The 57,671-nt window shown below is 39.9% G+C and carries 49 protein-coding genes and 2 riboswitches (1 of these 51 cut by a window edge); of the genes, 44 read left to right on the forward strand and 5 right to left on the reverse strand.

Annotated features, from left to right (window positions below; genetic code table 11):
• Positions 1 to 516: 516 nt before the first annotated feature.
• Entirely contained in the window at positions 517 to 7,197 is a 6,681-nt protein-coding gene (locus HT721_RS08010; protein WP_173229541.1) for a S8 family serine peptidase, read from the forward strand.
• A gap of 492 nt (positions 7,198 to 7,689) precedes the next feature.
• Positions 7,690 to 7,998, forward strand: a complete 309-nt coding sequence (locus HT721_RS08015) for a hypothetical protein (RefSeq protein ID WP_173229543.1) — start codon at positions 7,690 to 7,692, stop codon at positions 7,996 to 7,998.
• Positions 7,999 to 8,194: 196 nt separating this feature from the next.
• Here HT721_RS08015 and HT721_RS08020 read toward each other — a convergent pair whose 3' ends face one another.
• Positions 8,195 to 8,554, reverse strand: a complete 360-nt coding sequence (locus tag HT721_RS08020) for a DUF3397 family protein (RefSeq protein WP_012972478.1) — start codon at positions 8,552 to 8,554, stop codon at positions 8,195 to 8,197.
• A gap of 91 nt (positions 8,555 to 8,645) precedes the next feature.
• Between HT721_RS08020 and HT721_RS08025 the strand changes: the two genes are divergently transcribed.
• The 17 genes from HT721_RS08025 (at position 8,646) to HT721_RS08105 (ending at position 31,292) form a co-directional block, all read left to right on the forward strand.
• A complete protein-coding gene (locus tag HT721_RS08025) occupies positions 8,646 to 9,602 on the forward strand; it encodes a TIGR01212 family radical SAM protein (protein WP_173229545.1) in 957 nt (318 codons plus the stop codon).
• Complete coding sequence (locus tag HT721_RS08030) at positions 9,586 to 10,143, forward strand: class I SAM-dependent methyltransferase (RefSeq protein WP_173229547.1); 558 nt, start codon at positions 9,586 to 9,588, stop codon at positions 10,141 to 10,143. Before HT721_RS08025 ends, HT721_RS08030 begins: the two co-directional genes overlap by 17 nt.
• Positions 10,136 to 10,390, forward strand: coding sequence for a hypothetical protein (locus HT721_RS08035; RefSeq protein WP_000361085.1), 255 nt, complete (start codon positions 10,136 to 10,138; stop codon positions 10,388 to 10,390). The genes HT721_RS08030 and HT721_RS08035 overlap by 8 nt, the downstream gene beginning before the upstream one ends.
• A gap of 11 nt (positions 10,391 to 10,401) precedes the next feature.
• The gene (locus HT721_RS08040) at positions 10,402 to 12,456 is read left to right on the forward strand and encodes a cation:proton antiporter (protein ID WP_173213839.1); all 2,055 of its coding nucleotides are present in this window, start codon (positions 10,402 to 10,404) and stop codon (positions 12,454 to 12,456) included.
• Positions 12,457 to 12,568: 112 nt separating this feature from the next.
• Positions 12,569 to 13,429 carry a YihY/virulence factor BrkB family protein gene (locus HT721_RS08045; protein ID WP_173213837.1) on the forward strand — a complete coding sequence of 287 codons (861 nt, stop codon included), beginning with the start codon at positions 12,569 to 12,571 and terminating at the stop codon, positions 13,427 to 13,429.
• Between the two features lie 210 nt (positions 13,430 to 13,639).
• Entirely contained in the window at positions 13,640 to 14,350 is a 711-nt protein-coding gene (ccdA2, locus tag HT721_RS08050; protein WP_138703185.1) for a thiol-disulfide oxidoreductase-associated membrane protein CcdA2, read from the forward strand.
• 19 nt (positions 14,351 to 14,369) lie between these two features.
• Positions 14,370 to 14,936, forward strand: coding sequence for a redoxin family protein (locus HT721_RS08055; RefSeq protein ID WP_050253208.1), 567 nt, complete (start codon positions 14,370 to 14,372; stop codon positions 14,934 to 14,936).
• Positions 14,937 to 14,946: 10 nt separating this feature from the next.
• On the forward strand, positions 14,947 to 16,059 hold the full coding sequence (gene msrB, locus HT721_RS08060) for a peptide-methionine (R)-S-oxide reductase MsrB (protein WP_173229549.1): 1,113 nt from the start codon (positions 14,947 to 14,949) through the stop codon (positions 16,057 to 16,059).
• Between the two features lie 70 nt (positions 16,060 to 16,129).
• Positions 16,130 to 16,867: a response regulator transcription factor gene (locus tag HT721_RS08065; RefSeq protein WP_173213831.1), complete on the forward strand. Its 738-nt coding sequence runs from the start codon at positions 16,130 to 16,132 to the stop codon at positions 16,865 to 16,867.
• On the forward strand, positions 16,864 to 18,555 hold the full coding sequence (locus HT721_RS08070; RefSeq protein WP_173213828.1) for a sensor histidine kinase: 1,692 nt from the start codon (positions 16,864 to 16,866) through the stop codon (positions 18,553 to 18,555). Before HT721_RS08065 ends, HT721_RS08070 begins: the two co-directional genes overlap by 4 nt.
• Before the next feature lie 115 nt (positions 18,556 to 18,670).
• Positions 18,671 to 19,234, forward strand: coding sequence for a TIGR01440 family protein (locus HT721_RS08075; RefSeq protein WP_050390108.1), 564 nt, complete (start codon positions 18,671 to 18,673; stop codon positions 19,232 to 19,234).
• 21 nt (positions 19,235 to 19,255) lie between these two features.
• Complete coding sequence (locus HT721_RS08080; RefSeq protein ID WP_173213826.1) at positions 19,256 to 26,134, forward strand: ZmpA/ZmpB/ZmpC family metallo-endopeptidase; 6,879 nt, start codon at positions 19,256 to 19,258, stop codon at positions 26,132 to 26,134.
• 69 nt (positions 26,135 to 26,203) lie between these two features.
• Entirely contained in the window at positions 26,204 to 27,925 is a 1,722-nt protein-coding gene (pabB, locus tag HT721_RS08085; protein ID WP_173213824.1) for an aminodeoxychorismate synthase component I, read from the forward strand.
• Positions 27,926 to 28,543 (forward strand): alpha/beta hydrolase, encoded by a 618-nt coding sequence (locus HT721_RS08090; protein ID WP_164226712.1) that lies wholly within the window; start codon positions 27,926 to 27,928, stop codon positions 28,541 to 28,543.
• A 49-nt stretch (positions 28,544 to 28,592) separates the two neighbouring features.
• Positions 28,593 to 29,285: an excalibur calcium-binding domain-containing protein gene (locus tag HT721_RS08095; RefSeq protein ID WP_173213822.1), complete on the forward strand. Its 693-nt coding sequence runs from the start codon at positions 28,593 to 28,595 to the stop codon at positions 29,283 to 29,285.
• Positions 29,286 to 29,395: 110 nt separating this feature from the next.
• Positions 29,396 to 30,355: an ROK family glucokinase gene (locus HT721_RS08100; RefSeq protein ID WP_033684051.1), complete on the forward strand. Its 960-nt coding sequence runs from the start codon at positions 29,396 to 29,398 to the stop codon at positions 30,353 to 30,355.
• A 97-nt stretch (positions 30,356 to 30,452) separates the two neighbouring features.
• Entirely contained in the window at positions 30,453 to 31,292 is an 840-nt protein-coding gene (locus HT721_RS08105) for a thymidylate synthase (RefSeq protein WP_173229551.1), read from the forward strand.
• On the opposite strand, the gene HT721_RS11185 is transcribed toward HT721_RS08105, so the two are convergent.
• Positions 31,289 to 31,447 (reverse strand): chlorohydrolase, encoded by a 159-nt coding sequence (locus HT721_RS11185; RefSeq protein ID WP_240149583.1) that lies wholly within the window; start codon positions 31,445 to 31,447, stop codon positions 31,289 to 31,291. The genes HT721_RS08105 and HT721_RS11185 overlap by 4 nt on opposite strands.
• 59 nt (positions 31,448 to 31,506) lie before the next feature.
• Positions 31,507 to 31,677, reverse strand: a complete 171-nt coding sequence (locus HT721_RS08115) for a DUF3042 family protein (protein WP_173213818.1) — start codon at positions 31,675 to 31,677, stop codon at positions 31,507 to 31,509.
• A 120-nt stretch (positions 31,678 to 31,797) separates the two neighbouring features.
• Here HT721_RS08115 and miaA point away from each other — a divergent pair, with 120 nt between their 5' ends.
• The 5 genes from miaA to HT721_RS08140 are packed head-to-tail and all read left to right on the forward strand — an operon-like array spanning position 31,798 to position 36,249.
• Positions 31,798 to 32,682, forward strand: a complete 885-nt coding sequence (gene miaA / locus HT721_RS08120) for a tRNA (adenosine(37)-N6)-dimethylallyltransferase MiaA (protein WP_173229553.1) — start codon at positions 31,798 to 31,800, stop codon at positions 32,680 to 32,682.
• Positions 32,675 to 33,913, forward strand: coding sequence for a GTPase HflX (gene hflX, locus HT721_RS08125; RefSeq protein ID WP_173213813.1), 1,239 nt, complete (start codon positions 32,675 to 32,677; stop codon positions 33,911 to 33,913). The genes miaA and hflX overlap by 8 nt, the downstream gene beginning before the upstream one ends.
• A complete protein-coding gene (locus HT721_RS08130; RefSeq protein WP_173213811.1) occupies positions 33,906 to 34,529 on the forward strand; it encodes a cystathionine beta-lyase in 624 nt (207 codons plus the stop codon). The genes hflX and HT721_RS08130 overlap by 8 nt, the downstream gene beginning before the upstream one ends.
• A 14-nt stretch (positions 34,530 to 34,543) precedes the next feature.
• The gene (gene rnz / locus HT721_RS08135) at positions 34,544 to 35,473 is read left to right on the forward strand and encodes a ribonuclease Z (protein ID WP_173213809.1); all 930 of its coding nucleotides are present in this window, start codon (positions 34,544 to 34,546) and stop codon (positions 35,471 to 35,473) included.
• A gap of 20 nt (positions 35,474 to 35,493) precedes the next feature.
• Complete coding sequence (locus HT721_RS08140; RefSeq protein WP_173229555.1) at positions 35,494 to 36,249, forward strand: SDR family oxidoreductase; 756 nt, start codon at positions 35,494 to 35,496, stop codon at positions 36,247 to 36,249.
• A 53-nt stretch (positions 36,250 to 36,302) separates the two neighbouring features.
• Here the strand turns inward: HT721_RS08140 and HT721_RS08145 are convergent, their stop codons facing one another.
• The gene (locus HT721_RS08145; RefSeq protein WP_001222592.1) at positions 36,303 to 37,211 is read right to left on the reverse strand and encodes a LysR family transcriptional regulator; all 909 of its coding nucleotides are present in this window, start codon (positions 37,209 to 37,211) and stop codon (positions 36,303 to 36,305) included.
• A gap of 101 nt (positions 37,212 to 37,312) precedes the next feature.
• On the opposite strand from HT721_RS08145, the gene HT721_RS08150 reads away from it, so the two are divergent.
• Together HT721_RS08150 and HT721_RS08155 are read left to right on the forward strand one after the other, a co-directional pair.
• Positions 37,313 to 37,543: a YqgQ family protein gene (locus HT721_RS08150; protein WP_001808324.1), complete on the forward strand. Its 231-nt coding sequence runs from the start codon at positions 37,313 to 37,315 to the stop codon at positions 37,541 to 37,543.
• Positions 37,543 to 37,926, forward strand: a complete 384-nt coding sequence (locus HT721_RS08155) for a rhodanese-like domain-containing protein (protein ID WP_000259257.1) — start codon at positions 37,543 to 37,545, stop codon at positions 37,924 to 37,926. The genes HT721_RS08150 and HT721_RS08155 overlap by 1 nt, the downstream gene beginning before the upstream one ends.
• A gap of 33 nt (positions 37,927 to 37,959) precedes the next feature.
• Here the strand turns inward: HT721_RS08155 and HT721_RS08160 are convergent, their stop codons facing one another.
• Positions 37,960 to 38,685 (reverse strand): 16S rRNA pseudouridine(516) synthase, encoded by a 726-nt coding sequence (locus tag HT721_RS08160; protein WP_173213805.1) that lies wholly within the window; start codon positions 38,683 to 38,685, stop codon positions 37,960 to 37,962.
• A gap of 161 nt (positions 38,686 to 38,846) precedes the next feature.
• Here HT721_RS08160 and typA point away from each other — a divergent pair, with 161 nt between their 5' ends.
• From typA to HT721_RS08250, 18 genes are all read left to right on the forward strand, one after another.
• Positions 38,847 to 40,688 (forward strand): translational GTPase TypA, encoded by a 1,842-nt coding sequence (gene typA, locus HT721_RS08165; protein ID WP_000164111.1) that lies wholly within the window; start codon positions 38,847 to 38,849, stop codon positions 40,686 to 40,688.
• A gap of 19 nt (positions 40,689 to 40,707) precedes the next feature.
• Entirely contained in the window at positions 40,708 to 40,962 is a 255-nt protein-coding gene (locus HT721_RS08170; RefSeq protein ID WP_000262803.1) for a DUF3165 family protein, read from the forward strand.
• 115 nt (positions 40,963 to 41,077) lie between these two features.
• The gene (gene murD, locus HT721_RS08175; protein ID WP_173229557.1) at positions 41,078 to 42,430 is read left to right on the forward strand and encodes a UDP-N-acetylmuramoyl-L-alanine--D-glutamate ligase; all 1,353 of its coding nucleotides are present in this window, start codon (positions 41,078 to 41,080) and stop codon (positions 42,428 to 42,430) included.
• A gap of 1 nt (position 42,431) precedes the next feature.
• The gene (locus tag HT721_RS08180; protein ID WP_173229558.1) at positions 42,432 to 43,490 is read left to right on the forward strand and encodes a UDP-N-acetylglucosamine--N-acetylmuramyl-(pentapeptide) pyrophosphoryl-undecaprenol N-acetylglucosamine transferase; all 1,059 of its coding nucleotides are present in this window, start codon (positions 42,432 to 42,434) and stop codon (positions 43,488 to 43,490) included.
• A gap of 9 nt (positions 43,491 to 43,499) precedes the next feature.
• A complete protein-coding gene (locus HT721_RS08185) occupies positions 43,500 to 44,720 on the forward strand; it encodes a cell division protein FtsQ/DivIB (RefSeq protein WP_173229560.1) in 1,221 nt (406 codons plus the stop codon).
• 232 nt (positions 44,721 to 44,952) lie between these two features.
• Complete coding sequence (gene pyrF / locus HT721_RS08190) at positions 44,953 to 45,648, forward strand: orotidine-5'-phosphate decarboxylase (protein WP_173213796.1); 696 nt, start codon at positions 44,953 to 44,955, stop codon at positions 45,646 to 45,648.
• Between the two features lie 39 nt (positions 45,649 to 45,687).
• Positions 45,688 to 46,320 carry an orotate phosphoribosyltransferase gene (pyrE, locus tag HT721_RS08195; protein WP_173213794.1) on the forward strand — a complete coding sequence of 211 codons (633 nt, stop codon included), beginning with the start codon at positions 45,688 to 45,690 and terminating at the stop codon, positions 46,318 to 46,320.
• Between the two features lie 373 nt (positions 46,321 to 46,693).
• On the forward strand, positions 46,694 to 48,184 hold the full coding sequence (gene lysS, locus HT721_RS08200) for a lysine--tRNA ligase (protein ID WP_173213792.1): 1,491 nt from the start codon (positions 46,694 to 46,696) through the stop codon (positions 48,182 to 48,184).
• Between the two features lie 620 nt (positions 48,185 to 48,804).
• A complete protein-coding gene (gene lctO, locus HT721_RS08205) occupies positions 48,805 to 49,941 on the forward strand; it encodes an L-lactate oxidase (protein WP_088791092.1) in 1,137 nt (378 codons plus the stop codon).
• Between the two features lie 148 nt (positions 49,942 to 50,089).
• A riboswitch (TPP riboswitch) is annotated at positions 50,090 to 50,178 on the forward strand.
• A gap of 206 nt (positions 50,179 to 50,384) precedes the next feature.
• A complete protein-coding gene (locus HT721_RS08210) occupies positions 50,385 to 51,053 on the forward strand; it encodes a TenA family protein (RefSeq protein WP_173213788.1) in 669 nt (222 codons plus the stop codon).
• Between the two features lie 128 nt (positions 51,054 to 51,181).
• A complete protein-coding gene (thiM, locus tag HT721_RS08215; RefSeq protein ID WP_050262178.1) occupies positions 51,182 to 51,964 on the forward strand; it encodes a hydroxyethylthiazole kinase in 783 nt (260 codons plus the stop codon).
• A 1-nt stretch (position 51,965) separates the two neighbouring features.
• Complete coding sequence (gene thiE / locus HT721_RS08220) at positions 51,966 to 52,595, forward strand: thiamine phosphate synthase (RefSeq protein WP_173213786.1); 630 nt, start codon at positions 51,966 to 51,968, stop codon at positions 52,593 to 52,595.
• Between the two features lie 209 nt (positions 52,596 to 52,804).
• Positions 52,805 to 52,893: riboswitch (TPP riboswitch) on the forward strand.
• A 157-nt stretch (positions 52,894 to 53,050) separates the two neighbouring features.
• Positions 53,051 to 53,611, forward strand: coding sequence for an ECF transporter S component (locus HT721_RS08225; protein WP_050108240.1), 561 nt, complete (start codon positions 53,051 to 53,053; stop codon positions 53,609 to 53,611).
• A complete protein-coding gene (locus HT721_RS08230) occupies positions 53,612 to 54,997 on the forward strand; it encodes an ABC transporter ATP-binding protein (RefSeq protein ID WP_173213784.1) in 1,386 nt (461 codons plus the stop codon).
• A 1-nt stretch (position 54,998) separates the two neighbouring features.
• Positions 54,999 to 55,649, forward strand: a complete 651-nt coding sequence (locus tag HT721_RS08235) for an energy-coupling factor transporter transmembrane component T (RefSeq protein ID WP_173213782.1) — start codon at positions 54,999 to 55,001, stop codon at positions 55,647 to 55,649.
• Positions 55,650 to 55,659: 10 nt separating this feature from the next.
• Positions 55,660 to 56,352, forward strand: a complete 693-nt coding sequence (gene tenA / locus HT721_RS08240) for a thiaminase II (protein WP_173213780.1) — start codon at positions 55,660 to 55,662, stop codon at positions 56,350 to 56,352.
• 4 nt (positions 56,353 to 56,356) lie between these two features.
• The gene (gene thiW / locus HT721_RS08245; protein ID WP_020900146.1) at positions 56,357 to 56,881 is read left to right on the forward strand and encodes an energy coupling factor transporter S component ThiW; all 525 of its coding nucleotides are present in this window, start codon (positions 56,357 to 56,359) and stop codon (positions 56,879 to 56,881) included.
• Positions 56,881 to 57,671, forward strand: the 5' portion of a protein-coding gene (locus tag HT721_RS08250) for a hydroxyethylthiazole kinase (protein ID WP_173229562.1). 13 nt of this gene lie beyond the right edge of the window; the window shows 791 of its 804 coding nt (coding positions 1–791); its start codon is at positions 56,881 to 56,883; its stop codon lies beyond the right edge, outside the window. Before thiW ends, HT721_RS08250 begins: the two co-directional genes overlap by 1 nt.

A 57,671-nucleotide genomic window follows, 5' to 3' on the forward strand; every position in this document is an offset into this window, starting at 1 on the left:
CGGCTAGCTTCCTAGTTTGCTTTTTGATTTTCATTGAGTATTAGTTGCTAGAGAAAGGCACTCGTAAAGCCTAGGTCACAGGTGAAGATATGACTGAGGATTTGAAAAATTAGATATGTAGAAAATAACCGTTAAGCCTCGTTCTTAGCGGTTATTTATATTGTTTAATAGCGCTGATATTTCATCAATGATGTTTGACTTTGTGATTTTGGTAGTGGTTCAATTTGATTGCTACTATTTTTGATGGTGTGAATGTTCTGACAATGTACCCTAGCTAACTACGAAAGTTTTTGACTCTATATTTTTAATGTGTATTAAAAAATAAATTAACACATATTAATTTTTCTTGACTTAAATTTAAAAAATGATATACTATTTTTATGGAGAGCTAACAATTATATATAAATGTACTACTCTATTTCCTAGATAATACTTAGTAAAACTTTTTATAACAAAGGCTAGCAAAGTTAAAGTTTTCTATCTATTGGAAGTTGAATAAATATGTAAGGAATTAAAATGAAAAAAAGTACAGTATTGTCATTAACCACAGCTGCAGTTATTTTAGCAGCCTATGCCCCTAATGAGGTAGTCTTAGCAGATATATCTAGCTCTGAAGATGCTTTAAATATCTCTGATAAAGAAAAAGTAGTAGTAGATAAGGAAACAGAAAATAAAGAGAAACATGAAGAGATTCATCATGCTATAGAAGCTTCAAAGGATACTGAAGAAAAGAAAACAACAATTATTGAGGAAAAAGAAGTTGTTAGTAAAAATCCTGTGATAGACAATAGCACTAGCAATGAAGAAGCAACAAGCAAAGAAGAAAATTCCAATCAATCCCAAGGAGATAAAGCGGACTCGTCTGCAAGTAAAGACTCAGAAAGTCCCAAAAAAGAGGATAGACTTGTCTATATTGCTGAATTTAAAGATGAAGAGTCTAGAGAAAAAGCAATCAAGGGACTATCCAGTCTTAAGAATACAAAAGTTTTATATACTTATGATAGAATTTTTAACGGTAGTGCCATAGAAACAACTCCAGATAACTTGGACAAAATTAAACAAATAGAAGGTATCTCATCGGTTGAAAGGGCACAAAAAGTCCAACCCATGATGAATCATGCCAGAAAGGAAATTGGAGTTGAGGAAGCTATTGATTACCTAAAGGCCATTAATGCTCAATTTGGAAGAAATTTTGATGGCAGAGGTATGGTCATTTCAAATATCGATACTGGAACAGATTATAGGCATAAGGCTATGAGAATCGATGATGATGCCAAAGCCTCAATGAGATTTAAAAAAGAAGACTTAAAAGGCACTGATAAAAATTATTGGTTGAGTGATAAAATTCCTCATGCTTTTAATTATTATAATGGTGGTAAAATTACCGTAGAAAGAGCTGATGATGGAAGTGATTATTTTGATCCCCATGGGATGCATATTGCAGGGATTCTTGCTGGAAATGATACTGAAAAAGACATCAAGAACTTTAATGGAATAGATGGAATTGCACCTAATGCACAGATCTTCTCTTATAAAATGTACTCTGACGCAGGATCTGGGTTCGCAGGGGATGAAACAATGTTTCATGCTATTGAAGATTCCATCAAACACAACGTTGATGTTGTTTCGGTATCATCTGGTTTTACAGGAACAGGTCTTGTAGGTGAGAAATATTGGCAAGCTATTAGAGCATTAAGAAAAGCAGGCATTCCAATGGTTGTCGCTACGGGTAACTATGCGACTTCTGCTTCAAGTTCTTCTTGGGATTTAGTGGCAAATAATCATCTGAAAATGACCGACACTGGAAATGTAACGCGAACAGCAGCACATGAAGATGCGATAGCGGTTGCATCTGCTAAAAATCAAACAGTTGAGTTTGATAAAGTTAACATAGGTGGAGAAAGTTTTAAATACAGAAATATAGGGGCCTTTTTCGATAAGAATAAAATCACAACAAATGAAGATGGTTCAAAAGCTCCTAGTAAATTGAAATTTGTATATATAGGCAAGGGCCAAGACCAAGATTTGATAGGTTTGGATCTTAAGGGCAAAATTGCAGTAATGGATAGAATTTATACAAAGGATTTAAAAAATGCTTTTAAAAAAGCTACGGATAAGGGCGCACGCGCCATTATGGTTGTAAATACTGTCAATTACTACAATAGAGATAATTGGACAGAGCTTCCAGCTATGGGATATGAAGCGGATGAAGGGACTAAAAGTCAAGTGTTTTCAATTTCAGGAGATGATGGTGTAAAGCTATGGAACATGATTAATCCTGATAAAAAAACTGAAGTCAAAAGAAATAATAAAGAAGATTTTAAAGATAAATTGGAGCAATACTATCCAATTGATATGGAAAGTTTTAATTCCAACAAACCGAATGTAGGTGACGAAAAAGAAATTGACTTTAAGTTTGCACCTGACACAGACAAAGAACTCTATAAAGAAGATATCATCGTTCCAGCAGGATCCACATCTTGGGGGCCAAGAATAGATTTACTTTTAAAACCCGATGTTTCAGCACCTGGTAAAAATATTAAATCCACGCTTAATGTCATTAATGGTAAATCAACTTATGGCTATATGTCAGGAACCAGTATGGCAACTCCAATCGTAGCAGCTTCTACTGTTTTGATTAGACCGAAGTTAAAGGAAATGCTTGAAAGACCTGTATTGAGAAATCTTGAGGGAGATGACAAAATAGACCTTACAAGTCTTACAAAAATTGCTCTACAAAATACTGCGCGACCGATGATGGACGCAACGTCTTGGAAAGAAAAAAGCCAATACTTTGCATCACCTAGACAACAGGGAGCAGGCCTAATTAATGTGGCCAATGCTTTGAGAAATGAAGTTGTAGCGACTTTCAAAAACAAGGATTCTAAAGGTTTGGTAAACTCTTATGGTTCTATTTCTCTTAAAGAAATAAAAGGAGAAGAAAAATATTTTACAATTAAGCTTCACAATACATCAAACAGACCTTTGACCTTTAAAGTTTCAGCATCAGCGATAACTACAGATTCTCTAACTGATAGATTAAAGCTGGATGAAACATACAAAGATGAAAAATCTCCAGATGGTAAGCAAATTGTTCCAGAAATCCATCCAGAAAAAATCAAAGGAGCAAATATCACATTTGAGCATGATACTTTCACTATAGGCGCAAATTCTAGCTTTGATTTGAATGCGGTTATAAATGTTGGAGAGGCTAAAGACAAAAATAAATTTGTAGAATCATTTATTCATTTTGAGTCAGTGGAAGAAATGGAAGCTCTAAACTCTAACGGGAAGAAAATAAACTTCCAACCTTCTTTGTCGATGCCTCTAATGGGATTTGCTGGGAATTGGAACCACGAACCAATCCTTGATAAATGGGCCTGGGAAGAGGGTTCAAAATCAAAAACAATGGAAGGTTATGATGATGATGGTAAACCAAAAATTCCAGGAACCTTAAATAAGGGAATTGGTGGAGAACATGGTATAGATAAATTTAATCCAGCAGCTGTTATTCAAAACAGAAAAGATAAAAATATTACATCACTAGACCAAGACCCAGACCTATTTGCCTTTAACAACCAAGGTATTCATGCAGAATCCACTAGTGGATCTAATGTTGCTAACATTTATCCTTTAGATTCAAATGGAAATCCTCAAGATGCTCAACTTGAAAGAGGATTAACCCCTTCTCCACTTGTATTAAGAAGTGCAGAAGAAGGATTGATTTCAATAGTAAATACAAATAAAGAGGGAGAAAATCAAAGAGACTTAAAAGTCATTTCGAGAGAACACTTTATTAGAGGAATTTTAAATTCTAAAAGCAATGATGCAAAGGGAATCAAATCATCTAAACTAAAAGTTTGGGGTGATTTGAAGTGGGATGGACTCATCTATAACCCTAGAGGTAGAGAAGAAAATGAACCAGAAAGTAAGGATAACCAAGATCCAGCTACTAGGATAAGAGGACAATTTGAATCAATAGCTGAGGGTCAATACTTCTACAAATTCAAATATAGATTAACCAAGGATTATCCATGGCAAGTTTCTTATATACCAGTAAAAATTGATAATACAGCTCCAAAAATTATTTCAATTGATTTTTCTAATCCAGATAAAATTAAATTGATCGCAAAAGATACCTACCACAAGGTAAAGGATGAGTACAAACACGAAACCTTGTTTGCTAGAGACCAAAAAGAACATCCTGAGAAATTTGAAGAAGTAGCCAACGAAGTATGGTACGCAGGTGCAGCTCTTGTCGATAAGTATGGAGATGTTGAGAAAAGTCTTGATGTAACTTACGCCGGAGAGGGTGAGGGAAGAAATAGGAAGCTTGATAAAGATGGAAATACTATCTACGAAATTAGCGGAGCAGGAGATTTAAGAGGAAAAATCATCGAAGTAATCGCCCTAGATGGTGCAAGCAACTTCACCAAAATCCATAGAATTAAATTTGATGACCAAGCTGATGAAAAAGGAATGATTTCTTATTACCTAGTAGATCCTGACAAAGATGCTTCTAAATATGAAAAACTTGGTGAAATTTCTGAAGATAAACTCAAAAATGCAAAGAGCTCAGAGGAAAATACCAATAATAATCAAGCTAAGGATGAAGATTCAAAACCAGATGAAGAAAGTTCAGTTGAGGGAGAAGCTAGCCTTGAAATAAATAAAACTATTTCAACAATTAGAAACTTTGAAAATAAAGACCTAAAGAAACTCATTAAAAAGAAATATAGGGAAGAAGAGGACTTTGTAAATGGTGGTACAAGAACAGTAGAACTTGATTATCGATATGACGATAAAGGAAATATAGCTGCCTATGACGATGGTAGCGCCTTAGAATATGAAACTGAAAAACTTGACGAAATCAAATCAAAAATTTATGGTGTTCTAAGCCCGTCTAAAGATGGACACTTTGAAATTCTTGGAAAGATACGTAATGTGTCTAAAAATGCCAAGGTATATTATGGAAATACCTATAAATATATAGAAATCAAAGCGACCAAGTATGATTCCAATTCAAAAACGATGACATTTGATTTATACGCTAATATTAATGATATTGTGGATGGATTAGCTTTTGCAGGAGATATGAGATTCTTTGTTACAGATGATGGTCAGAGAAAAGCTGAAACGAAGATTAGAATGCCTGAAAAAAATAGGGAAACTAAGACAGAATATCCCTATGCATCAAGTTATGGGAATATAATAGAATTAGGAGAAGGAGATCTTTCAAAGAACAAACCAAATAATTTAACTGAAATGGAATCTGGTAAAATCTATTCTGATTCAGAAAAACAACAATATCTATTAAAGGATAATATCATTCTGAGAAAAGGCTATGCACTAAAAGTGACTACCTATAATCCTGGAAAAACGGATATGTTAGAAGGAAATGGAGTCTATAGCAAGGAAGATATAGCAAAAATACAAAATTCCAATCCTAATCTAAGAGCCCTTTCAGAAAAAATAATTTATTCTGACAGTAGAAATGTTGAAGATGGAAGAAGTACTCAAGCTGTATTAATGTCGGCTTTGGACGGCTTTAACATTGTAAGGTATCAAGTGTTTACATTTAAAATGAACGATAAAGGGGAGGCAATCGATAAAGACGGAAATCTTGTAACAGATCCTTCTAAACTTGTATTATTTGGTAAGGATAATAAAGAGTATCATGGGGAGGAATATTCTAATGTAGAAGCTATAAAAGAAGATGGCTCCATGTTATTTATTGATACCAAACCAGTAAACCTTTCAATGGATAAGAACTACTTTAATCCATCTAAATCTAATAAAATTTATGTACGAAATCCAGAATTTTATTTAAGAGGTAAGATTTCTGATAAGGGTGGTTTTAACTGGGAATTGAGAGTTAATGAATCGGTTGTAGATAATTATTTAATCTACGGAGATTTACACATTGATAACACTAGAGATTTTAACGTTAAGCTTAATGTTAAAGACGGTGACATCATGGACTGGGGGATGAAAGATTATAAAGCAAACGGATTTCCAGATAAGGTAACAGATATGGATGGAAATGTTTATCTTCAAACTGGCTATAGCAATTTGAATGCGAAAGCGGTTGGAGTACACTATCAATTTTTATATGATAATGTTAAACCAGAAGTAAACATTGATCCCAAGGGAAATACAAGTATCGAATATGCTAACGGAAAATCTGTAGTCTTTAATATCAATGATAAAAGAGATAATGGATTCAATGGTGAGATTCAAGACAAACATATTTATGTAAATGGAAAAGAATACACATCATTTGATGATATTAAACAACTAACAGATAAGACACTAAACATTAAGATTCTTGTAAAAGATTTTGCAAGAAATACAACTGTAAAAGAATTCATTTTAAACAAAGATACGGGAGAGGTAAGAGAACTAAAACCTCATACGGTAACTGTGACCATGCAAAATGGAAAAGAAATGAGTTCTAAGATAGTGTCGGAAGAAGATTTCATTTTACCTGTCTATAAGGGTAAATTAGAAAAAGGCTATCAATTTGATGGTTGGGAAATTGCTGGTTTCGAAGGGAAAAAAGATGCTGGCTATGTTCTTAATTTATCAAAAGATACCTTTATAAAACCTGTATTCAAGAAAATAGAGGAGAAAAAGGAGGAAGAAAATAAACCTACTTTTGATGTATCCAAAAAGAAAAATAAGGTGCAAGTAAATCATAATCAATTAGATGAAAGTCACAGAAAAGAGGATTTACAAAGGGAAAATCATTCCCATAAATCTGATTCAACTGAAGGTGTCAAAGCTACAGTTCCTGTACAAGTAAATCATAATCAATTAGATGAAAGTCACAGAAAAGAGGATTTCCAAAGAGAAAATCATTCACACAAATCTGATTCAACTGAGGGTGTCACAGCTACAGTTCCTGTACAAGTAAATTATAGTCAATTAGATGAAAGTCAAAGATCTGATTTAACTAAGGATGTCAAAGCTACAGTTCCTGGTAGAAATGATAAAAACTTTGAAAATAAGACTGAAGTTTATCCTAATGAACCAGAGAACATAGCCAATAAAGACACCAATATCGATAGCAAATTAACTACTAACAATCTTAATAAGTCACCAAAAACCGGAACAGTTAGCGGAGTCTTTACATTATTCGTTGCTGGAATACTGTTTACCGTAGGCACATTTCTTGGATTAAAGAAAAAAGATTAAGATGAAGACAAAAGCTATAGATGAAAAAATGGTTTATGTACTGAGATAGTGTGATGATGAAACAGTTTTGTGAAAATAGCCATTTATAACTCAATTATTTAGTTTACTTTACTATTGATACTCTTTTTGGATTTATTAATAGACTTAGTTTCGACAACTAATGAATTGATTGAAAGGGTTAGTATTGACAATATTGGTCACATTGATTAGAAAATAGAGTCTATCAAAATTTAAAGGCTAATAGAGGTGATGAGATAATTTCAAGGAATTAAGTAGCGTTTGGTTGCTTAATTCCTTTTTATTTGGAAGGAAGTTTTTCACCTGCTTCCTTATTTTATCGCTATTATTGAACCACTTAGACCGATATAGAGACCAGATAGGCAAACGAACTTGTTCTTGAAACTAACCTCTGCTATAATGATTTTTGTAAGGAACAGGAGGCGTCACTATCAGATAACTCAAGTTCCTAAAAAAGAAATTGGAGATAAAGAAATGAAAAAATTATTAGGGATTGTATTTTTACTAGCAGCAGCGACAGTAGTGTATTTTGGTTCTGTTGGCTGGCCAAATTTTAATGTCAACCTCTGGTCATTGATTCCGGTAGGCCTGTTCCTCTATTTTTCCCTAGAAAATCTTTTGAAAAAGGACTATAAGACTAGTCTGATGTGTTTGATTATTGCCTTTATCATTGCGAATGCAATTTTGGACCTTTTGCCAATTTCAAGTGGCTTGGTAATTGGAGCAGGTGTGCTGGCTTGTGTAGGTATTGCCTATCTATTTCCTGATAAAGAAAGGAAATAGGAATTATTGAAAATCTCTTCAAACTACGTCAGCTTCCATCTGAAACCTCAAAACCGTGTTTTGAGCAGCCTGCGGCTAGCTTCCTAGTTTGCTTTTTGATTTTCATTGAGTATAAGAATTATTAAAAAAGATATAAAGAAAAAACACTTCAATCACTGTATTTCAGCTTGATTGAGGTGTTTTTGATTTCATTTTTTTATTTCTGAGCCATCAATTCAACAATCATCTCTATATACATGACAAGGGTTAATAAAAATCCTGCACGCCAGAAGAATTTGATGAATTTAGGATAGTAAAAGCTACGTTTTTTCAAAAGGAAGAAAAAAACGAGGATAATGGCTAGGAGTGAGAGGGCTAGGCCTAGTCTAGGGAGAAAATTATGGGTAAAGGTTTTAGCTGTAATCAAGTAATACTCAAATACTAAGACTGGAAAAGCCAAATCCGCAAAGTTTCGTCCTAGTTTTTTTAATCTAAAAAGTTTGGTTATGATAATGCAGACGACCAAGGTCAGTATCAATAATAAAATAGAGGCTAATTTCATTAAAATCATATCCATATTGTATCATAAAAAATCGCTAATGGAAACGAGAAACAGAGGAATTTATAGGAAAGTCAGGCTTTTGAGATTGTGGGTGTTTTTTGTTATAATGAAAGTTATGAAATCTTATAATACCTTGAATGATTATTATCGAAAACTCTTTGGAGAAAAGACCTTTAAAGTCCCTATTGATGCGGGATTTGACTGTCCCAATCGTGATGGAACTGTGGCTCATGGAGGCTGTACTTTTTGTACGGTTTCAGGTTCTGGAGATGCTATTGTAGCACCAGATGCGCCTATCCGTGAGCAATTTTATAAGGAAATTGACTTTATGCACCGCAAGTGGCCAGATGTTCAGAAGTATCTGGTTTATTTTCAAAATTTTACCAACACTCATGAAAAGGTGGAAGTGATTCGGGAACGTTATGAGCAGGCTATCAACGAGCCAGGTGTGGTAGGAATCAATATTGGAACGCGCCCAGACTGTTTACCAGACGAAACCATCGAATATTTGGCTGAATTGTCGGAACGCATGCATGTGACGGTAGAATTGGGCTTGCAGACCACTTATGAAACAACCTCTGACCTGATTAACCGTGCCCATTCTTATGAATTGTACGTGGAAACGGTCAAGCGTTTAAGAAAGTATCCCAAGATTGAGATTGTTTCCCATCTGATCAATGGTTTGCCTGGTGAAACCCATGAGATGATGGTTGAAAATGTCCGCCGTTGTGTCACGGATAATGATATTCAAGGGATTAAACTGCACTTGCTTCACCTGATGACCAATACGCGTATGCAACGAGATTACCACGAGGGACGTTTACAGTTGATGAGTCAGGACGAATATGTCAAGGTCATCTGTGATCAGCTGGAAATCATTCCCAAGCATATTGTCATCCATCGCATTACAGGAGATGCACCTAGAGATATGCTGATTGGCCCTATGTGGAGCCTCAATAAATGGGAAGTGCTAAACAGCATTGAGATGGAGATGCGACGTCGTGGAAGCGTTCAAGGATGCAAGGCTGTAAAACAGGAGTTTGAAAATGAAAAGACCACTTGAGATGGCACATGATTTTTTGGCTGAGGTAGTGACAAAAGAGGATATCGTAGTGGATGCGACCATGGGAAATGGTCATGACACCCTTTTTTTAGCCAAGCTAGCCAAGAAAGTCTATGCCTTTGATATTCAGGAACAAGCCTTGGAAAAGACCCAAGAGCGTTTGGACCAAGCTGGAATGACAAATGCCCAGTTAATCTTGCAAGGTCATGAGAAACTGGACCAGTTTGTGACAGAAGCCAAGGCAGGGATTTTTAATCTGGGCTATCTGCCGTCAGCTGATAAGTCTGTCATCACCAGACCTCAGACAACGATTGAAGCATTAGAAAAGCTGTGTCATTTGCTTGTCAAAGGGGGACGGATTGCTATCATGATCTACTATGGTCATGAAGGAGGCGACCTCGAGAGGGATGCTGTCTTGGATTTTGTTAGCCAGTTGAACCAACAGGAGTTTACAGCTACCATTTACCGAACTTTAAACCAAGTCAACAATCCACCATTTTTAGTAATGATTGAAAAATTAGAGAGATATAAACATGGATAAACAATACCTACGTGAAAAGCTGGATGCCATGCGCCAGAATTTTGTTGAATCAACCCACCACGAACGAGCGGTGGGCGTGCTAGACCAAGCGCATATGAGCAAAAAAATGCTTAAAATTAAGAAAAAATTAGTTGCTCTTGAAATGGAACGGTGCCAGAGAAAAATTGAGCACAAAGATTGTTCCAAGATTGACCAAAAAATCAAAGAGCAGAAGGAGATATTTGAATCCTGTTGTAAAAAAGATTAAGGAGGTCGTGCGTGGAATTACTGATTTACCTCATCCTATTTTTACTGGTCTTGATTGTCTCAAGTACAACCAATAAACTTCTGCCCTTTTTGCCTCTTCCTTTGGTGCAAATTCTTTTGGGAATTGTGATTGGTCTCTTTTTACCCAATACCGACTTTCACCTCAATACAGAGTTGTTTTTGGCACTGGTTATTGGGCCCTTGCTTTTTCGAGAGTCGGAAGAAGCGGACATTACAGCTATTTTAAAACACTGGAGAATCATTGTTTATCTCATATTTCCAGTGATTTTTATCTCGACCCTGAGTTTGGGTGGCTTGGCCCATCTTCTTTGGCTCAGCCTTCCTTTGGCAGCTTGTTTGGCTGTTGGGGCGGCCCTTGGGCCTACGGACTTGGTGGCCTTTGCCTCTCTTTCGGAGCGCTTTAGCTTTCCTAAGCGCGTGTCCAATATTCTTAAAGGTGAAGGACTCTTGAATGATGCTTCTGGTTTGGTGGCTTTTCAGGTAGCTTTGACAGCTTGGACAACTGGAGCCTTTTCCCTTGGGCAAGCTAGCAGTTCGCTCATCTTTTCAATTCTAGGCGGTTTTTTGATTGGCTTTTTAACAGCCATGACCAACCGTTTCCTCCATAGCTTCTTGCTAAGTGTGCGAGCAACGGATATTGCCAGTGAGCTTTTATTAGAATTGAGTTTGCCTCTGGTGACCTTCTTTCTGGCAGAAGAAGTACACGTTTCTGGGATTATTGCCGTTGTAGTTGCTGGGATTTTAAAGGCAAGCCGTTTTAAGAAAATTACGCTCCTCGAAGCCCAAGTGGATACGGTGACCGAGACGGTCTGGCATACAGTGAACTTTATGCTCAACGGTTCTGTCTTTGTGATTTTAGGGATGGAGTTGGAAATGATAGCAGAACCTATCTTGACCAATCCAATCTATAATCCCTTACTTTTATTGGGATCTCTTGTCGCTCTTACCTTTGTCCTCTTTGCTATTCGTTTTGTCATGATCTATGGCTATTATGCCTATAGGACTAGACGTCTCAAGAAAAAGCTAAATAAGTATATGAAGGATATGCTTCTCTTGACCTTCTCAGGTGTTAAGGGAACCGTGTCGATTGCTACAATTCTTCTGATACCAAGTAATTTAGAGCAGGAGTATCCTCTCTTACTTTTCCTTGTCGCAGGTGTGACGCTTGTCAGTTTTTTAACAGGCCTCGTGGTCTTGCCTCATCTTTCTGATGAAGAGGAAGAAAGCAAGGATTATCTCATGCATATTGCCATTTTGAATGAAGTAACGCTAGAGTTGGAAAAAGAGTTGGAAGGCACGAGAAATAAGCTCCCTCTCTATGCGGCTATTGACAATTACCATGGACGTATTGAAAATCTCATCCTGAGTCAAGAAAATAAGGGGGCTCAAGAAGACTGGGCTGCTTTGAAACTCTTGATTCTTAGTATTGAAAGTGATGGATTGGAACAGGCCTATGAAGAGGGGAACATTAGCAATCGTGCTTACCGAGTTTACCAACGTTATCTGAAAAACATAGAACGAGGAATCAATCGTAAGTTTGCGTCAAGACTGACCTATTATTTTCTTGTTTCCTTGAGGATTTTACGTTTTCTCCTGCATGAAGTTTTTACTCTCGGAAAGACCTTCCGTAGCTGGAAGGACAAGGAGCAAAGCCGTCTCCGTGCTCTTGATTATGACCAAATAGCAGAGCTCTATCTTGCTAATACAGAGATGATTATTGAAAGTTTGGAAAACCTGAAGGGAGTCTATAGACGCTCTTTGATTAGTTTTATGCAGGAGTCTCGTCTTCGTGAAACAGCTATTATCAGCAGTGGTGCCTTTGTCGAACGGGTTATCAATCGCGTCAAGCCCAACAATATCGATGAAATGCTGAGAGGATATTATCTGGAGCGCAAGTTGATTTTCGAATACGAAGAAAAACGATTGATTACGACCAAGTATGCCAAGAAGTTACGACAAAATGTCAATAACTTAGAGAACTATTCTCTGAAGGAAGCTGCCAATACCCTGCCTTATGATATGGTGGAATTAGTAAGAAGAAATTAGTTAATACTCTTCGAAAGTCTCTTCAAACCACGTCAGCGTCGCCTTNNGGCTAGCTTCCTAGTTTGCTATTTGATTTTCGTTGAGTATAAGATTATAAGTGAAGGAGTGTGACATGAAAAAGTGGTGGAAAGAGCTGATAGACAAGCCTCTATTAAAAGCTTTTTTGCATTATTATCAAGCATCAGATAGTGAGTTGACCAGTGTCGCAGTAGCCTACTATTGGTTGATTTCGATTTTTCCCCTGCTTTTGGTGGTGGTCAATATCCTGCCTTATTTTCAGATTCCTGTGGTAGAATTTCTGGGCTTTGTGAAAGACGTCCTGCCCCCAAGCCTCTATGAAGGTGTGGAAAAAATAGCCAGAGAAGTCTTGACCCAACCTTCAACAGGTTTATTGAGTTTTTCTGTCTTGTCGGCGCTATGGAGTTTTTCAAAATCTATGAATTTCTTACAAAAAGCTCTTAACAAGGCTTATGGCGTCGAAAAGAGTCGTGGACTTATTTCCCATCAGATGGTGAGTCTCCTAGTCAGTTTTGGCTTGCAGCTCCTCTTTGCTTTTGCCTTGTTTTTGAGCTTGTTTGGTCAGATGATTTTGGATCTACTTGCTCATTATTGGACAAAAGATGGCATTATCTATCAGGCTTTACAAGGGTTGGCAGGTCCTCTGACTTACGCCCTCCTCTTTGCTATCTTGGTCATGCTTTATTATTTTCTTCCCAATCTATCTAACAGGAAACTTAGTTATACCCTACCAGGTAGTGCCTTTGTTCTCTTAGTGATTTTAGGTTTACTAACTCTGTTCTCTAGTTATCTCAATTACTATGTCCATCATTTGGTGGACGTCCGAATTTTAGGTTCTGTTCTTCTTGTTGTTATGATGTTTTGGTTTATCTTGATTGCTAAAATTGTTATCCTAGGCGCGGTGATCAATGCCAGTGTGCAGAGTTTGAAAGATCCTAGTTTTAGAAAAGACTAACTATTTATCCATTACAAAAGCGCATAGTATCAAGGTTCTATAAAGCCTTGATACTATGCGCTTTTTTGCTTTGACAGTTTTTTGTATAGTTTTTGTCCAATATTTCTAAATCATCTGATTAAATTCCTATTTTTCCCTATCATTATCCCTGTTTTTTCGAAAATGGAAGGAGTATAATAAATCTATCAATAAAATGATAGGAGGAACTTTATGGGTCATATTTTCTTTTTTCTAAGTGTATTTTTGGCAGGGATTCTATCCTTCTTTTCTCCTTGTATCTTACCCTTGTTACCAGTCTATGCAGGGGTGTTACTAGATGATAAGGATGGTGCTCAGGCTTCTAGTGGCAAATTTTCCATCTCAGTTGTTAGTTTATTGCGAACTCTGGCCTTTATAGCGGGGATTTCCTTTATTTTTATCTTACTAGGCTATGGAGCTGGTTTTTTAGGCGATTTGCTTTATGCTTCTTGGTTTCAATATGTGACGGGTGCGGTTATCATTCTCTTAGGCTTGCACCAGATGGAGATTCTACACTTTAAGGGACTTTATAAGGAAAAGAGGTTACAACTGCAAGGACAGGGGCAAAATGGTAAGGGCTATAGTCAGGCGTTTTTACTGGGGTTAACTTTTAGTTTTGCTTGGACGCCTTGTGTGGGGCCGGTTCTTGGCTCTGTTTTGGCTTTAGCGGCTTCAGGTGGTTCAGGTGCTTGGCAGGGAGCGGGTCTCATGTTGGTGTACACGTTGGGTTTGGCGCTACCATTCTTGCTTCTAGCTCTAGCCTCTAGCTATGTTTTGAAACATTTTCGAAAACTCCATCCTTATCTCGGGATTCTCAAAAAAGTGGGTGGTTTTCTTATTATCGTGATGGGACTCTTAGTTCTGTTTGGAAATGCTTCAATTTTAAGTCAATTATTTGAATAAAATGGAAAGGAATATCAATATGAAAAAATGGCAAACATGTGTTCTTGGAGCAGGTTCGCTCCTTTGTTTGACGGCTTGTTCAGGCAAGTCCATGACTAGTGAACACCAAATGAAAGATGAAATGAAGATGGAGCAGACAGCTAGTAAAACAAGCGCAGCTAAAGGGAAAGAAGTTGCTGATTTTGAACTGACGGGAGTAGATGGCAAGACCTACCGTTTATCTGATTACAAGGGCAAGAAAGTCTATCTCAAATTCTGGGCTTCTTGGTGTTCCATCTGTCTGGCCAGCCTTCCAGATACAGATGAAATCGCTAAGGATGCTGGTGACGATTATGTGGTCTTGACAGTAGTGTCACCAGGACACAAGGGAGAGCAATCTGAAGCGGACTTTAAGAATTGGTATAAGGGCTTGGATTATAAAAATTTCCCAGTCCTAGTTGACCCGTCAGGCAAACTTTTGGAAACTTATGGCGTCCGTTCTTACCCAACTCAAGCCTTTATAGATGGTGAAGGAAAATTGGTCAAAACCCAACCAGGTTTTATGGAAAAAGATGCGATTTTGCAAACTTTGAAGGAATTGGCCTAGGAGGTGTTCTATGAATGATAAGTTAAAAATCATCTTGTTGCTAGGAGTATTTTTCCTAGCCATAACCGGTTTCTATTTTCTATTGATAAGAAATGCAGGACAGACAGATGCCTCGCAAATTGAGAAAGCGGCAGTTAGCCAAGGAGGAAAAACAGTGAAAAAAACAGAAGTTAGTAAAGACGCAGACTTGCACGAAATTTATCTAGCTGGAGGTTGTTTCTGGGGAGTGGAGGAATACTTCTCCCGCGTTCCCGGAGTGACAGATGCCGTATCAGGCTATGCAAACGGTAGAGGGGAAACAACTAAGTACGAATTGATTAACCAAACAGGACATGCGGAGACTGTCCATGTTACTTATGATGCCAATCAAATTTCCCTCAAGGAAATCCTGCTTCATTATTTCCGCATTATCAATCCAACCAGCAAAAATAAACAAGGAAATGATGTGGGGACCCAGTACCGTACTGGTGTTTATTACACAGATGATAAGGATTTGGAGGTAATCAACCAAGTCTTTGATGAAGTTGCTAAGAAATACGATCAACCTCTAGCAGTTGAAAAGGAGAGTCTGCAGAATTTTGTAGTGGCTGAGGATTACCACCAAGACTATCTCAAGAAAAATCCAAATGGCTACTGCCATATCAATGTCAATCAGGCGGCCTACCCTGTCATCGATGCCAGCAAATACCCAAAACCAAGTGATGATGAATTGAAAAAGACCTTGTCGCCTGAGGAGTATGCAGTTACCCAGAAAAATCAAACAGAGCGAGCTTTTTCAAACCGCTACTGGGATAAATTTGAATCCGGTATCTATGTGGATGTAGCAACTGGAGAACCTCTCTTTTCATCAAAGGACAAGTTTGAGTCTGGTTGCGGCTGGCCTAGTTTTACCCAACCAATCAGTCCAGATGTTGCCACCTACAAGGAAGATAAGTCTTACAATATGACACGCATGGAAGTGCGGAGCCGAGTTGGAGATTCTCACCTTGGCCATGTCTTTACGGATGGGCCACAGGACAAGGGCGGCTTGCGCTACTGTATCAATAGTCTTTCCATCCGCTTTATTCCTAAAGATCAAATGGAAGAAAAAGGCTACGCTTATTTATTAGATTATGTTGATTAAGAAGTCTTTCCTAAGCAGTTAGAGGAGAATTTTGCTATACTGATACTAGTAAGTGACAAAGGAGAGAAGCATGACCTACACAATCTTAATCGTAGAAGATGAGTATCTGGTAAGACAAGGCTTGACCAAGCTGGTCGATGTAGCAGCCTACGATATGGAAATCATCGGTCAGGCTGAAAATGGAAGACAGGCTTGGGAATTGATTCAAAAGCAGGTGCCGGATATCATTTTGACCGATATCAACATGCCTCAACTAAATGGCATTCAGTTGGCCAGTCTGGTCCGAGAAACCTATCCTCAGGTTCACCTAGTTTTTTTGACAGGTTACGATGATTTTGATTATGCCTTGTCTGCTGTCAAACTAGGTGTAGATGACTACTTGCTCAAGCCCTTTTCTCGTCAGGATATTGAGGAAATGTTGGGGAAAATCAAGCAAAAGTTGGATAAGGAAGAGAAAGAAGAGCAGTTACAAGATTTATTGACTGATAAGTTTGAAGGAAACTTGGCCCAGAAAATTCAGTCTCATCTAGATGACAGCCAGTTTAGTTTAAAGGCTTTGGCCAGTGACTTGGGCTTTAGCCCGACTTATCTGAGCTCTTTGATTAAGAAAGAGTTGGGTCTACCTTTTCAGGATTACCTGGTGCGAGAACGTGTCAAACAAGCTAAGCTCTTGCTCTTAACAACGGATTTAAAGATTTATGAGATAGCTGAAAAAGTTGGTTTTGAAGATATGAATTACTTTACCCAACGTTTTAAACAGATTGCGGGTGTGACACCTCGTCAGTTTAAGAAGGGAGAAGGTCGATGAAGCGTTCTTCTCTCCTAGTTAGAATGGTTATTTCCATCTTTTTGGTCTTTCTCATTCTCCTAGTTCTGGTTGGTACGTTCTACTATCAATCTAGTTCTTCAGCCATTGAGGCTACCATTGAAGGTAATAGCCAAACGACTATCAGTCAGACTAGCCACTTTATCCAGTCTTATATCAAAAAATTAGAAACCACCTCGACCAGTTTGACCCAGCAGGCGGATGTCCTAGCCTATGCTGAGAATCCCAGTCAAGACAAGGTCAAGGGAATTCGAAATCTGTTTTTGACCATCTTAAAGGCAGATCAGGACTTGAAAACTGTTGTGCTGGTAACCAAATCCGGTCAGGTCATTTCTACAGATGACAGTGTGCAGATGAAAACTTCCTCTGATATGATGGCTGAGGATTGGTACCAAAAGGCCATTCATCAGGGAGCTAAGCCTGTTTTGACACCAGCTCGTAAGTCGGATAGTCAGTGGGTTATTTCTATCACTCAGGAACTTGTTGATGCAAAGGGAGCCAATCTGGGTGTACTTCGTTTGGATATTTCTTATGAAACTCTGGAAGCCTATCTCAAGCAGCTCCAGTTGGGTCAGCAGGGTTTTGCCTTTATCATCAATGAAAACCATGAATTTGTTTATCATCCTCAACACACAGTTTATAGTTCGTCTAGCGAAATGGAGGCTATGAAACCCTACATCGAGACGGGTCAGGGCTATACTCCTGGCCACAAATCCTACGTCAGTCAGGAAAAGATTGCAGGAACTGATTGGACGGTGCTTGGTGTGTCCTCGTTGGAGAAGTTAGACAAGGTTAGGAGTCAACTCATGTGGACCTTGCTTGGAGCCAGTTTCACATCTCTTCTTGCCTGTCTCTGCTTGGTGTGGCTTAGTCTCAAACGCTGGATTGCTCCTCTGAATGACTTGAGAGAAACCATGCTGGAGATTGCTTCTGGTAATCAGAATCTGCGTGCCAAGGAAACTGGTGCCCATGAACTGAGAGAAGTGTCTCGCCAGTTCAATGCTATGTTGGATCAGGTTGATCAGCTGATGGCAGATGTTCGTAGCCAAGAAGAAACAACCCGTCAGTACCAACTTCAAGCCCTGTCCAGCCAGATTAATCCGCATTTTCTCTACAACACCTTGGACACCATCATCTGGATGGCTGAATTTCAGGATAGTCAGAGAGTGGTTCAGGTGACTAAGTCTTTGGCAACCTATTTCCGCTTGGCACTCAATCAGGGTAAAGATTTGATTTGCCTGTCTGATGAAATCAATCATGTCCGCCAATATCTCTTTATCCAGAAACAACGTTACGGAGATAAGCTGGAATATGAGATTGCTGAAAATCCTGCCTTTGATAATCTAGTCTTGCCTAAACTGGTGTTACAACCTTTGGTGGAAAATGCTCTGTACCATGGCATCAAGGAGAAGGAAGGTCAGGGACATATTAGAGTTTCTGTCCAGAAACAGGATTCGGGCTTGGTCATCCGCATTGAGGATGATGGCGTTGGCTTCCAAGATGCTGGTGATAGTAGTCAAAGTCAACTCAAACGTGGGGGAGTTGGTCTGCAAAATGTTGATCAGCGACTCAAACTTCATTTTGGAGACAATTACCAGATGAAGATTGATTCTAGGCCCCAAAAAGGGACGAAAGTGGAAATATACATAAATAGAATAGAAACTAGCTAACTCCCAGTCAATTCTGGGAGTTTTATGCGTAATTGGGCAAGCTTTCTAGGTTGTCTATCTTGCTAAAAATAAGAAAAAACGGTATGATAGAAGAGTGACAAAAGAGGTGACAGAGATGAACGAGACACAGATTCAAAGAGAAACACGTCAGATAGTAGAAGATGTTTTAGAAAAGGCCAATTTGAAGCAGGGGGCCCTTTTTGTTTTAGGTCTATCTTCTAGTGAGGTGATAGGTGGTCAGATTGGGAAAGAATCCAGTCAAGAGATTGGTGAGCTGATAGTGGAGACTATCTTGGGTATTCTAGGTAGTAGAGGTATCCATTTAGCCGTTCAAGGTTGTGAACATGTTAATCGAGCTCTCGTCGTTGAACGTCAGGTGGCAGAGCAGTTTGGTCTGGAAATCGTCAGTGTCCTTCCGACTCTCCATGCAGGAGGTTCGGGTCAGTTGGCAGCCTTTAAGTTTATGCAAGATCCAGTTGAGGTTGAATTTATCAAGGCTCATGCTGGATTGGATATCGGAGACACTGCAATTGGCATGCATGTCAAGCATGTTCAGGTTCCGATTCGCCCTCTTTTGAGAGAGATTGGTCATGCACATGTAACGGCGCTGGCTAGTCGTCCAAAATTAATCGGAGGTGCGCGTGCGCACTATCCGCAAGATTCTATTAGAAAGTCGTGAGAATGAATAAAGGAGATGAAAGTGTTTAAAAAAGACCGTTTTTCAATTCGTAAGATTAAGGGAGTTGTAGGTTCTGTATTTCTTGGAAGCCTTTTGATGGCTCCTTCTGTAGTGGATGCAGCTACCTATCACTATGTAGATAAAGAAGTTATTTCACAAGAAGCTAAAGATTTAATCAAGACAGGAAAACCTGATGGAAATGAAGTTGTATATGGTTTGGTGTATCAAAAAGACCAGCTGCCACAAACAGGGACAGAAGCATCTGTTTTGACAGCTTTTGGTTTGCTGACTGTTGGGAGCTTGCTTTTAATCTACAAGAGAAAGAAAATTGCCAGCGTCTTTTTAGTTGGAGCTATGGGATTGGTAGTTCTTCCTAGTGCAGGGGCTGTAGACCCAGTTGCGACCCTAGCACCGGCTAGTCGAGAGGGTGTTGTTGAAATGGAGGGCTATCGCTATGTTGGTTATCTATCAGGCGACATCCTCAAAACGCTTGGCTTGGACACTGTTTTAGAAGAAGCCTCAGCTAAACCTGGAGAGGTGACTGTGGTCGAAGTTGAGAATCCCCAAGTAACAACAAATCAGGAGCAAGCTAAGCCAAAAAACCAAGCAGTAGAGACAGAGGAAGCTCCAAAAGAAGAAGCACCTAAAACAGAAGAAAGTCCAAAGGAAGAACCAAAATCGGAGGTAAAACCTACTGACGACACCCTTCCTAAAGCAGAAGAGGGGAAAGAAGCTTCAGCAGAATCAGCTCCAGTTGAAGAAGTAAGTGGAGCAGTTGATTCAAAAATAGATGAACAAGCACCAGTCAAGCCAGAAAGTCAACCATCAGATAAACAAGCTGAGGAGCCAAAAGTTGAACCACCAGTAGAACAAGCAAAAGTCCCAGAACAACCCGTGCAACCTACACAACCGGAGCAACCAAGGATACCAAAAGATTCATCACAACAAGAAGATCCTAAAGAGGATAAGGTATCGGAAGAGACACCGAAACAAGAAGATAAACAGCCAGAAGTAGTAAAAACAAAAGATGAGGCTGCTAATCAACCTGTTGAAGAACCAAAAGTTGAAACGCCTGCTGTAGAAAAACAAACGGAACCAGCTGAGGAATCAAAAGTTGAACAAGTAGGTGAACCAGTTGTACCAAGAGAAGACGAAACGGCACCAATAGCACCAGTCGAGCCAGAAAAGCAACCAGAAGCTTCTAAAGAAGAGAAGACTGCGGAAGAAACACCGAAACAAGAAGAGTCAACTCCAGATACCAAGGCTGAAGAAACTGTAGAACATCAGGACGAAACACCAAAAGTAGAACATAAAACAACTCCTGAAGAAGGTGTGCTAAATGTAATAGAGATTAAGCCTGAAGTTATAGTAACTAAAGAGTCTGTGCCTTTTAAGACAATTGAGCAAGACGATGAGAATCTCACTAAGGGAGAAACAAAAGTTATTCGAGAAGGTGTGGCAGGTGAACGCACTATTTTAACTGAAGTCACTACTATTGATGGAAAACAGTCTAGTAAAGTATTAGAGGATACAATAACAACCAAGCCAGTAGATGAAATAAAAGGTATTGGTACTAAAGAACCAGTTGATAAAAGTGAGTTAAAGAATCAAATTGATAAAGCTAGTTCAGTTTCTCCTACTGATTATTCTACAGCAAGTTATGGTGCATTGACTCCTGTTTTAGAAACTGCAAAAGGTGTCTATGCTTCAGAGTCTGTAAAACAGCCTGAGGTAAATAGCGAGACAGATAAACTTAAAACGGCTATCGATGCTCTAAGTGTCGATAAAACTGAGTTAAACAAAACTATCGCTGACGCAAAATCAAAAACTAAAGAGCACTACAGTGATGCATCTTGGGCAAACCTTCAAGATGTATTAGCTGAAGCTGAAAAAGTTACAAACACCCCAGCTACTAAGCAAAGCGAAGTTGATCATGTTTATGAAAAACTTAAAGCTGCTGTCGCTGGTTTAACCACAGATAAGACCGAACTTGAAAAACAACTTCACCTTGCAAACGAAAAAACTCAAACTGACTACAGTGCTACATCTTGGAACGCTTTGGAAGAAGCGAAAACTGACGCTCAAACTGTAAAATACAACGACAAAGCTACTCAAGTTCAAATCGATGAAACTGCTAAAAAACTTAAAGCTGCTATTGATGCATTAAAAACTGATAAGACTGAACTGGAAAAACAACTTGCTGATGCTAACTCTAAGACAGAAGCTGATCATAGTCCTGCGACTTGGTCTGCATTAGAAGAAGCGAAAAAAACTGCTCAAGCCGTAGAAGATAACGCTACTGCTACTCAAACTCAAATCGATGAAGCCGCTAAGAACTTGAAAGCCGCTATTGATGCACTTAATGTTGATAAAACAAAATTACAAGAGCAAATAACAGTTGCTAATCAAAAACAAGAAACTGACTACAGTCCAAAAACTTGGAACAACTTCAAACAAGCCGAAATCAAAGCCAAAGAAATCAACGATCAAACTACTCCACTTCCTAAACAAAGTGAAATAGATGCGGCTACTAAAGCTCTTCAAGCCGCTATAAATGCTCTTGCCGTCGATAAGACTGCATTGCAAAATGCTATTAACACAGCTAACAGCAAACATAAAGAAGAATACACTACTCAAACATGGAAAGCTTTAGAAGATGCCCTTGTAGCAGCAAACCCTGTAAATTCAGATGAAGCTGCCACTCAAAGTAAAGTAGATGATGCTACTAGAAGATTACAAGAAGCTATCAAAAACTTAGTTCCATTGACTGAAAAACCAGTATTAAAATTTGTAAACACTGATAAGAAAGTATTAGAACGTGAAGCAATTGCTAAGTATTCTCTAGAAAACCAAAATAAAACAAAAATTAAATCAATTACAGCTACTCTGAAAAAAGGAGAAACAGTTGTTAGCACTGTAGAGCTTACAGGCGATGATGTAAATAATGAAACTATAGACGCAGCATTTAAAAACCTAGAGTATTACAAAGAATACACTCTATCTACAACTATGGTTTACGATAGAGGTAACGGTGATGTAACAGAAATCTTAGATAATCAACCAATCCAACTAGACCTTAAAAAAGTTGAGATTAAAGATATTAAAGAAACAAGATTGATGAAAGTGGATGAGAATGGAAATGAAACAGATAGTAGCCTTCTAGAAACTGTTCCAGAAAATCTAACGTCATATTATCTAAAAATTACCACTAATCATAATAAAGTAACAAGGCTTGCCATTACTAATATAGAGGAAGTAACTGAGGAGGAGACATCCCTATTTAAAGTTACTGCTTCAGCTCCTGATTTAATCCAACGTGATTCAAATAATAGCTTGAGTCAAACGTACACTTATTACATAGAGAAACCCAAAGCATCGCAAAATAACGTTTACTATAACTTCAAAGATTTAGTAGATGCTATGCAGAAAAATCCTAACGGTGAGTTTAAATTAGGAAAAAGTTTAGATGCACAGTATCTAGATGTTAGTAGTAAATCATATGTAACAGGTAATTTTAAGGGTACGCTCTCTAGTGATGGCGATAAGCACTATGCTATTTATAATTTGAAAAAGCCTTTATTTCATTTAATTGATAATGGTAAAGTGCAAAATATTAATTTTGAAAATGTGAATATCAATCTTCCGTCAGAAGATCATGTTTCTGTCATCAGTCATAAAATGCAAGGTGACCAGTCTCTTATTAAAGATGTTAAAGTAACGGGTAATATTACAGGTCGTAATCATGTGGCTGGATTTGTGAACTGGATAGAGCATGCTTCAAGACTTGAAAATATAGCTTTTATAGGTAATATCCATACAACTGGTAATGGTGCTAACTCCTATATGGGAGGTATTGCAGGCCGTATGTACGAAGGTATTATTGATAGAGCTTATGTCGATGCTAATCTTACAGGTAATCGTGTACGTGTTGGTGGAATTGTTGCCGTCATGGAACATAGAATAAATGGTGCTGGACGTGATAGATTTACAAAATTACGTAAGTCAGTTATGAAAGGTGTGATTAATTTATCAAACCCTGTTGAAGCTGGAGGTTTAATCAGTAAAAACTGGCCTTGGGGAAATGCTGATGACAATGTGAGTTACGCTAAGGTAGTAAAAGGTGAAATATTATATGGTTCTCCAGATATTAATGACAGTGATTTTGCATTTCCATATATTAAAAACAACTATAGTGTTTTAGGAGTTAGTGTCGGTAGTAAGTCATATACTTTATCCCATAATTTGAAAGAAATTTCCAAAGAAGATGCTGATAAACGTGTAGCTGGTTATGGCATTACTGCAAATTTGTTTGAGAGTGAAGAACTTCAAACAAATAGATTAAACAATATTGAAACTAAAGATAAAGAATATAAACTGATTCAAAACTACAAATCAGAATATGACCAAGCTTATAGAAATATTGCTAAACTTCAACCATTTTATAACAAAGACTGGATTGTAAATCAGGGTAATAAGTTAGAGCAAGATTCAAATCTTGTGAAGAAAGAAGTATTATCTGTTACAGGTATGAAGAATGGTCAATTTGTTACAGATTTATCTGATATTGATAAGATTATGATTCACTACGCTGATGGTATAAAGGAAGAAATGTCCGTGGCAGTCAATTCTGATTCTGGAGTAGCTCAAGTGAAAGAATATAATATAGTCGGTCAAAATATTGTTTACACACCAAACATGGTTGTTAAAGATCGTAGTGATCTGATGACTAAGGTTAAGGAAGCCTTGACTTCAGTAGAACTTCAGTCTGCGGGTGTCCGTTCGATCTTGGATAGACGTAATGACAGTAAAGATAAGAGTGCAAACACAGAGCAACGCCAAAATGGATATATTCGTGACTTCTATTTTGAGGAACATTTCCAAGAATTGAAGTCTAATATGGATACGATTGTCAAACATCTTGTGGAATCAGAAGATCATCAATTAAACATATCAGACGCAACTCAAAGAGCTCTTGTTAAGAAAGTTCAAGACAATAGCGCAAAAATTATGTTAGGTCTTGCTTACCTAAATCGATATTATGGTATCAATTTTGATGGTAAAACCATTAAAGACTTAATGATGTTTAAACCAGATTTTTATGGTAAAAATGTAGATGTCTTAGATAGACTGATTGAAATTGGTTCAAAAGAAAATACTTTAAAAGGTCATCGTACACATGATGCATTTAGAGAGGTATTGGCTAAGAACACGGTGTCTGGAAATCTTATTGACTTCTTACGATATAATATGAAGTTATTGACAGCCGACACAAATTTGAATGATTGGTTTATTCACTCCACTGAAGGTAAGGTTTATGTAGCAGAACGTCAGTCACGTGAAGAGGCTATTAAAACTGCTAAGTATCGTGCTTTTGACAATTTATCTCGCGGATACCATCAAAAGATGATTTTACCGCTCCTTAACCTTAAACAAACCCAAGCATTCTTGATATCGACCTACAATACTATATCATTTGGGACTGCTAATAAATACAATACCACACTGGATAAGTGGAAGGATAATATTAATTTGGCTGCAGACAGACAAATTAACTATCTTGATTTCTGGTATCGTTTAGCAACAGATGCGGTAAAAAATAAGCTTGTCAAAGATATTGTAACTCCAGTATGGGAAGGTTACCAAGTTTGGGGTCATAAATGGGGGCAATGGATGGATAAATATGGTAAGTTCGAAGATGGAACAGGCATTTATCCACCTACTCGTGAGCTTTATGGTCCTGTCGGTGAGCATTACGGTCCTAATGGAGCTGTTGCTGGGGCATATGCTACATATTATGATGACAAGAATGATACTCGAGCTAAAGTTGTATTTGTTATGTCTGATATGATTAGTGAATATGGTGCGTCTGCATTTACGCATGAGACTACTCATATAAATGACCGCGTAGCTTACTATGGAGGATACACGCATCGTGAAGGAACATTCTTAGAAGCCTTTGCTCAAGGCATGTTACAGTCCCCAGCAGAACATGGACACCAAGGTGAATACGGCGCACTTGGATTAAATATGGCATTTGAACGTTCAAATGATGGTAATCAATGGTACAACTATAACCCTAATAAGCTTCAATCACGAGAAGCTATTGATAAATATATGAAGAACTATAATGAAGCTCTGATGATGTTAGATTCTCTTGAAGCTGAAGCTGTCTTACCAAAATTACAAGGTAACAATGATAGCTGGTTCAAGAAAATGGATAAACAAATGCGTAAGGACGGACAACCTCACCAGTTTGACAAAATTCGCGATTTAAATGACACTGAGAAAGCACTTCAATTAAATAACATTAATGATTTAATTGATAATAATTTCATTACCAAACATGGTGCTCCTGGAAATAACACATACGATCCATCTGATTTTAGAACTGCTTATGTGAATATAAATATGATGACTGGTATCTATGGTGGTAATACCAGTGATGGTGCTCCTGGGGCTGCATCATTTAAACATAATGCATTTCGTATGTGGGGATATTTCGGATACGAAAATGGATTCATCGGATATGTTTCTAATAAATATAAATCCGAAGCCAATAAAGCAAGTCAAACTCTAAGTGATAAATTTATTATTGATAAAGTTTCTGGTGGTAAATTTAAAACTCTTGAAGACTGGAAAAAAACTTGGTATGAGGAAGTTCTTACAAAAGCTCAAAGAGGATTCACAGAAATTAATATTGACGGTGAAAACATCTCTTCATATAGTAGACTACAAGCATTATTCAATGCAGCTGTGACTAAAGATTTACAGGAGTTAAATGACCCTAAAATTAAAGACAAATATACAAATACTGTAAATCTTAAAGCTAAAGTGTACAAAGCATTACTTAAAAACACAGACGGTTTCTCTGGTGATCTATTTACTGCACCACAAGCATAGGGATGAATAAAATCGTAAAAAGGTAGATCAGCTTTGTCTGTATCTGCCTTTTTATGCTATACTTAAGCTATGCATAGAAAAACAGTGATTGATTTTAGGGCTTTGGGGGAGAGATACATCTTTACCCAGCCTATCAAAGAGTTAAAAACGAGAGATTTAGCGGAAGTAACAGCCTTGCTGGCACAAGTGGAAAGCTACCAAGAGCAGGGCTACTATGTGGTGGGTTATGTCAGCTATGAGGCTGCACCTGCTTTTGAGGAGAAATTAGCAGTTCATAAAGCTCCTTTACTGGCAGAGTATCTGCTATATTTTACCGTTCATGATAGGGTAGAAACATCCCCTATTCCTCTGATTTATGATGAGGTTGATTTGCCTTCAAATTGGCAGGAAGTAACGTCTGCAACAGACTATGAAAAGGCGATTGCCCAGATTCACTATCATTTGCGGCAGGGAGACACCTATCAGGTCAACTACACTGTCCAACTCAAGCAGGAGTTGTCTGCCAATCCTTTTGCTATCTACAATCGTATGGTGGTAGAGCAGGAGGCGGGCTACAATGCCTATGTGGAACATGACGAGATGGCAGTGATTTCCATGAGTCCAGAGCTCTTTTTTGAGCAGAATGACCGCGAGTTGACAACGCGCCCAATGAAGGGAACGACTCAGCGTGGGGTAACTGACCAAGAAGATCTTGAACAGGCTAGTTGGCTGGAGCAGGATCCCAAAAATCGCTCTGAAAACATGATGATTGTGGACCTCTTGCGCAACGATATGAATCGTATTTCTGAGGTGGGGAGTGAGCACGTGGAGCGTCTTTGCCAAGTAGAACAGTATTCAACGGTTTGGCAGATGACTTCGACCATCAAGAGTCAATTGCGAGAGGATGTGGACCTTGTTGAAATTTTTCGCTCTCTCTTTCCTTGTGGATCCATAACGGGCGCACCGAAAATTGCGACTATGGAGATTATCAAGGACTTGGAGCCACAACCGCGCGGAGTCTACTGTGGAACGATTGGTCTCTTGCTTCCAAATGGACGACGGATTTTTAATGTTGCTATCCGTACTATTCAACTTCACAAAGGTCAAGCCATCTATGGAGTTGGCGGAGGTATTACATGGGATAGCACTTGGGAATCTGAATATCGTGAGGTTCATCAAAAGGCTGCTGTGCTTTATCGGAAACAAGCTCTTTTCCAAATAATTACAACTGGAAAAATCAGCCAAAAACAACTGCTGTTTGAAGAACAACATCTGGAAAGACTGAGAAAAGCTAGTCGGTATTTTGCCTTTCCATTTGATTCAGAAAACTTGAAACAAAAGATAGAGGAAGAGTGTCAGGATTGTGACATTGATCAAGACTACCGCTTGCGAATTAGCCTTAGCAAGTCTGGAGAGATAGAAGTCGATCGTCAAGTATTGGAACCTCTCAGTCCAACCTTCTGCCATGCCCAACTCTGCCTGCAGGAAGCCAATTTGCAACAAGCATTTACCTATTTTAAAACAAGCCACCGACCGCATTTGAGCCTAGGGGAACAAGAGAAGATATACCACAATAAGTCAGGAGAGCTACTTGAAACCTCTATTGGAAATTTGGTTCTGAAAATCGCTGGAAAACTCTACACACCGCCTATCAGACTTGGTATCTTGCCAGGAATTTACCGTCAGTATTTACTAGAAACAGGACAAGTAGAAGAGAAAGTCTTGACCTTGACAGACTTAGCCCAAGTTGAGGCTATATATGGCTGTAATGCAGTGAGAGGCTTGTATGAACTAAGACTTGAGGAGAATTAGATGAAACTGATATTTTTGCATGGGTTAGGGCAGTCCGGAGAGAGTTGGAAAGAAGTTCGGAATCTACTGACAGATTATTCTTCTGAGGCTATCGAGTTATTTCCTTCTGGAGTTGGCAGCTATCAAAAAGCCAAGGAGCGAGTTTATCAGCAACTAGCTCAAGAGATAGAACCTTTTGTTTTGATTGGATTGTCCTTAGGTGCTGCCCTGGCACTAGAACTTTCCAGTTACGATTTACCAAATCTTCGAGCTTTGGTTTTATCAGGATGCCCGCTTAAATTAGCAGGGAATATCCTATTTTATCTTCAGTTGCTGATTTTTAAACTACTTCCCAAAAGACTATTTGAAAAACAGGGGGCAGACAAGACTTTTATAATAGGTATTTCCAAAGAATTGAAGACACTTGATTTAACGGATATAGCAGGGATTTGCCCCTATCCAACCTTACTAATTTGTGGCAGCAAAGATAAACCGAATCTTAGTTCTATGAGAAGTCTTCATAAACTAATATCAGAATCCCAATTTCAGATTATCCCAGACGGCTCTCATGTCTTGAATAAGGAAAAACCAAAGGAGTTTGTAGAAAATACCAGAAGTTTCCTTGAATTGCTGAAATAAGTTTGATAAAATAATATTGAAATCGATAACATTCCTATAGGAGAAAGTAATGAACAAACGTCTATTTTTTAAAATGAGTTTGGCGACGTTGTCAGTTTTAGCCTTATTTTCACAACCAGTTTTAGCAGAGGAAAATATTCATTTTTCTAGTTGTAAAGAAGCTTGGGCGAATGGATACGCAGATATTCACAAGGGAGAACCTGGGTATTCTGCCAGGTTAGACCGCGATCATGATGGTGTGGCTTGTGAATTGAAAAATGCCCCTAAGGGTGCCTTTAAAGCAAAACAAGAGACTACAACCCAAACTGATACAAGTTCAGCAACAACAAGTGGCTGGGTTAAGCAGGATGGTGCTTGGTACTACTTTGATGGAAATGGCAATCCAGTGAAAAATGCATGGCAGGGAAGCTATTACCTGAAATCAGATGGTAAAATGGCACAGAGTGAATGGATTTATGACTCTTCTTATCAAGCTTGGTATTATTTGAAATCAGATGGTTCATATGCTCGCAATGCATGGCAAGGAGCTTACTACCTGAAGTCAAACGGTAAAATGGCACAAGGTGAGTGGGTTTATGACTCTTCTTATCAAGCCTGGTATTACTTGAAATCAGATGGTTCATACGCTCGCAATGCATGGCAAGGAAACTACTATTTGAAATCAGATGGCAAAATGGCTAAGAATGAGCGAGTTGATGGAGGCCGCTACTATGTAGATGCCTCAGGTCTCTGGAAACCATAAATTAGATAAAATTTAGAAAGTTAATGCAAACCTTTGCATAAATGAGTGAATTTTGTTATACTAGTACTGTAAGCATTTTCAATTAATTCATAATGAAAAAGGAGAATATGATGAGTCAAAAGATTATTGGGATTGACCTTGGTGGAACTTCTATCAAATTTGCAATCTTAACAACAGCAGGAGAAATCCAAGAAAAATGGTCTATCAAGACTAACATTTTGGATGAGGGAAGTCATATCGTTGATGATATGATTGAGTCTATTCAACATCGTTTGGATTTGCTTGGATTGGCAGCAGCAGACTTCCAAGGTATCGGAATGGGATCACCAGGTGTGGTTGACCGTGAAAAAGGGACTGTTATCGGTGCCTACAACCTCAACTGGAAAACCCTTCAACCAATCAAAGAAAAGATTGAAAAAGCCTTGGGCATTCCATTTTTCATCGATAATGATGCCAACGTGGCAGCTCTTGGTGAGCGCTGGATGGGTGCTGGTGATAACCAACCAGATGTTGTCTTTATGACACTCGGTACTGGTGTTGGTGGCGGTATCGTTGCAGAAGGCAAATTGCTTCACGGTGTTGCTGGTGCAGCAGGTGAGCTTGGCCACATCACTGTTGACTTTGACCAACCAATTGCATGTACTTGCGGTAAGAAAGGTTGCCTTGAGACAGTTGCTTCAGCAACAGGGATTGTCAACTTGACTCGTCGCTATGCGGATGAATACGAAGGCGATGCAGCTTTGAAACGCTTGATTGATAACGGAGAAGAAGTAACTGCTAAGACTGTCTTTGACCTTGCAAAAGAAGGAGACGACCTTGCTTTAATCGTTTACCGTAACTTCTCACGTTACTTGGGAATCGCTTGTGCTAACATTGGTTCAATCCTAAACCCATCAACAATCGTTATCGGTGGTGGTGTATCAGCTGCGGGAGAATTCCTTCTACAAGGTGTTCAAAAAGTCTACGATGAAAATAGTTTCCCACAAGTACGCACATCTACTAAATTAGCTCTTGCAACTCTAGGAAATGACGCTGGAGTTATCGGAGCAGCATCACTTGTATTGCAATAAGATAAAGAAGGAGAAAATTGCTTTCTAAAAGCGAGTGATTTTCCTCCTTTCTTTTTTTATGCTATACTAGTTAGGACAATAAATGAGGTGAGAGTAAATGACAAAAGCAGATACGATTTTTAAAGAGAATATTGAACGAATCCTCAAAGACGGTGTCTTTTCTGAGCAGGCCCGTCCCAAGTACAAGGATGGGACTGTTGCCAACTCTAAATATGTAACGGGTGCATTTGCTGAGTATGACTTGGCAAAAGGAGAATTTCCTATCACAACCTTGCGTCCCATTGCCATCAAATCCGCCATCAAAGAAGTTCTCTGGATCTACCAAGACCAGTCCAATAGCCTAGAAGTGCTGAATAGCAAATACAATGTTCACTACTGGAATGATTGGGAAGTGGGAAATACAGGAACCATCGGTGAGCGCTATGGTGCCGTTGTTAAGAAACACGACATTATCAATAAGCTTCTTAAACAGTTGGAAGCCAATCCTTGGAACCGCCGCAATATCATCTCCCTCTGGGATTACCAAGCTTTCGAAGAAACAGATGGGCTGCTCCCATGCGCTTTTCAGACCATGTTTGATGTCCGTCGTGTTGATGGGGAAATCTATCTGGATGCGACCTTGACCCAGCGTTCGAATGACATGCTGGTGGCCCACCACATCAACGCTATGCAGTACGTGGCTCTTCAAATGATGATTGCCAAGCATTTTGGCTGGAAGGTTGGGAAGTTCTTCTATTTTATCAACAACCTCCATATCTATGACAATCAATTTGAACAAGCTCAGGAATTGCTTCGTCGTGAGCCGTCAAACTGCCAACCACGTTTGGTCTTGAATGTTCCAGATGGGACCAATTTCTTTGATATCAAAGCAGAAGATTTTGAGTTGGTGGATTATGACCCTGTCAAGCCACAGTTGAAGTTTGATCTAGCTATTTAATACTCTTCGAAAATCTCTTCAAACCACGTCAGCGTCGCTTCATCAACAACCTCAAAACAGTGTTTTGAGCTTACTACGTCAGTCTTATCTACAACCTCAAAACGGTGTTTTGAGCAACCTGCGGCCAGTTTCCTAGTTTGCTCTTTGATTTTCATTGAGTATAAAAGAATAGAAAAAAGAAGTTGAGAAAATAACTCCCAACTTCTTTTGTTTCTTAACGTGATACGCGACGTCGAGCTGCTTTTTTACGGTTTTCTTCGATGAAAGCTGCTTTTTGCTCTTCTGGTTCGATTACTTTCTTTTTAAATGCGTATACTGCACCTGCAACGGCAGCGACAGTTCCTGCGACACCTGTTACAAGACCTTTAGCGAATCCTTTAGTCATGAGTCTTCCTCCTTTATCTTCTTAATCAGCCAGCCTCCTCAAGAGGTCACATTTTTCTGACTGACCTTTTTGTGTTATAATAATAGTAACGAAAAAATGGGAATTTTTCAAGGAAAAAAGATGAAAACAAAAATAATTGTGATTGTTGGACCGACTGCAGTTGGAAAGACGGCTCTAGCCATTGAAGTGGCCAAGCGTTTTAATGGCGAAGTGGTTAGTGGAGATAGCCAGCAAGTCTATCGAGGTCTGGATATTGGAACGGCTAAGGCTAGTCTAGAAGAGCAGGCAGCTGTTCCTCATCATTTAATCGATGTTAGAGAGGTAACCGAGTCTTACTCGGCTTTTGATTTTGTTTCAGAAGCTAAGATGGCTATTGAGGATATTCACAGTCGTGGCAAGCTAGCCATTATCGCCGGTGGGACTGGACTTTATATCCAGAGCTTGCTAGAAGGTTACCACCTGGGTGGGGAGACACCTCATGAGGAGATTTTGGCCTATCGGGCTAGTTTAGAGCCTTATACAGATGAGGAATTAGCTCATCTGGTGGAGCAAGCTGGCCTTGAGATTCCCCAGTTTAATCGTCGTCGTGCGATGCGTGCCTTGGAAATTGCCCATTTTGGTCAGGATTTGGAAAATCAAGAGACCTTGTATGAACCATTGATTATCTGCTTGGATGAAGAGCGCAGTCAACTTTATGAGCGTATCAACCACCGAGTGGATTTGATGTTTGAGGCTGGGCTTTTGGATGAGGCCAAGTGGCTTTTTGACCATTACCCTGATGTGCAGGCTGCTAAAGGAATTGGTTACAAGGAACTCTTTCCTTATTTCCGTGGAGAGCAGAGTTTGGAGGAAGCTAGTGAGAGCCTCAAACAGGCGACCCGTCGTTTTGCCAAGCGTCAGTTGACCTGGTTCCGTAATCGCATGCAGGTCACCTTTTATCAGATTGGAGAAGCTGGTGTGCAAGACCGAATTTTAAGCCAGATAGAGGAGTTTTTAGATGATTGAAACGGAGAAAAAAGAGGAACGGGTCCTGCTCATTGGTGTAGAATTGCAGGGCATGGACAATTTTGATCTCTCTATGGAAGAATTGGCCAGTCTAGCTAAGACAGCTGGGGCAGTCGTTGTAGATAGCTACAGACAAAAACGTGAAAAGTATGATTCTAAGACCTTCGTCGGCTCTGGTAAGTTGGAAGAAATTGCCCTCATGGTGGATGCAGAAGAAATCACCACTGTCATCGTCAACAACCGTCTGACCCCAAGGCAAAATGTCAATCTAGAAGAAGTTCTGGGTGTTAAGGTCATTGACCGTATGCAGTTGATTTTGGATATCTTTGCCATGCGAGCTCGAAGCCATGAAGGGAAGCTCCAAGTTCACCTAGCCCAGCTCAAATACCTCTTGCCTCGCTTGGTTGGTCAGGGAATTATGCTCAGCCGTCAGGCAGGGGGAATTGGTTCCCGTGGTCCTGGTGAAAGCCAGCTGGAGTTGAACCGTCGTAGTGTTCGCAATCAAATCACGGATATCGAGCGCCAACTCAAGGTGGTTGAGAAAAATCGGGCCACAATCAGAGAAAAACGTCTGGAGTCCAGCACCTTTAAGATTGGTTTGATTGGTTACACCAATGCTGGGAAGTCAACTATTATGAACACCTTGACCAGTAAAACCCAGTATGAGGCTGACGAGCTCTTTGCGACTCTGGACGCGACGACTAAGAGTATCCATCTGGGGGGCAATCTTCAAGTAACTTTGACAGATACCGTGGGCTTTATCCAAGATTTGCCGACAGAGTTGGTGTCCAGTTTTAAGTCGACCTTGGAAGAAAGCAAGCATGTGGACCTTCTGGTTCATGTTATCGATGCCAGCAATCCTTACCATGAGGAGCATGAAAAAACGGTTCTGTCTATTATGAAAGACTTAGATATGGAAGATATTCCTCGCCTGACCCTCTATAATAAAGCGGATTTGGTGGAAGATTTCACGCCTACCCAAACGCCTTATGCCCTCATTTCTGCCAAGTCTGAGGATAGTCGTGAGAATTTGCAGGCTTTGTTTTTAGAGAAAATCAAGGATATTTTCGAACCCTTTACCCTGCGAGTGCCTTTTTCAAAGTCCTACAAGATTCATGATTTAGAAAGTGTTGCGATTCTTGAAGATCGTGACTACCAAGATGATGGAGAAGTGATTACAGGCTACATTTCTGAGAAAAATAAATGGAGGTTAGAGGAATTTTATGACTGATATTAAAACGTTGGCTCTAAAATATGGGGGCTATACAAATCTGGACAAGGTCTATCTGGATCAGCTTCTAGCTGGCAAGACAGAGCAGGAGCAGTTGACACTTATCACACCTCCGCCAAGTGTGGTCAATGCCTACTTTGCAGAGCTATACCAGAAAAAGAGTCCTGAGACTGCGACGAATTATTTTGCAGAAGTCAGTCAGGAACTGAATCTCTACAATGCTGAACCTAGTTTCACTCTTGAAAACAAACCTTTTATTCGCCTTAACCTGTCTGGTAAATCCTTTGGTTTTTGCTATGAGAGTGAGGGTCTGGGTCGGATTTTCTCTGAAAATGAAAAGGTAATCTCAGATGACTTGCTTTTTGAAATTGCGCAAATTTTCCCCCATCAACTGGTCTTTGAGGAGTCTGGCAAGATTTACATGAAGGCTGTTGGAGATGAGGAAGTTGTTAGCATGGAGAGTCTAACAGCTTTGACTGATTTGGAAAGCTTGGCTGATGGTCGCAAGCGTCTTAAAGGATACAGCCAAGAGGAGCTATTACAAGAAGCTACTGCTTTTTCTGGCAAGCGCTATTTCCGATCGGAAAACCGCACAGCCATGTTATATATTGATTAATTAGGAAGTATCGAATGGATATTCAATTTTTAGGAACGGGGGCTGGCCAGCCCTCTAAAGCCCGCAACGTTTCAAGTCTCGCCCTGAAACTTTTGGACGAGATTAACGAAGTCTGGCTCTTTGACTGTGGAGAAGGTACGCAAAATCGCATTCTGGAAACCACAATTAGACCACGTAAGGTCAGCAAAATCTTTATCACTCACTTGCATGGAGACCACATTTTTGGTCTGCCAGGTTTCCTTTCTAGCCGTGCCTTTCAGGCCAATGAAGAGCAGACAGATTTGGAAATCTATGGACCGCAAGGGATTAAGTCCTTTGTCTTAACCAGTCTTCGTGTGTCCGGTTCGCGCCTGCCTTACCGTATTCATTTTCATGAGTTTGACCAAGATTCTTTAGGAAAAATCCTTGAAACCGATAAATTCACGGTGTATGCAGAGGAGCTGGATCATACTATTTTCTGTGTTGGCTATCGTGTCATGCAAAAGGACCTAGAAGGTACCTTGGATGCTGAAAAGCTCAAGGCTGCTGGCGTCCCATTTGGCCCACTTTTTGGAAAAATCAAAAACGGTCAGAACGTTGTTCTCGAAGATGGGACTGAAATCAAGGCAGCTGACTATATCTCAGCGCCACGTCCAGGTAAGATTATCACTATTCTTGGTGACACCCGAAAAACTAGTGCCAGTGTGCGTCTGGCTGTTAATGCCGATGTCCTTGTCCATGAATCCACTTATGGCAAGGGTGATGAAAAAATTGCTCGTAACCATGGCCACTCTACTAACATGCAAGCTGCACAAGTAGCGGTAGAAGCAGGTGCCAAACGCCTCTTGCTCAACCATATCAGTGCCCGTTTTCTCTCAAAAGATATCAGCAAACTCAAGAAAGACGCTGCTAGTGTTTTTGAAAATGTCCATGTGGTCAAAGACTTGGAAGAAGTGGAAATCTAAAAGCTTGAGAAAGGATAAGTATGTCTACTATTCTCATTACCGGAGCTAGCGGTGGTCTAGCCCAAGAAATGGTCAAACTCCTGCCCAATGACCAACTCATCTTGCTTGGTCGAAATAAGGAAAAATTAGTCCAAATCTACAGAAATCATCCCTGTGCAGAATTGATTGAAATCGATATTACCGATGATTCAGCCTTAGAAACTCTGGTAACTGACCTCTATCTCCGTTATGGCAAGATTGATGTCTTGATAAACAACGCTGGTTACGGGATTTTTGAGGAATTTGACCAGATTTCCGACCAAGATATTCATCAGATGTTCGAGGTCAATACCTTTGCCCTTATGAATCTATCTCGACGCCTTGCGGCCCGTATGAAAGAGAGTCGAAAAGGCCATATCATCAATATTGTTAGCATGGCAGGTTTGATTGCTACTGGCAAGTCCAGTCTCTACTCAGCGACCAAGTTTGCGGCCATTGGCTTTTCAAATGCGTTACGTCTCGAACTTATGCCCTATGGAGTCTATGTGACAACAGTCAATCCCGGACCAATCCGAACAGGATTTTTTGACCAGGCCGACCCAGATGGCACCTATCTCAAATCGGTTGACCGCTTCCTTTTAGAACCAGATGCAGTGGCTAAAAAGATTGTCAAGATTATAGGGAAAAACAAACGAGAACTCAATCTCCCGATTTTGTTGAACCTAGCCCATAAGTTTTATACTCTCTTTCCCAAGCTAGCTGATAAGTTGGCAGGGGAGACTTTTAATTATAAGTAAAAAGAACCAATGCGTAGGTTGTTGCTAGCCTACATATTGGTTCTTATCATTTCTCAACTATCAAACTGAACTTCTTCTAGTAGATAGTCGATAAAGCGTTCGCCCATCTTGGATAGGCTGGTTTTTTCATGCTGGATATAGACCAGCTCAATTGGGTCATCAATATCCAGTGGGATAGAAACGATATTGTCTCCGTTGAGGTTACTGTTCAAAATCCCTGTTGCAATGGTATATCCATCCAAACCAATCAAGAGATTAAAGAGGGTAGCACGGTCGCTGACTACGATGGATTTCTTGTGGTGTTCTTGGGAAAGAATCTCTTCTGAAAAGTAGAAGGAGTTGTGCGTCCCTTGGTCATAACTCAGATAAGGGAAATTCTCCAAATCAGACAGTTTAACCTTGTCTTTCTTTGCCAGAGGGTTGGTCTTGCTGACAAAGATATGCGGTTGCGCTGTGAAGAGATGGTGAGCCAGCAGGTGATTGTCATCCAGCATCTTGGTTAAAACATCTCGGTTATAACTGTTTAAAAAGAGGACACCAACTTCACTACGGAAGTTCTTGACGTCGTCGATAATTTCCCAAGTACGAGTTTCACGAAGGAAGAGCTCGTATTTCTCCATATCGCTTTTCTTGAGCAAAGAGACAAAGGCATTGACCACAAAGGCATAGTGCTGAGACGAAACGCTAAAGAGTTCGCGGTGGGCGACAGGATTTTTATAGCGTTCCTCCAGAAGCTGGGTTTGCTCGACAACCTGACGGGCATAAGAGAGAAACTCCATCCCATCACGGGTCAAGGTGATGCCCTTAGGATTACGAATAAAGATTTCAATGCCCATTTCATTTTCCAAATCTCTCACAGCATTGGAAAGACTTGGCTGAGTGATAAAGAGTTGCTTGGCTGCTTCATTCATGGAGCCAGTTTCGACGATTTTGATAATATAATGTAATTGTTGAATTCTCATGTTTTTATTGTACCACACTTGCCTTAGAATCGCCAAAGAAGATAGGAAAATCAGGGTATTGTGTAAGTCTCTTCTTGAAAAAAACACAAAATTTTGCTAGAATGAGTCTTATGAAAACATTCTATGATGTGCAGCAATTCCTCAAACGATTTGGTATTATTGTTTACATGGGAAAACGTTTATATGATATTGAACTGATGAAGTTGGAACTCTCTCGGATTTACGATGCAGGGTTGATGGACAAATTAGACTATCTGGAAGCAGAAGCGGTTCTTCGCAGAGAGCACAAGGTAGAATTGGATTATATTGAGAAAAATGGAGAAAAGAACTAATGGTTACTTGGATTTTGTGGGCACTTATACTGGCAATGTTGGCGTGGATGGGCTTTAACTATCTTCGTATTCGCCGTGCGGCTAAAATTGTGGACAATGAGGAATTTGAAGCCTTGATTCGTACGGGTCAATTGATTGATTTGCGCGACCCAGCTGAATTCCACAGAAAACATATTCTTGGTGCCCGCAATATTCCTTCAAGTCAGTTGAAGACTAGTCTTGCAGCCCTTCGTAAGGATAAACCTGTCCTTCTCTACGAAAACCAACGTGCGCAGCGTGTCACAAATGCAGCCCTTTATTTGAAAAAACAAGGTTTTTCTGAGATTTATATCCTTTCTTATGGACTGGATTCTTGGAAAGGGAAAGTCAAAGTTGAGAAATAAGAAAACGAGCTTGGATGTTTCCGAGCTCATTTTTTAACCACTTTTTCTGAGAAATTCACGAATGCTTGTCAGCTCTTCTGAGTTGAGGGAGCGATAGTCTCCCTCTTGCAGGTTTTCATCCAAGCTCCAAGGGCCAAAATGGGTGCGTTTGAGGGAGGTCACCTTGACACCAACCGAGAGAAACATTTTCTTAACCTGATGAAATTTTCCTTCTGAAATGGTGATGGAGGCTTGACTGAAGGAAGGACTTGCAGATAGAATCTCTAGTCTTGCAGCTTTACAGACAGTGCCATCTAAAAAGACAATTCCCTTTTGAAATGCTTGGATATGGTCAGGTGTTAGAAGTCCATTAACCTCAACTTGATAAGTCTTATTCACATGATATTGGGGATGGAGGAGCTGAAAGCCCAAGGGACCGTTATCGGTCAAGAGGAGGAGTCCTGTCGTATCTCGGTCCAGTCGGCCGACGGCATAGAGCTTGTCAGACTGGATGTCAGGCGGAAGGAGATCCATGACTGTTGGAAGTTTCTTGTCTTTGTTGGCTGTAACGACACCAGCAGGCTTATGAAGCATAAGGTAGGTGTGCTCATAGCCTTGAATGATTCGGTCCTGATAAAGGAGTTCTTGTAGTCCTGTATCGATGTTTTGGGCTAAGGAGCGGGCTGGGCAAGCATCGACTAAAATTTCTCCTTTTAGTAAGGCTTGTTTCATGGCCTTTCGACTGATTTTTTCTTGGGCTAATAAATTATCTAAACGCATACTGTGCCTATCTTATCATAAGTCGCTTGCTTTGAAAAGGCTTGATGTGAAAAGAAAAGCATAGTGAAAACATTTACACTTGCTTGAGTTATGTTATTTACCTGAAATTATGGTATAATCGTTCAGTTAGAAAATAAATTTTGAATATTATAGAGGAAATCATGACAAAACTTAGAGAAGATATCCGTAACATTGCGATTATCGCCCACGTTGACCACGGTAAAACAACCCTTGTTGATGAATTATTGAAACAATCAGAGACTCTTGATGCACGTACTGAATTGGCTGAGCGTGCTATGGACTCAAACGATATCGAAAAAGAGCGTGGAATTACCATCCTTGCTAAGAATACAGCTGTTGCTTACAACGGAACTCGTATCAACATCATGGACACACCAGGACACGCGGACTTCGGTGGAGAAGTTGAGCGTATCATGAAAATGGTTGACGGTGTTGTCTTGGTCGTAGATGCCTACGAAGGAACTATGCCACAAACTCGTTTCGTATTGAAAAAAGCTTTGGAACAAGACCTTGTCCCAATCGTGGTTGTTAACAAAATCGATAAACCATCAGCTCGTCCAGCAGAAGTAGTGGACGAAGTCTTGGAACTGTTCATCGAGCTTGGTGCTGATGACGACCAGCTTGACTTCCCAGTGGTGTATGCTTCAGCTATCAACGGGACTTCTTCCTTGTCAGATGATCCAGCTGACCAGGAAGCTACTATGGCACCAATCTTTGACACGATTATCGACCATATCCCAGCTCCAGTAGATAACTCAGATGAGCCTTTGCAGTTCCAAGTATCACTTTTGGACTACAATGACTTCGTTGGTCGTATCGGTATCGGTCGTGTCTTCCGTGGTACTGTTAAGGTTGGGGACCAAGTTACCCTTTCTAAACTTGACGGCACAACTAAAAACTTCCGTGTTACAAAACTCTTCGGTTTCTTTGGTTTGGAACGTCGTGAAATCCAAGAAGCAAAAGCAGGTGATTTGATTGCCGTTTCTGGTATGGAAGATATCTTTGTCGGTGAAACTATCACTCCGACAGATGCAGTTGAAGCTCTTCCAATCCTACACATCGATGAGCCAACTCTTCAAATGACTTTCTTGGTTAACAACTCACCATTTGCTGGTAAAGAAGGTAAATGGGTAACTTCTCGTAAGGTAGAAGAACGTTTGCAGGCAGAATTGCAAACAGACGTTTCCCTTCGTGTCGACCCAACTGACTCTCCAGATAAATGGACTGTTTCAGGACGTGGAGAATTGCACTTGTCAATCCTTATCGAAACAATGCGTCGTGAGGGCTATGAACTTCAAGTATCTCGTCCAGAAGTTATCGTAAAAGAAATCGACGGTGTTAAATGCGAACCATTTGAACGTGTTCAAATCGACACTCCAGAAGAATACCAAGGTTCTGTTATCCAAAGCCTTTCTGAACGTAAGGGTGAAATGTTGGATATGATTTCAACTGGTAATGGTCAAACTCGTTTGGTCTTCCTTGTTCCAGCGCGTGGGTTGATTGGTTACTCAACTGAGTTCTTGTCAATGACTCGTGGTTACGGTATCATGAACCACACCTTCGACCAATACTTGCCATTGATTCCAGGTGAAATTGGTGGTCGTCACCGTGGTGCCCTTGTTTCTATCGATGCTGGTAAGGCTACAACTTACTCAATCATGTCTATCGAAGAACGCGGTACGATCTTTGTCAACCCAGGTACTGAGGTTTATGAAGGAATGATCATCGGTGAAAACTCTCGTGAAAATGACTTGACAGTTAACATCACTAAGGCGAAACAAATGACCAACGTTCGTTCAGCTACTAAGGACCAAACAGCTGTTATCAAGACACCTCGTATCTTGACACTTGAAGAGTCTCTTGAGTTCTTGAACGACGATGAGTACATGGAAGTAACGCCTGAGTCTATCCGTTTGCGTAAACAAATCCTTAACAAAGCAGAGCGTGAGAAAGCTAACAAGAAGAAAAAATCAGCTGAATAAGAGCTAGAAAGAGAGAAAGATGGTCTATTTAGTCCTAGGAATTTTACTGCTCCTACTCTATGTATTTGCAACACCAGAAAGCATTAAAGGGACAGTCAATATCGTCGCTATGGTATGTATTTTAGTGGCACTTTTGGTTTTGTTGGCTCTATCTTTTCTGAAAATTTTTCAATTACCAACAGAAATATTCCTAGCAATAGCCATGTTAATCCTAGCTTACTTTAGTGTGAGAGACATCACACTCATGCCAGTCAAAAAAAGTAAAAGAAGATAAAAAAGAGAGTTTCGGCTCTCTTTTTGCTTGTTAGAATGCCTAATCTGAGCATTTTCATTTAGAATTATTTCCATAAAAATGGTAAAATAGTAGGAGTAGAAATGGAGTTCGAGACATGAAAGTAATAGATCAATTTAAAAATAAGAAAGTCCTTGTTTTAGGTTTGGCCAAGTCTGGTGAATCTGCAGCTCGTTTGTTGGACAAGCTAGGTGCCATTGTAACGGTAAATGATGGGAAGCCTTTCGAGGACAATCCAGCTGCGCAAAGTTTGCTGGAAGAAGGAATCAAGGTCATTACAGGTGGCCATCCTTTGGAACTCTTGGATGAAGAGTTCGCCCTCATGGTAAAAAATCCAGGCATTCCTTATAGCAATCACATGATTGAAAAGGCTTTGGCCAAGGGAATTCCAGTCTTGACTGAGGTGGAATTGGCTTACTTGATTTCAGAAGCGCCAATTATCGGTATCACAGGTTCGAACGGTAAAACAACCACAACGACTATGATTGGGGAAGTTTTGACTGCTGCTGGCCAACATGGTCTCTTATCAGGAAATATCGGCTATCCTGCCAGTCAGGTCGCTCAAACAGCGACAGACAAGGACACTCTTGTTATGGAACTTTCTTCTTTCCAACTCATGGGTGTTCAAGAATTCCATCCTGAGATTGCGGTTATTACCAACCTCATGCCAACTCATATCGATTATCATGGTTCTTTTGAGGAATATGTAGCAGCCAAGTGGAATATCCAGAACAAGATGACAGCGGCTGATTTCCTTGTCTTGAACTTTAACCAAGACTTGGCAAAAGAATTGGCTACTAAAACACAAGCTACAGTTGTACCATTCTCAACACTTGAAAAGGTTGATGGAGCTTATTTGGAAGATGGTCAGCTCTACTTACGTGGGGAAGTGGTCATGGCAGCGAATGAAATCGGAGTTCCAGGTAGCCACAATGTGGAAAATGCCCTTGCGACTATTGCTGTTGCCAAGCTTCGTGGTGTGGATAACCAAACTATCAAAGAAACTCTTTCAGCCTTTGGTGGTGTCAAACACCGTCTCCAATTTGTGGATGAAATCAAGGGTGTGAAGTTCTATAATGATAGCAAATCAACCAATATCTTGGCGACTCAAAAAGCCTTGTCAGGATTTGACAATAGCAAGGTCATTTTGATTGCAGGTGGTTTAGACCGTGGCAATGAGTTTGACGAATTGGTGCCAGATATTACTGGACTCAAGAAGATGGTCATCCTGGGCCAGTCTGCAGAACGTGTCAAACGGGCAGCAGATAAGGCTGGTGTGGCTTATGTGGATGCGACTGATATTGCAGATGCGACCCGCAAGGCCTACGAGCTTGCGACTCAAGGAGACGTGGTTCTTCTCAGTCCTGCCAATGCCAGCTGGGATATGTATGCTAACTTTGAAGTACGTGGCGACCTCTTTATCGACACAGTAGCGGAGTTAAAGGAATAATATGAAAAAAATTGTCTTTACAGGTGGGGGGACGGTTGGACACGTGACCCTCAACCTTTTGTTAATGCCCAAGTTCATCGAAGATGGCTGGGAAGTCCACTATATCGGAGATAAGCGTGGGATCGAACATCAAGAAATCCTCAAGTCGGGTCTAGATGTCACCTTCCACTCCATTGCGACTGGAAAATTGCGTCGCTATTTCTCTTGGCAAAATATGCTGGACGTCTTCAAAGTTGGTTGGGGAATTGTCCAATCTCTCTTTATAATGTTGCGACTTCGTCCACAGGCCCTTTTTTCAAAGGGAGGATTTGTCTCTGTGCCGCCAGTTATCGCAGCGCGTGTTTCAGGAGTTCCTGTCTTTATTCATGAATCTGACCTGTCTATGGGCTTGGCCAATAAAATCGCTTATAAATTTGCGACTAAGATGTATTCAACCTTTGAGCAAGCTTCAAGTTTGTTTAAGGTCGAGCATGTGGGAGCAGTGACCAAGGTTTCAGATCAAAAAAATCCAGAACCAGATGAATTGGTAGATATTCAAACCCACTTTAATCCCCAATTGCCAACTGTATTGTTTGTCGGTGGTTCTGCGGGTGCTCGTGTCTTTAACCAATTGGTGACAGACCATAAGAAAGAACTGACAGAACGCTACAATATTATCAATCTAACTGGAGATTCTAGCCTGAACGAGTTGAGCCAAAATCTTTTTCGTGTTGACTATGTGACCAATCTCTATCAACCCTTGATGGAATTGGCTGATATTGTTGTGACACGAGGTGGCGCCAATACGATTTTTGAGCTCTTGGCCATGGCAAAATTACATGTCATTGTGCCACTTGGTCGTGAAGCTAGTCGTGGTGACCAGATTGAAAATGCAGCTTACTTTGTAAAAAAAGGCTATGCAGAAGATCTTCAAGAAAGCGATTTGACCTTGGATAGTTTGGAAGAAAAGCTTTCTCACTTACTAAGTCACAAGGAAGACTATCAAGCCAAGATGAAGGCTTCTAAGGAATTGAAATCTCTAGCAGATTTTTATCAATTATTGAAAAACGATTTATCATAAGGAAAGTAAATGTCAAAAGATAAGAAAAATGAGGGCAAAGAAATCCTCGAAGAATTTAAAGAGTTATCAGAATGGCAGAAACGAAACCAAGAATATCTAAAAAAGAAGGCTGAAGAAGAAGCAGCCCTAGCTGAGGAGAAGGAAAAGGAAAGACAAGCTCGAATGGCTTCAAAATCTGAAAAGTCAGATGAAACTGAAGACAAAGAGAGTGAGCTTGAACCAAAAGATTCAGAATCAGCTAAGGAAGATGCTAAAGAAAAAGTAGAATCCTCAGAGGGTGACAAAGAGGAAGAAGAGATAGAAGAATCAGGGTCTAAAGAGGGCGAGGAACAGGATAAAAAGCTTGCTAAAAAGGCTGCAAAGGAAAAAGCAGCCAAAGCAAAGATTCCTGGCCTCCATATCTTGCGAGCCTTCACGATTTTATTTCCAAGTCTGCTTTTATTGATTATCTCTGCTTACTTACTCAGTCCTTATGCGACCATGAAGGATATCCGTATTGAGGGAACGGTGCACACTACGGCTGATGATATTCGACAGGCTTCGGGCATTCAGGATTCGGATTATACGATTAATCTTCTGCTAGATAAGGCAAAATATGAAGAGCAGATTAAGTCTAACTATTGGGTTGAATCAGCTCAGCTTGTTTATCAATTTCCAACCAAGTTCACTATCAAGGTCAAGGAATACGATATTGTTGCCTACTATGTTTCTGGTGAAAATCATTATCCGATTCTTTCCAGTGGTCAGCTTGAGACTAGTTCTGTGAGCCTGGTCAGTTTACCAGAAACTTATATATCAGTTCTCTTTAATGATAGCGAACAAATCAAGGCTTTTGTCTCAGAACTTGCTCAAATTAGCCCAGAACTCAAGGCGGCTATCCAAAAGGTGGAACTAGCCCCAAGCAAGGTCACATCAGATTTAATTCGATTGACCATGAATGATTCGGACGAGGTCTTGGTTCCGCTTTCTGAAATGAGTAAGAAACTGCCTTATTACAGTAAGATTAAACCTCAATTGTCAGAACCGAGTGTGGTCGATATGGAAGCTGGAATTTACAGTTACACTGTGGCGGATAAATTAATTATGGAGGCAGAAGAAAAAGCCAAAAAAGAGGCCGAAGAAGCTGAGAAGAAGCAGAAAGAGGAACGTAAACGTTTAGAAGAAGAACAGAAAAAACAAGAGGAAGAAAGCAATCGAAACCAAACAAGTCAGCGTTCATCGCGTCGCTAGGTTTAGCTTTTCTTCTATAGCTCTTTAGTGACCATGTTTTTACTTGACAAGTGCTAGTAGAAATAATAGAATAATAGAAAACCTTTAAAGCAGTCCAGAGAGGCAGCTAAGGTTAGACGGTGAAAGGGTGGAGACTACCCATTTTTCGTGGAACCTTGCTGTTGGCAGGTTCCTTTTTTCGTGGCTTCTTGTGGCCAGACTCTCTCACTAGCAAAGGTAAAAGGAGAAACCTATGCGAGAACATCGTCCAGTTATTGCTCTTGATTTTCCAAGTTTTGAGGCGGTCAAGAAATTTTTAGCTCTTTTTCCAGAGGAAGAAAGCCTTTATCTAAAGGTAGGGATGGAGCTTTATTACGCAACAGGGCCTGAGATTGTATCCTACTTGAAAGGCTTGGATCATAGTGTCTTTTTGGATCTCAAGCTTCATGACATTCCCAATACAGTCAAGTCAGCAATGAAGGTCTTGTCTCAGCTTGGAGTGGATATGACCAATGTTCATGCGGCTGGGGGTGTAGAGATGATGAAGGCTGCGCGTGAAGGTCTTGGAAACCAAGCCAAATTGATTGCCGTCACTCAGCTGACCTCAACGTCGGAAGCCCAGATGCAGGATTTTCAAAATATCCAAACCAGCCTGCAAGAGTCTGTGATTCATTATGCCAAGAAGACAGCTGAAGCTGGATTAGACGGTGTTGTTTGCTCAGCTCAGGAAGTGCAAGTCATCAAGCAGGCTACCAAACCAGATTTTATCTGTTTAACGCCCGGAATTCGTCCACAGGGAGCTGCAGTTGGAGACCAAAAACGCGTTATGACACCTGCTGATGCCTATCAAATCGGTAGTGACTATATCGTAGTGGGACGTCCCATTACCCAAGCTAAGGATCCTGTTGCAGCTTATCATGCCATCAAGGATGAATGGACACAGGACTGAAATTAAAGAACTAGAGTAGAAAAATAAAAGGAGAAGACCATGACACTTGCTAAAGATATCGCTAGCCACCTCTTGAAAATCCAAGCCGTTTACCTCAAACCAGATGAGCCTTTCACTTGGGCATCTGGCATCAAGTCACCTATTTACACTGATAATCGTGTGACACTAGCCTATCCAGAAACTCGTACCCTAATTGAAAATGGCTTTGTGGAAGCTATCAAAGAAGCTTTTCCTGAGGTTGAGGTGATTGCAGGAACTGCGACAGCAGGGATTCCTCACGGAGCAATCATTGCTGACAAGATGAACCTGCCATTTGCCTACATCCGTAGCAAACCAAAAGACCATGGAGCTGGTAATCAAATTGAAGGCCGTGTAGCTCAAGGTCAAAAAATGGTAGTGGTTGAAGACCTTATTTCAACAGGTGGTTCTGTTCTCGAGGCCGTGGCAGCAGCTAAGCGAGAAGGAGCAGAGGTTCTCGGTGTTGTAGCGATTTTCAGCTACCAATTGCCAAAAGCAGATAAGAACTTCTCAGATGCAGGTGTCAAACTAGTAACGCTTTCTAACTATAGTGAACTCATTCACCTAGCCCAAGAAGAAGGTTATATCACACCAGAAGGACTCGACCTTCTAAAACGATTTAAAGAAGACCAAGAAAATTGGCAAGAGGTGTAAAAAATCAAAAGACTAAAAGGTTAAAAATTATACTATTCTGTCATATCAGGTGTATGAATGGCAAGATTCAAGTTGTTAATGTTTTTTACGTCAATTGTTTAAGTTTTAGATTTGCTTGGCTTGCTCTTATATAAAAAGTAGCACACGTCATGAAAGTTACAAGGGTTAAAGTATAATCCATAAACATGGTCAGATTTCCTTTTCTGAGATGTTGAAATTTCTTGCTTATCCCAGTCTTTTCAGTGATTTTAGCGTCAAGTTCTTTTTAGTTTTGAAAGATTATCCGTGAATTTCTTGCTTATTTATGATAAAATGGGAGTATCGCAAAAAATGACTCATCGTATTCAATTTTGAGTAAAACTAGGAGGATCCCATGTCTACAGAACATATGGAAGAACTAAATGACCAGCAGATCGTTCGCCGTGAAAAAATGGCTGCGCTCCGTGAACAAGGAATCGATCCTTTCGGAAAACGTTTTGAACGTACTGCAAATTCACAAGAATTAAAAGATAAATATGCCGACCTCGATAAAGAACAATTACATGATAAAAATGAAACAGCAACTATCGCAGGACGCTTGGTAACCAAACGTGGTAAAGGTAAAGTAGGTTTTGCCCACCTTCAAGACCGCGAAGGTCAAATCCAGATCTACGTTCGTAAGGATGCTGTCGGTGAAGAAAACTACGAAATCTTCAAAAAAGCAGACCTTGGTGACTTCCTTGGTGTCGAAGGTGAAGTGATGCGTACGGATATGGGAGAACTCTCTATCAAGGCTACTCACATCACACACTTGTCTAAGGCTCTTCGTCCTCTTCCTGAGAAATTCCATGGTTTGACAGACGTTGAAACAATTTACCGTAAACGTTACCTTGACTTGATTTCGAATCGTGAAAGCTTTGAGCGCTTTGTCACTCGTTCAAAAATCATTTCTGAAATTCGTCGTTACCTTGATCAAAAAGGTTTCCTTGAAGTGGAAACACCTGTTCTTCACAACGAAGCTGGTGGTGCTTCTGCCCGTCCATTTATCACCCACCACAATGCCCAAAACATTGACATGGTGCTTCGTATCGCGACTGAGCTTCACTTGAAACGCCTTATCGTTGGCGGTATGGAGCGTGTCTATGAAATCGGCCGTATCTTCCGTAATGAAGGAATGGACGCTACTCATAACCCTGAATTTACTTCTATCGAAGTCTACCAAGCTTATGCTGACTTCCAAGACATCATGGACTTGACTGAAGGTATTATCCAACACGCTGCTAAATCAGTTAAGGGCGATGGTCCAGTCAACTACCAAGGTACTGAAATCAAAATCAATGAACCATTTAAACGTGTTCACATGGTGGATGCTATCAAAGACATTACTGGTGTAGATTTCTGGCAAGACATGACTTTGGAAGAAGCTAAAGCTATCGCTGCTGAGAAGAAAGTTCCAGTTGAGAAACACTATACTGAAGTTGGTCACATTATCAATGCCTTCTTTGAAGAGTTTGTTGAAGAAACCTTGATCCAACCAACCTTTGTCTATGGACATCCAGTAGCTGTATCTCCACTGGCTAAGAAGAATCCTGAAGACCAACGCTTTACTGACCGTTTCGAGCTCTTCATCATGACTAAGGAGTACGGTAATGCCTTTACTGAGCTAAACGACCCAATCGACCAACTTAGTCGTTTTGAAGCCCAAGCCAAAGCCAAAGAACTTGGTGATGATGAAGCGACCGGTATCGACTACGACTACATCGAAGCCCTTGAATATGGTATGCCACCAACAGGTGGTTTGGGAATCGGTATCGACCGTCTCTGCATGCTCCTCACTGATACAACTACTATCCGTGACGTATTGCTCTTTCCAACAATGAAATAAGCACTTATCCTCTGGCTCTTGCCAGAGGTTTTTTGATGCAAAAAGAGACTGAATTTAAGGAGAAAATGAAGTATAGTGTGTTGAAGTTGAAATAGTACACTTTGATTTCTAAGACATTGTTAGAAATTGGTTTAAATTCCCTAATCAATTTGCGCATGTTTTATTTCATTTTACGATAGTACGCTGAAACTTTTCAAAAAGTACTAGAAATTGACTTGGATCCCCCAATTGATTTGTTCAGATTCACTATAAATAAAAATTAATAAGTGGGATAGGAAGTTAGCGTCACTAGGATAGTATCTTGCTTAAACAGTATATATGGGATTGATATAAGTCCCTAGGCCCTATTAGAGGATGTTCTGGTGTCTTATTCACTTGTTTTTTATAGCATTAGTAGATAGAATCAGCAAATAAAAAAGTAGTTCAAATGCCTGGCAGCAAAAAATCTCAACGATTCACTTAATATAGACTAAAGTTTAGAGTTTAAGGAAAGTAGGGATAGTATATTGTATGAAAAAATAAGATGGTTTTTAAGCAAAACTCTTGAAAATGATTGAAAAAAGAGTTATTATAGTTGTATAGTAAAAAGCAAACGCTTACTTAATCAAGGAGGACAGTTTATGTCATACAAAACAAGCAATGCAGAAGGGCATGTAGATTTCATCAATACCTATGATTTGGAGCCCATGGCGCAAAAAGTGATCCCTAAAGCAGCCTTTGGTTATATCGCCAGTGGAGCAGAGGATACTTTTACTTTACGGGAGAACATCCGTGCTTTTAACCACAAACTCATCGTTCCGCATACGCTTTGCAATGTAGAAAATCCAAGTACAGAAATTGAATTTGCAGGTGAAAAATTGTCTTCACCAATCATTATGGCGCCTGTTGCGGCTCATAAATTGGCAAACGAACAAGGTGAAGTGGCAACTGCGCGTGGTGTGCATGAGTTCGGTTCTCTTTACACAACCAGTTCTTACTCTACTGTTGACCTTCCAGAGATTTCTGAAGCCCTCCAAGGGACACCTCATTGGTTCCAATTTTACTTTAGTAAAGATGACGGGATTAACCGCCACATCATGGACCGTGTGAAGGCTGAAGGTTATAAGGCGATTGTCTTGACGGCAGATGCTACTGTAGGGGGTAATCGTGAAGTGGATAAGCGTAATGGTTTTGTCTTCCCAGTTGGCATGCCGATTGTTGAAGAATACCTGCCAGAAGGTGCTGGTAAATCAATGGACTTTGTTTACAAATCAGCTAAACAACGCTTGTCTCCACGCGATGTAGAATTTATCGCTGAATACTCAGGACTTCCTGTGTATGTCAAGGGACCACAATGCCGTGAGGACGTTGAACGTTCGCTTGCTGCAGGAGCTTCTGGTATCTGGGTAACCAACCACGGTGGTCGTCAAATCGACGGTGGACCAGCTGCCTTCGACTCACTTCAAGAAGTAGCAGAAGCAGTTGACAAACGTGTGCCGATCGTCTTTGACTCTGGTGTTCGTCGTGGTCAACATGTCTTTAAAGCCTTGGCTTCAGGAGCAGACTTGGTAGCTATTGGTCGCCCTGTTATCTATGGTTTAGCTCTCGGTGGTAGTGTTGGTGTGCGTCAAGTCTTTGAACACTTGAATGCGGAATTGAAGACAGTCATGCAGTTGTCTGGAACTCAGACTATTGAAGATGTCAAACACTTCAAGCTCCGTCACAATCCATACAACCCAACCTTCCCAGTTGACCCACGTGACTTAAAATTGTATTGATAAAAGAGATTGCCTCCACTGAATGTGGAGGTTTTTCTTCGTGTATTGGAAGAATAAATCGCTATCAAAAACTATATAAAGATATTTTTCGGTCAAATATCTTGCTAGAGCTTTCATTTTTTGCTATACTGGTGCAGTAATTAAATAATAAAGACATTTGGGGTGCTTTAGGCTGAGATGATACCCATTGAACCTGCTACAGTTAAGACTGGCGAAGGGAAATGTGAAACGTTTTTTCGTATGGCGAAATGAACGATCAAATCTTGTAAGTCAACTCTAATTCTTGATTGTAATTGGAGTTTTTTTGTTTATATAAAACTGGATAGGTTTGTTTAGGTAGCTCTCTGCAAATGCCCTAGATTTTCTTTAAAAGGGTCAAGTGAAACTAGGATTTTGCTTGGTATTTTATTGATTACTAAGGAGTAAAGAGAGGAAAAATAAATATGGAAACACAGGTTTATGCATTTGAGCCAGGTTTGACTGTTGGAGAATTATTAAAAAATAGTCAGAAGGATTGGCAGGCTGCAATCAATCATCGTTTTGTCAAGGAACTTTTTGCAGGGACAATTAAGAATAAGGTCTTAAAAGACTACCTAATTCAAGATTATCACTTCTTTGATGCCTTCTTATCCATGCTGGGTGCCTGCGTAGCCCACGCAGACCAGATTGAATCCAAGCTTCGTTTTGCCAAGCAACTAGGCTTTCTTGAAGCAGATGAAGACGGTTATTTCCAAAAGGCTTTCAAAGAGTTAAAAGTATCTGAGAATGACTATCTGGAAGTGAGCTTGCACCCTGTAACAAAAGCCTTTCAGGATCTGATGTATTCGGCAGTGGCTTCATCAGACTATGCTCATCTTTTGGTCATGCTGGTCATTGCAGAAGGTCTCTATTTAGACTGGGGTTCTAAAGATTTGGCTCTACCTGAAGCCTATATTCATTCGGAATGGATCAATCTCCACAGAGGTCCTTTCTTTGCAGAGTGGGTTCAATTTCTGGTTGACGAACTCAATCGTGTCGGGAAAGGTCGAGAAGATTTGACAGAACTTCAGCAACGCTGGAATCAAGCGGTCGCTTTAGAATTAGCCTTTTTTGATATTGGTTATGACGCCTAGAGAAAGTTTAGGATATTTACAAATTTGATGAGGTAAATCATTCAATGTAACTGAAAAAAATTCTCAACTAAAGATAGAGATAAATCGAAATCAATAGATCGTATAAAGTGAAAAGGAAGGAATTCAATATGACAAGTTTAAAATTATTAAAAGAAAAAGCACCTTTGGTCATTTGCATAACCAATGATGTAGTAAAAAATTTCACAGCAAATGGATTAGTAGCACTGGGTGCCTCACCAGCTATGAGCGAGTACCCAGCAGACTTAGAAGATCTATTAAAATATGCTGGAGGATTATTGATTAACATTGGGACTTTAACGGATGATAATTGGAAATTATACCAAGCTGCTCTGAAAATTGCAGAGAAATATAATGTCCCAGCAGTTTTAGATCCTGTAGCCTGTGGAGCAGGAGAATATAGAAAAAAAGTAGCAGATGATTTAATCAACAATTACAAACTAGCTGCGATTAGGGGGAATGCTGGAGAGATTGCTTCTTTAGTAGGGATAAATGTGGCATCTAAAGGAGTAGATAGTGCTGGTGTGGATAATATTGATGAGATTGCTCTAGCAGCCAACGCTAAGTTTCATATTCCAATAGTAGTGACTGGAGAAGTTGATGCGATTGCTGTTAATGGAGAAGTGGTAACGATTCATAATGGTAGTGCCATGATGCCAAAAGTCATTGGGACAGGATGTTTATTAGGGGCAGTGGTAGCAAGCTTTATCGGACTAGAAAAAGGTCAAGAATTGAAATCATTAGAAACAGCAATGTTGGTTTACAATATCGCTGGAGAAATGGCAGAAAAACGTCCAAATGGACATCTTCCTGGAACATTTAAAGTTGAATTTATGAATGCCTTATACGAGATTTCAGATGAAGATGTAAAGGAATTCAAAAGAGTGAAGTAAAATGTTTCATAAAGAATTACTAAAACTATATTTTATTTGTGGAACGACTACTTGCCAAGGAAAAGATCTATATAGAGTCGTTGAGGAAGCCTTAAAAGGTGGTATAACCTTATTTCAATTTCGTGAAAAAGGTGAGGGAGCCCTGGAAGGTAAAGAAAAAGTTAAATTAGCAATTAAACTACAGGATCTTTGTAAAAAATACAATGTTCCGTTTATTGTTAATGATGATATTGATTTGGCGATGGAAATTGACGCTGATGGCGTACATGTAGGACAAGATGACCTTGGAGTTGATGAAATTAGAAAATTGATGCCAGATAAAATAATTGGTCTTTCTATAAAAAACGAGAAAGAATTTCAACAGTCAAAAGTTGAATATGTAGATTATGTTGGTGTTGGTCCTGTATTTGATACCCAGTCAAAAGATGATGCTGGTGGCGCTATAGGTTATGAAGGTCTTAAATTGATGAGAAAACTATTGCCACAAATGCCCTTAGTTGCAATTGGTGGGATACAGACGCAACATATTAAAGACATTATGAAGACCAATGTTGACGGTGTTTCAATCATTTCAGCAATATCGTATGCAAAAAATATAGAAAAAACTGTTCGAGAAATGAGTGAACAATAGGTATCTATCCTTGGATTCTAAGTAAGTGGAAGTTTTCCTTTTCTAAAAAGATATGTCCAGATTCAGTTTAAATAGCTAATCTATCAAACAAGACATTTGGTTTTTGCAAAAGAAAGATCTGCTGTCTTTGTGAGTGCAAGGCTGTATTTCCAGTTCAATTTCTTGAACTAGTATAAAATGTGTGTTATAATAATCATACAATTAAATAATAAAGACATTTGGGGTGCTTTAGGCTGAGATGATACCCATTGAACCTGATACAGTTAAGACTGGCGAAGGGAAATGTGAAAAGTTTTTTTCGTATGTCGAAAAGAACGGTCTAATCTTGTAAGCTAAACTCTAATTCCTATCTGTAATTAGAGTTTTTTCTTTTACGAAACTGGATGAAGGTGCTATAAAGCCTTTTGGTAGCTCACCTTGAGCACCCCACTTTTCTTTAAAAAAGGAGTTTTTTTATGTTGAAAAAATGGCAGTTAAAAGATGTTATCTTGCTTGCTTTCTTGTCTATCTTTTTTGGTGGGGTTTTCGTTGGTTCAGGATATGTGTATAATATTCTCAGCCTACTCTTAACACCTCTTGGTTTACAGGCTTTTGCCAATGAAATCCTTTTTGGACTCTGGTGTATGGCTGCGCCCATTGCTGCCATCTTTGTTCCGAGAGTCGGAAGTGCAACGATTGGAGAAGTGCTAGCTGCGCTTGCTGAAGTCCTTTATGGTAGCCAATTCGGTCTAGGTGCCCTTTTGTCCGGCTTGGTTCAAGGTTTGGGAAGTGAACTTGGTTTTATCGTAACTAGAAATCGCTATGAAAGTTGGCTCTCTCTAACTGCTAATAGTATTGGGATTACGCTTGTTAGCTTTATCTATGAATACATTAAGTTAGGTTACTACGCCTTTTCACTTCCGTTTGTCCTTTCCTTGCTTGTGGTACGTTTTATTTCTGTTTATTTCTTCTGTACCATCTTGGTTCGTGCCATTGTCAAACTCTATCATCAGTTTGCAACTGGAGGAAAGGCATAGATGGGTCTGGAATTACGGGAGATTCAGTCCCCAATTTTTTCGGAACCGATTGATTTTACTTTTCATGAGCAATCCTTTACCTTGTTAGTTGGGAGCAGTGGTTCAGGAAAATCGAGTCTCTTTCAAATGATTGCCCAAGTCAGTTCTCTTCCCTATAGCGGTCAAGTCCTGATAAACGGGAGCGAGGTCAGTCAGCTTTCTATCATCGAACGTATCCAGACGGTTGGTATTCTATTTCAAAATCCCAATCATCAATTTACCATGGAGAGCTTGTTTGAGGAGTTGATTTTTACCTTGGAAAATATTGGGCATCCCGTTCAGGAAATGGATTCTAAAATAGCAGAGGTTGTCCAGCAATGTCGTTGCAAGGACATCTTGCACCGTCCCATCCATCACTTATCAGGTGGAGAAAAGCAAAAGACGGCCTTGGCTGTTCTCTTTGCTATGAATCCTAGGGTCTATCTATTGGATGAACCTTTTGCTTCCATTGACCGCAAGAGTAGGATAGAGATATTGGAGATTCTAAAAGAGTTGGTCTCTAAGGGGAAGACAGTTATTTTGTGCGACCATGATTTAACGGACTATGAAGCCTATATAGACCATATGGTAGAGCTAAGAGACGGACAACTAAGGGAAGTGTTTCAAATCCCTTCCTCTGAGATGACACAGGTTACTTCAAAGGAAGTTGCTTCTAGCCCGGAACTATTCCATATGGATCGAACGACTTGTGAGCTTGGTAATCGCCCCCTCTTTTCGATTGTGAATTTTACATTTTACCAAGGAATTTCCTGTATTTTGGGTGATAATGGTGTTGGGAAATCAACTCTCTTTCGCTCCATTCTTCAATTTCAAAAGTATAAGGGGCGCATTACTTGGAAGGGGACAGTCCTGAAAAAGAAAAAGAGTTTGTACCGTGACCTGACGGGTGTTGTTCAGGAAGCTGAGAAACAGTTTATCCGAGTCAGTCTGCGAGAGGAACTTCAATTAGATGGACCTGATTCTGAAAGAAATCAGCGAATTTTCCAAGCTTTACAATATTTTGATCTGGAGCAGGCTCTTGATAAGAGTCCCTATCAATTAAGTGGTGGCCAGCAAAAGATTTTTCAGCTCTTGACCATCTTGATCAGCAAGGCTTCTGTGATTTTGCTAGATGAACCTTTTGCTGGTTTGGATGATAGAGCCTGCCATTATTTTTGTCAGTGGATTGTGGAGGAGAGCAATCAAGGAAGAAGTTTTCTGATCATTAGCCATCGTTTGGATCCCTTGATCTCTGTGGTTGATTATTGGATTGAGATGACTAGTCAGGGGCTCAGTCATGTGAAAGAAGTGACCATTACCAAACCTCTCCCATCTCTGAACAATGATACTCAAGGGGAGGTGAGATAGTATGGTCAAAGTAGCAACCCAGACACCGATTATCAGTCTCTTTTTGCTGATTTTATCCTTGGAAACATCTTTTATTCCTTCGATTGCTCTTAATCTTTCGGTAGTCGCATTTTGTATTCTCTTTATGCTCTATTACCGTCGATTTAAAGTATTGGCTTGGATGATTCTGCTTGCCATTTTGCCATCCTTTGCCAACTACTGGGCAGTTCATTTGCATGGTGATGTTTCCCAAGCAGTTATACTTGGTACCAGAGCTTTTGTGACCGTTTGTATCGGCCTTGTCTTTGTTTCCTCTATTTCCCTAAAAGAGCTTCTTTTATACTTGGCTCAAAAGGGGTTATCACGGTCATGGGCCTATGCCTTGATTGTGGTATTCAATTCCTTTCCCCTTATCCAGAAAGAAATCAAGTCCCTAAAGGAAGCTTGCTTATTACGCGGTCAAGAACTACATTTTTGGTCGCCCTTGATTTACAGTAAGGTTTTGATGACGGTCTTTAGATGGCGCCATCTTTACCTGAGAGCTCTATCGGCGCATGGATATGACGAACATGCACAGGTGAAGAATAGCTACCGGACTTTTTATATTCCTCAAAGGACAATATTCATCTACCTGCTGTTCTTTTTATTGCTTCAAACCAGTCTATTTTTATAAAGGAGTTATTATGGAATTTACAGATATTGCGATGGAATTATCTAAGGAAGCTTGGCAGGCTTCCTTTCATCATCCCTTTATTTTACAATTACAAGAGGGAAATTTAGAACCTGCCATTTTCCGATATTACCTGATTCAGGATGCCTACTATCTGAAGGCCTTCTCAGAAATCTATCACCTTTTGGCTGATAAGACTTCAAACCAAGAGATGAAAAGACTCTTGAAACAAAATGCTCAGAGTCTAGTGGAGGGTGAGTTATTTATCCGCCAACAATTTTTCAAGGAATTGGAAATCAGCGATCAGGAAATGGAGCAACATCCAATCGCTCCAACCTGTTATCATTACATTTCTCACATTTATCGGCAATTTGCAGAGCCAAACTTGGGCATTGCCTTTGCAAGTTTGCTACCTTGTCCTTGGTTATACCATGATATAGGCAAATCACTTAATCTTAAACCATCACCAAATCCTCTCTACCAACAATGGATTGAAACGTATACTACGGATGAGTTAGAGCAACAGATCAGAGAGGAAGAAGCTTTGGTCAATCAACTCTATCGAGAAAGTGACGAGACAGACAAGAAAAAAATGCTAGATGCCTTCCACATCAGTGTTCATATGGAAGCCAAGTTTTGGGAAATGGCCTACCAACACCAGACATGGAAGAGCGATTTACAGTCTTTAGAAAAAGGAGAAGAATAGAAGCATGAGAAAGCACCAATTACAAGTTCACAAATTAACCATTTTATCTATGATGATTGCCCTTGATGTAGTCCTTACGCCTATCTTTCGGATTGAGGGAATGGCACCGATGTCCAGTGTAGTCAATATTCTAGCGGGAATCATGATGGGACCTGTTTATGCTTTGGTTATGGCTACAGTGACAGCCTTTATCCGTATGACGACTCAAGGGATTCCGCCTTTAGCTCTCACAGGAGCGACTTTTGGAGCCCTTCTAGCAGGTCTCTTTTATAAGTATGGTCGAAAATTTTATTTTTCTGCCTTGGGAGAAATTTTGGGAACAGGTATTATTGGTTCTATTGTTTCCTATCCTGTTATGGTACTCTTTACAGGATCAGCTGCTAAGCTTAGCTGGTTTATCTACACTCCTCGATTTTTCGGAGCAACCTTGATTGGTACAGCGATTTCCTTTATTGCCTTTCGATTTTTAATCAAGCAGGAATTCTTTAAAAAAGTGCAGGGATATTTTTTTGCTGAAAGGATAGACTGATGCAGGCATTTACAAATCCTTTTCCTCTGGAAACGACTTCCCTCATTCACTGTATTACCAATGAGATTTCTTGTGAGATGCTAGCAAATGGGATTTTGGCTTTGGGATGTAAACCAGTTATGGCAGATGATTCCCGTGAGGTTCTTGATTTTACTAAGCAAAGCCAGGCACTCTTCATCAATTTAGGGCATTTGTCAGCTGAGAAGGAAAAAGCAATCCGTATGGCAGCTTCTTATGCAGCTCAAGTTTCTCTCCCAATGGTAGTAGATGCAGTTGGCGTAACAGCTTCATCCATTCGTAAGAGCTTAGTTAAAGACCTTTTAGACTATAGACCTACGGTCCTTAAAGGAAATATGTCAGAAATTCGAAGTCTTGTTGGCTTAAAGCACCACGGCGTTGGGGTAGATGCGAGTGCTAAAGACCAAGAAACTGAGGATTTACTTCAAGTCTTGAAAGACTGGTGTCAGACCTATCCAGGTATGTCATTCTTAGTCACAGGTCCCAAGGACCTCATCGTTTCAAAGAATCAGGTTGCTGTATTGGGAAATGGCTATGTAGAATTAGACTGGATAACAGGGACAGGAGACTTGGTTGGAGCCTTGACAGCCGTTTTTCTCAGCCAAGGAATGACTGCATTTGAAGCTTCGTGTCTAGCGGTCTCTTATCTTAATATCTCCGCTGAGAGAATAGTTGTTCAAGGAATGGGATTGGAAGATTTTCGATACCAAGTTCTCAATCAACTCTCTCTCCTAAAAAGAGATGAAAACTGGCTAGATGCTATCAAAGGAGA

Origin of the sequence: Streptococcus sp. 4094 (assembly GCF_013277125.1) — a bacterium.
In the GTDB taxonomy this organism is placed as follows: Bacteria; Bacillota; Bacilli; order Lactobacillales; family Streptococcaceae; genus Streptococcus.

What these genes read in the sequence shown, in the direction of transcription:
- HT721_RS11185 (WP_240149583.1), bottom strand. Translation starts at nt 31,447, where the DNA reads ATGAAAATCAAAGAGCAAACTAGGAAACTGGCCGCAGGTTGCTCAAAA.
- HT721_RS08180 (WP_173229558.1), top strand. Translation starts at nt 42,432, where the DNA reads ATGAAAAAAATTGTCTTTACAGGTGGGGGGACGGTTGGACACGTGACC.
- HT721_RS08230 (WP_173213784.1), top strand. Translation starts at nt 53,612, where the DNA reads ATGGGTCTGGAATTACGGGAGATTCAGTCCCCAATTTTTTCGGAACCG.
- HT721_RS08025 (WP_173229545.1), top strand. Translation starts at nt 8,646, where the DNA reads ATGAAAGTTATGAAATCTTATAATACCTTGAATGATTATTATCGAAAA.
- HT721_RS08070 (WP_173213828.1), top strand. Translation starts at nt 16,864, where the DNA reads ATGAAGCGTTCTTCTCTCCTAGTTAGAATGGTTATTTCCATCTTTTTG.
- msrB (WP_173229549.1), top strand. Translation starts at nt 14,947, where the DNA reads ATGAATGATAAGTTAAAAATCATCTTGTTGCTAGGAGTATTTTTCCTA.
- miaA (WP_173229553.1), top strand. Translation starts at nt 31,798, where the DNA reads ATGAAAACAAAAATAATTGTGATTGTTGGACCGACTGCAGTTGGAAAG.
- HT721_RS08115 (WP_173213818.1), bottom strand. Translation starts at nt 31,677, where the DNA reads ATGACTAAAGGATTCGCTAAAGGTCTTGTAACAGGTGTCGCAGGAACT.
- HT721_RS08210 (WP_173213788.1), top strand. Translation starts at nt 50,385, where the DNA reads ATGGAAACACAGGTTTATGCATTTGAGCCAGGTTTGACTGTTGGAGAA.
- HT721_RS08030 (WP_173229547.1), top strand. Translation starts at nt 9,586, where the DNA reads ATGAAAAGACCACTTGAGATGGCACATGATTTTTTGGCTGAGGTAGTG.
- HT721_RS08065 (WP_173213831.1), top strand. Translation starts at nt 16,130, where the DNA reads ATGACCTACACAATCTTAATCGTAGAAGATGAGTATCTGGTAAGACAA.
- HT721_RS08020 (WP_012972478.1), bottom strand. Translation starts at nt 8,554, where the DNA reads ATGGATATGATTTTAATGAAATTAGCCTCTATTTTATTATTGATACTG.
- HT721_RS08185 (WP_173229560.1), top strand. Translation starts at nt 43,500, where the DNA reads ATGTCAAAAGATAAGAAAAATGAGGGCAAAGAAATCCTCGAAGAATTT.
- HT721_RS08235 (WP_173213782.1), top strand. Translation starts at nt 54,999, where the DNA reads ATGGTCAAAGTAGCAACCCAGACACCGATTATCAGTCTCTTTTTGCTG.
- HT721_RS08045 (WP_173213837.1), top strand. Translation starts at nt 12,569, where the DNA reads ATGAAAAAGTGGTGGAAAGAGCTGATAGACAAGCCTCTATTAAAAGCT.
- tenA (WP_173213780.1), top strand. Translation starts at nt 55,660, where the DNA reads ATGGAATTTACAGATATTGCGATGGAATTATCTAAGGAAGCTTGGCAG.
- rnz (WP_173213809.1), top strand. Translation starts at nt 34,544, where the DNA reads ATGGATATTCAATTTTTAGGAACGGGGGCTGGCCAGCCCTCTAAAGCC.
- HT721_RS08100 (WP_033684051.1), top strand. Translation starts at nt 29,396, where the DNA reads ATGAGTCAAAAGATTATTGGGATTGACCTTGGTGGAACTTCTATCAAA.
- HT721_RS08095 (WP_173213822.1), top strand. Translation starts at nt 28,593, where the DNA reads ATGAACAAACGTCTATTTTTTAAAATGAGTTTGGCGACGTTGTCAGTT.
- pyrE (WP_173213794.1), top strand. Translation starts at nt 45,688, where the DNA reads ATGACACTTGCTAAAGATATCGCTAGCCACCTCTTGAAAATCCAAGCC.
- HT721_RS08130 (WP_173213811.1), top strand. Translation starts at nt 33,906, where the DNA reads ATGACTGATATTAAAACGTTGGCTCTAAAATATGGGGGCTATACAAAT.
- HT721_RS08105 (WP_173229551.1), top strand. Translation starts at nt 30,453, where the DNA reads ATGACAAAAGCAGATACGATTTTTAAAGAGAATATTGAACGAATCCTC.
- thiE (WP_173213786.1), top strand. Translation starts at nt 51,966, where the DNA reads ATGTTTCATAAAGAATTACTAAAACTATATTTTATTTGTGGAACGACT.
- lysS (WP_173213792.1), top strand. Translation starts at nt 46,694, where the DNA reads ATGTCTACAGAACATATGGAAGAACTAAATGACCAGCAGATCGTTCGC.
- HT721_RS08015 (WP_173229543.1), top strand. Translation starts at nt 7,690, where the DNA reads ATGAAAAAATTATTAGGGATTGTATTTTTACTAGCAGCAGCGACAGTA.
- hflX (WP_173213813.1), top strand. Translation starts at nt 32,675, where the DNA reads ATGATTGAAACGGAGAAAAAAGAGGAACGGGTCCTGCTCATTGGTGTA.
- lctO (WP_088791092.1), top strand. Translation starts at nt 48,805, where the DNA reads ATGTCATACAAAACAAGCAATGCAGAAGGGCATGTAGATTTCATCAAT.
- HT721_RS08170 (WP_000262803.1), top strand. Translation starts at nt 40,708, where the DNA reads ATGGTCTATTTAGTCCTAGGAATTTTACTGCTCCTACTCTATGTATTT.
- thiW (WP_020900146.1), top strand. Translation starts at nt 56,357, where the DNA reads ATGAGAAAGCACCAATTACAAGTTCACAAATTAACCATTTTATCTATG.
- typA (WP_000164111.1), top strand. Translation starts at nt 38,847, where the DNA reads ATGACAAAACTTAGAGAAGATATCCGTAACATTGCGATTATCGCCCAC.
- HT721_RS08075 (WP_050390108.1), top strand. Translation starts at nt 18,671, where the DNA reads ATGAACGAGACACAGATTCAAAGAGAAACACGTCAGATAGTAGAAGAT.
- ccdA2 (WP_138703185.1), top strand. Translation starts at nt 13,640, where the DNA reads ATGGGTCATATTTTCTTTTTTCTAAGTGTATTTTTGGCAGGGATTCTA.
- thiM (WP_050262178.1), top strand. Translation starts at nt 51,182, where the DNA reads ATGACAAGTTTAAAATTATTAAAAGAAAAAGCACCTTTGGTCATTTGC.
- HT721_RS08225 (WP_050108240.1), top strand. Translation starts at nt 53,051, where the DNA reads ATGTTGAAAAAATGGCAGTTAAAAGATGTTATCTTGCTTGCTTTCTTG.
- HT721_RS08010 (WP_173229541.1), top strand. Translation starts at nt 517, where the DNA reads ATGAAAAAAAGTACAGTATTGTCATTAACCACAGCTGCAGTTATTTTA.
- HT721_RS08090 (WP_164226712.1), top strand. Translation starts at nt 27,926, where the DNA reads ATGAAACTGATATTTTTGCATGGGTTAGGGCAGTCCGGAGAGAGTTGG.
- HT721_RS08160 (WP_173213805.1), bottom strand. Translation starts at nt 38,685, where the DNA reads ATGCGTTTAGATAATTTATTAGCCCAAGAAAAAATCAGTCGAAAGGCC.
- HT721_RS08140 (WP_173229555.1), top strand. Translation starts at nt 35,494, where the DNA reads ATGTCTACTATTCTCATTACCGGAGCTAGCGGTGGTCTAGCCCAAGAA.
- HT721_RS08145 (WP_001222592.1), bottom strand. Translation starts at nt 37,211, where the DNA reads ATGAGAATTCAACAATTACATTATATTATCAAAATCGTCGAAACTGGC.
- HT721_RS08150 (WP_001808324.1), top strand. Translation starts at nt 37,313, where the DNA reads ATGAGTCTTATGAAAACATTCTATGATGTGCAGCAATTCCTCAAACGA.
- murD (WP_173229557.1), top strand. Translation starts at nt 41,078, where the DNA reads ATGAAAGTAATAGATCAATTTAAAAATAAGAAAGTCCTTGTTTTAGGT.
- pyrF (WP_173213796.1), top strand. Translation starts at nt 44,953, where the DNA reads ATGCGAGAACATCGTCCAGTTATTGCTCTTGATTTTCCAAGTTTTGAG.
- HT721_RS08155 (WP_000259257.1), top strand. Translation starts at nt 37,543, where the DNA reads ATGGTTACTTGGATTTTGTGGGCACTTATACTGGCAATGTTGGCGTGG.
- HT721_RS08035 (WP_000361085.1), top strand. Translation starts at nt 10,136, where the DNA reads ATGGATAAACAATACCTACGTGAAAAGCTGGATGCCATGCGCCAGAAT.
- pabB (WP_173213824.1), top strand. Translation starts at nt 26,204, where the DNA reads ATGCATAGAAAAACAGTGATTGATTTTAGGGCTTTGGGGGAGAGATAC.
- HT721_RS08055 (WP_050253208.1), top strand. Translation starts at nt 14,370, where the DNA reads ATGAAAAAATGGCAAACATGTGTTCTTGGAGCAGGTTCGCTCCTTTGT.